48 protein-coding genes and 5 tRNA genes are annotated in these 54,496 nt (G+C 38.7%); 12 read left to right on the top strand and 41 right to left on the bottom strand.

Features of this window, described 5'->3' with window-relative positions; all coding sequences use genetic code 11:
- A partial coding sequence (locus tag ABFC98_06900; GenBank protein ID MEN6445757.1) for a transposase occupies nucleotides 1-669 on the top strand: 669 nt, incomplete at its 5' end.
- A 390-nt stretch (nucleotides 670-1,059) separates the two neighbouring features.
- Nucleotides 1,060-2,730 (top strand): C10 family peptidase, encoded by a 1,671-nt coding sequence (locus ABFC98_06895; protein ID MEN6445756.1) that lies wholly within the window; start codon nucleotides 1,060-1,062, stop codon nucleotides 2,728-2,730.
- A 114-nt stretch (nucleotides 2,731-2,844) separates the two neighbouring features.
- Here the strand turns inward: ABFC98_06895 and ABFC98_06890 are convergent, their stop codons facing one another.
- The 3 genes from ABFC98_06890 to ABFC98_06880 all read right to left on the bottom strand — a co-directional run bounded on the left by ABFC98_06890 (nucleotide 2,845) and on the right by ABFC98_06880 (nucleotide 5,236).
- The gene (locus ABFC98_06890; GenBank protein MEN6445755.1) at nucleotides 2,845-3,207 is read right to left on the bottom strand and encodes a hypothetical protein; all 363 of its coding nucleotides are present in this window, start codon (nucleotides 3,205-3,207) and stop codon (nucleotides 2,845-2,847) included.
- A 225-nt stretch (nucleotides 3,208-3,432) separates the two neighbouring features.
- Nucleotides 3,433-3,660, bottom strand: a complete 228-nt coding sequence (locus ABFC98_06885) for a hypothetical protein (protein ID MEN6445754.1) — start codon at nucleotides 3,658-3,660, stop codon at nucleotides 3,433-3,435.
- Between the two features lie 13 nt (nucleotides 3,661-3,673).
- Nucleotides 3,674-5,236: a T9SS type A sorting domain-containing protein gene (locus ABFC98_06880; GenBank protein MEN6445753.1), complete on the bottom strand. Its 1,563-nt coding sequence runs from the start codon at nucleotides 5,234-5,236 to the stop codon at nucleotides 3,674-3,676.
- Between the two features lie 889 nt (nucleotides 5,237-6,125).
- On the opposite strand from ABFC98_06880, the gene hrcA reads away from it, so the two are divergent.
- The 6 genes from hrcA (at nucleotide 6,126) to ABFC98_06850 (ending at nucleotide 12,200) form a co-directional block, all read left to right on the top strand.
- On the top strand, nucleotides 6,126-7,181 hold the full coding sequence (gene hrcA / locus ABFC98_06875) for a heat-inducible transcriptional repressor HrcA (GenBank protein MEN6445752.1): 1,056 nt from the start codon (nucleotides 6,126-6,128) through the stop codon (nucleotides 7,179-7,181).
- Complete coding sequence (grpE, locus tag ABFC98_06870) at nucleotides 7,174-7,725, top strand: nucleotide exchange factor GrpE (GenBank protein ID MEN6445751.1); 552 nt, start codon at nucleotides 7,174-7,176, stop codon at nucleotides 7,723-7,725. Before hrcA ends, grpE begins: the two co-directional genes overlap by 8 nt.
- Nucleotides 7,726-7,793: 68 nt before the next feature.
- Nucleotides 7,794-9,755, top strand: coding sequence for a molecular chaperone DnaK (dnaK, locus tag ABFC98_06865; protein MEN6445750.1), 1,962 nt, complete (start codon nucleotides 7,794-7,796; stop codon nucleotides 9,753-9,755).
- A 180-nt stretch (nucleotides 9,756-9,935) separates the two neighbouring features.
- Nucleotides 9,936-11,093, top strand: a complete 1,158-nt coding sequence (gene dnaJ / locus ABFC98_06860) for a molecular chaperone DnaJ (protein ID MEN6445749.1) — start codon at nucleotides 9,936-9,938, stop codon at nucleotides 11,091-11,093.
- Between the two features lie 4 nt (nucleotides 11,094-11,097).
- A complete protein-coding gene (locus ABFC98_06855; GenBank protein ID MEN6445748.1) occupies nucleotides 11,098-11,799 on the top strand; it encodes an RsmE family RNA methyltransferase in 702 nt (233 codons plus the stop codon).
- Nucleotides 11,800-11,963: 164 nt separating this feature from the next.
- Nucleotides 11,964-12,200 carry a DUF4405 domain-containing protein gene (locus ABFC98_06850; GenBank protein ID MEN6445747.1) on the top strand — a complete coding sequence of 79 codons (237 nt, stop codon included), beginning with the start codon at nucleotides 11,964-11,966 and terminating at the stop codon, nucleotides 12,198-12,200.
- Nucleotides 12,201-12,271: 71 nt separating this feature from the next.
- On the opposite strand, the gene lpxK is transcribed toward ABFC98_06850, so the two are convergent.
- The 32 genes from lpxK to ABFC98_06690 form a co-directional block, all read right to left on the bottom strand.
- Entirely contained in the window at nucleotides 12,272-13,324 is a 1,053-nt protein-coding gene (lpxK, locus tag ABFC98_06845) for a tetraacyldisaccharide 4'-kinase (protein MEN6445746.1), read from the bottom strand.
- A complete protein-coding gene (locus ABFC98_06840) occupies nucleotides 13,325-13,696 on the bottom strand; it encodes a response regulator (GenBank protein MEN6445745.1) in 372 nt (123 codons plus the stop codon).
- A 2-nt stretch (nucleotides 13,697-13,698) separates the two neighbouring features.
- Complete coding sequence (locus ABFC98_06835; GenBank protein MEN6445744.1) at nucleotides 13,699-14,580, bottom strand: phosphoribosylaminoimidazolesuccinocarboxamide synthase; 882 nt, start codon at nucleotides 14,578-14,580, stop codon at nucleotides 13,699-13,701.
- Nucleotides 14,581-15,528, bottom strand: coding sequence for a hypothetical protein (locus tag ABFC98_06830; protein MEN6445743.1), 948 nt, complete (start codon nucleotides 15,526-15,528; stop codon nucleotides 14,581-14,583).
- A 376-nt stretch (nucleotides 15,529-15,904) separates the two neighbouring features.
- Nucleotides 15,905-16,705 (bottom strand): ABC transporter permease, encoded by an 801-nt coding sequence (locus tag ABFC98_06825; GenBank protein MEN6445742.1) that lies wholly within the window; start codon nucleotides 16,703-16,705, stop codon nucleotides 15,905-15,907.
- Nucleotides 16,702-17,607 carry an ABC transporter permease gene (locus ABFC98_06820; GenBank protein ID MEN6445741.1) on the bottom strand — a complete coding sequence of 302 codons (906 nt, stop codon included), beginning with the start codon at nucleotides 17,605-17,607 and terminating at the stop codon, nucleotides 16,702-16,704. The genes ABFC98_06825 and ABFC98_06820 overlap by 4 nt, the downstream gene beginning before the upstream one ends.
- On the bottom strand, nucleotides 17,604-18,791 hold the full coding sequence (locus ABFC98_06815; protein ID MEN6445740.1) for an ABC transporter ATP-binding protein: 1,188 nt from the start codon (nucleotides 18,789-18,791) through the stop codon (nucleotides 17,604-17,606). Before ABFC98_06815 ends, ABFC98_06820 begins: the two co-directional genes overlap by 4 nt.
- A 237-nt stretch (nucleotides 18,792-19,028) precedes the next feature.
- The gene (locus ABFC98_06810) at nucleotides 19,029-21,044 is read right to left on the bottom strand and encodes an agmatine deiminase family protein (GenBank protein ID MEN6445739.1); all 2,016 of its coding nucleotides are present in this window, start codon (nucleotides 21,042-21,044) and stop codon (nucleotides 19,029-19,031) included.
- A 148-nt stretch (nucleotides 21,045-21,192) separates the two neighbouring features.
- Nucleotides 21,193-21,885, bottom strand: a complete 693-nt coding sequence (locus tag ABFC98_06805; protein ID MEN6445738.1) for a hypothetical protein — start codon at nucleotides 21,883-21,885, stop codon at nucleotides 21,193-21,195.
- Nucleotides 21,886-21,943: 58 nt separating this feature from the next.
- Nucleotides 21,944-22,612 (bottom strand): HAD family phosphatase, encoded by a 669-nt coding sequence (locus ABFC98_06800; protein MEN6445737.1) that lies wholly within the window; start codon nucleotides 22,610-22,612, stop codon nucleotides 21,944-21,946.
- Between the two features lie 40 nt (nucleotides 22,613-22,652).
- Nucleotides 22,653-22,728 (bottom strand) — tRNA-Gly (locus ABFC98_06795).
- Between the two features lie 3 nt (nucleotides 22,729-22,731).
- A tRNA-Leu gene (locus tag ABFC98_06790) sits at nucleotides 22,732-22,819 on the bottom strand.
- Nucleotides 22,820-22,831: 12 nt separating this feature from the next.
- Nucleotides 22,832-22,905 (bottom strand) — tRNA-Cys (locus ABFC98_06785).
- An 11-nt stretch (nucleotides 22,906-22,916) separates the two neighbouring features.
- Nucleotides 22,917-22,992 (bottom strand) — tRNA-Gly (locus ABFC98_06780).
- A 50-nt stretch (nucleotides 22,993-23,042) separates the two neighbouring features.
- Nucleotides 23,043-23,588 (bottom strand): AmmeMemoRadiSam system protein A, encoded by a 546-nt coding sequence (gene amrA, locus ABFC98_06775; protein ID MEN6445736.1) that lies wholly within the window; start codon nucleotides 23,586-23,588, stop codon nucleotides 23,043-23,045.
- Nucleotides 23,589-23,605: 17 nt separating this feature from the next.
- A complete protein-coding gene (gene amrB / locus ABFC98_06770; protein ID MEN6445735.1) occupies nucleotides 23,606-24,424 on the bottom strand; it encodes an AmmeMemoRadiSam system protein B in 819 nt (272 codons plus the stop codon).
- Nucleotides 24,421-25,293, bottom strand: coding sequence for a ChaN family lipoprotein (locus tag ABFC98_06765; GenBank protein MEN6445734.1), 873 nt, complete (start codon nucleotides 25,291-25,293; stop codon nucleotides 24,421-24,423). Before ABFC98_06765 ends, amrB begins: the two co-directional genes overlap by 4 nt.
- Nucleotides 25,294-25,315: 22 nt before the next feature.
- Entirely contained in the window at nucleotides 25,316-25,906 is a 591-nt protein-coding gene (locus ABFC98_06760) for a YigZ family protein (GenBank protein MEN6445733.1), read from the bottom strand.
- A gap of 53 nt (nucleotides 25,907-25,959) precedes the next feature.
- Nucleotides 25,960-27,249: a Y-family DNA polymerase gene (locus tag ABFC98_06755; GenBank protein MEN6445732.1), complete on the bottom strand. Its 1,290-nt coding sequence runs from the start codon at nucleotides 27,247-27,249 to the stop codon at nucleotides 25,960-25,962.
- Between the two features lie 533 nt (nucleotides 27,250-27,782).
- Nucleotides 27,783-28,967, bottom strand: coding sequence for a cell division protein FtsZ (gene ftsZ, locus ABFC98_06750; protein ID MEN6445731.1), 1,185 nt, complete (start codon nucleotides 28,965-28,967; stop codon nucleotides 27,783-27,785).
- Between the two features lie 11 nt (nucleotides 28,968-28,978).
- Nucleotides 28,979-30,250 (bottom strand): cell division protein FtsA, encoded by a 1,272-nt coding sequence (gene ftsA / locus ABFC98_06745; GenBank protein ID MEN6445730.1) that lies wholly within the window; start codon nucleotides 30,248-30,250, stop codon nucleotides 28,979-28,981.
- Entirely contained in the window at nucleotides 30,251-31,015 is a 765-nt protein-coding gene (locus tag ABFC98_06740) for an FtsQ-type POTRA domain-containing protein (protein ID MEN6445729.1), read from the bottom strand.
- 80 nt (nucleotides 31,016-31,095) lie between these two features.
- Nucleotides 31,096-32,490, bottom strand: coding sequence for a UDP-N-acetylmuramate--L-alanine ligase (gene murC / locus ABFC98_06735; GenBank protein MEN6445728.1), 1,395 nt, complete (start codon nucleotides 32,488-32,490; stop codon nucleotides 31,096-31,098).
- Nucleotides 32,490-33,572, bottom strand: a complete 1,083-nt coding sequence (gene murG / locus ABFC98_06730; GenBank protein ID MEN6445727.1) for an undecaprenyldiphospho-muramoylpentapeptide beta-N-acetylglucosaminyltransferase — start codon at nucleotides 33,570-33,572, stop codon at nucleotides 32,490-32,492. Before murG ends, murC begins: the two co-directional genes overlap by 1 nt.
- Nucleotides 33,569-34,708, bottom strand: a complete 1,140-nt coding sequence (locus ABFC98_06725) for an FtsW/RodA/SpoVE family cell cycle protein (protein MEN6445726.1) — start codon at nucleotides 34,706-34,708, stop codon at nucleotides 33,569-33,571. Before ABFC98_06725 ends, murG begins: the two co-directional genes overlap by 4 nt.
- The gene (gene murD, locus ABFC98_06720; GenBank protein MEN6445725.1) at nucleotides 34,695-36,047 is read right to left on the bottom strand and encodes a UDP-N-acetylmuramoyl-L-alanine--D-glutamate ligase; all 1,353 of its coding nucleotides are present in this window, start codon (nucleotides 36,045-36,047) and stop codon (nucleotides 34,695-34,697) included. Before murD ends, ABFC98_06725 begins: the two co-directional genes overlap by 14 nt.
- A gap of 12 nt (nucleotides 36,048-36,059) precedes the next feature.
- On the bottom strand, nucleotides 36,060-37,163 hold the full coding sequence (mraY, locus tag ABFC98_06715; protein MEN6445724.1) for a phospho-N-acetylmuramoyl-pentapeptide-transferase: 1,104 nt from the start codon (nucleotides 37,161-37,163) through the stop codon (nucleotides 36,060-36,062).
- A complete protein-coding gene (locus tag ABFC98_06710; GenBank protein MEN6445723.1) occupies nucleotides 37,163-39,922 on the bottom strand; it encodes a UDP-N-acetylmuramoyl-L-alanyl-D-glutamate--2,6-diaminopimelate ligase in 2,760 nt (919 codons plus the stop codon). The genes mraY and ABFC98_06710 overlap by 1 nt, the downstream gene beginning before the upstream one ends.
- A gap of 86 nt (nucleotides 39,923-40,008) precedes the next feature.
- The gene (locus ABFC98_06705) at nucleotides 40,009-42,183 is read right to left on the bottom strand and encodes a penicillin-binding transpeptidase domain-containing protein (GenBank protein MEN6445722.1); all 2,175 of its coding nucleotides are present in this window, start codon (nucleotides 42,181-42,183) and stop codon (nucleotides 40,009-40,011) included.
- A 2-nt stretch (nucleotides 42,184-42,185) separates the two neighbouring features.
- Entirely contained in the window at nucleotides 42,186-42,542 is a 357-nt protein-coding gene (locus tag ABFC98_06700; protein ID MEN6445721.1) for a hypothetical protein, read from the bottom strand.
- On the bottom strand, nucleotides 42,542-43,522 hold the full coding sequence (gene rsmH, locus ABFC98_06695; GenBank protein ID MEN6445720.1) for a 16S rRNA (cytosine(1402)-N(4))-methyltransferase RsmH: 981 nt from the start codon (nucleotides 43,520-43,522) through the stop codon (nucleotides 42,542-42,544). Before rsmH ends, ABFC98_06700 begins: the two co-directional genes overlap by 1 nt.
- Nucleotides 43,519-43,959, bottom strand: a complete 441-nt coding sequence (locus tag ABFC98_06690; GenBank protein MEN6445719.1) for a protein MraZ — start codon at nucleotides 43,957-43,959, stop codon at nucleotides 43,519-43,521. The genes rsmH and ABFC98_06690 overlap by 4 nt, the downstream gene beginning before the upstream one ends.
- A gap of 771 nt (nucleotides 43,960-44,730) precedes the next feature.
- Here ABFC98_06690 and ABFC98_06685 point away from each other — a divergent pair.
- Complete coding sequence (locus ABFC98_06685) at nucleotides 44,731-45,225, top strand: flavin reductase family protein (protein MEN6445718.1); 495 nt, start codon at nucleotides 44,731-44,733, stop codon at nucleotides 45,223-45,225.
- 98 nt (nucleotides 45,226-45,323) lie between these two features.
- Here ABFC98_06685 and ABFC98_06680 read toward each other — a convergent pair whose 3' ends face one another.
- The 6 genes from ABFC98_06680 to ABFC98_06655 form a co-directional block, all read right to left on the bottom strand.
- Nucleotides 45,324-45,971, bottom strand: coding sequence for a hypothetical protein (locus ABFC98_06680; protein MEN6445717.1), 648 nt, complete (start codon nucleotides 45,969-45,971; stop codon nucleotides 45,324-45,326).
- Between the two features lie 10 nt (nucleotides 45,972-45,981).
- Complete coding sequence (locus ABFC98_06675) at nucleotides 45,982-46,641, bottom strand: hypothetical protein (protein MEN6445716.1); 660 nt, start codon at nucleotides 46,639-46,641, stop codon at nucleotides 45,982-45,984.
- Nucleotides 46,629-47,597 carry a hypothetical protein gene (locus ABFC98_06670; protein MEN6445715.1) on the bottom strand — a complete coding sequence of 323 codons (969 nt, stop codon included), beginning with the start codon at nucleotides 47,595-47,597 and terminating at the stop codon, nucleotides 46,629-46,631. Before ABFC98_06670 ends, ABFC98_06675 begins: the two co-directional genes overlap by 13 nt.
- A gap of 18 nt (nucleotides 47,598-47,615) precedes the next feature.
- Complete coding sequence (locus ABFC98_06665) at nucleotides 47,616-50,684, bottom strand: T9SS type A sorting domain-containing protein (protein ID MEN6445714.1); 3,069 nt, start codon at nucleotides 50,682-50,684, stop codon at nucleotides 47,616-47,618.
- A 75-nt stretch (nucleotides 50,685-50,759) separates the two neighbouring features.
- Complete coding sequence (locus ABFC98_06660) at nucleotides 50,760-51,785, bottom strand: PorV/PorQ family protein (GenBank protein MEN6445713.1); 1,026 nt, start codon at nucleotides 51,783-51,785, stop codon at nucleotides 50,760-50,762.
- Nucleotides 51,786-51,974: 189 nt separating this feature from the next.
- Nucleotides 51,975-52,061 (bottom strand) — tRNA-Leu (locus tag ABFC98_06655).
- Between the two features lie 249 nt (nucleotides 52,062-52,310).
- On the opposite strand from ABFC98_06655, the gene ABFC98_06650 reads away from it, so the two are divergent.
- The 3 genes from ABFC98_06650 to ABFC98_06640 are packed head-to-tail and all read left to right on the top strand — an operon-like array spanning nucleotide 52,311 to nucleotide 54,322.
- Entirely contained in the window at nucleotides 52,311-53,420 is a 1,110-nt protein-coding gene (locus ABFC98_06650) for an AAA family ATPase (protein ID MEN6445712.1), read from the top strand.
- Nucleotides 53,413-53,970 carry a hypothetical protein gene (locus tag ABFC98_06645; protein MEN6445711.1) on the top strand — a complete coding sequence of 186 codons (558 nt, stop codon included), beginning with the start codon at nucleotides 53,413-53,415 and terminating at the stop codon, nucleotides 53,968-53,970. Before ABFC98_06650 ends, ABFC98_06645 begins: the two co-directional genes overlap by 8 nt.
- Before the next feature lies 1 nt (nucleotide 53,971).
- Entirely contained in the window at nucleotides 53,972-54,322 is a 351-nt protein-coding gene (locus tag ABFC98_06640; GenBank protein MEN6445710.1) for a replication/maintenance protein RepL, read from the top strand.
- Nucleotides 54,323-54,496: the final 174 nt, after the last annotated feature.

The raw sequence follows: 54,496 nt of genomic DNA, 5'->3' as shown, positions 1-54,496 counted from the left end.
TTTGTCATTCGTGGCAAGGGTGATCGAGCTGTTAAAGAAGGATTAGAAGAAATCAATTTCAATAAAATCGTAAACGAAATGGAGTTCAAGTATGAATTGCCTGGACTCAAAGCAAATGAAGTATTTCACTGCGCCACCAGAAGAATCAATGTCAGAACCGATGACCATCCCAGTAAAAAATCAAATACAGTAGAGATTAGTTTGGTTGTATCGCGTATCTTTAGAAAAGGTTTTAAAACGAGAAATGATTTTTATCTATTATGCGATTTTGCAAGCCAGGATATGCTTGATTTGGAGCTGGTTGCAAAAGCAATAGCTGTTTACAAAAAGCGTTGGGCAATTGAAGAAGTTCATCGTCAAATGAAGCAAAGTATGAAATGGGAAGCCATGAGATTGGGTAGCTATCAAGGTATGAAAAATCTTAATGCTCTTATGACATTAGCATTGTTTTTCATCTATATGTCTAAAAAGTATATTGCCCAATTCGCCGTTGGATTCCCTAAAATAATAAACTATAAAAAAGAAGATTTATCTAGGCCTAAAGAATTTATATACTACAGAATAGCTGAAGTACTTTCAGAATGCATTAAATTTATTGTCCAGTATAAACGGAAACTTAGCTTAGCAGAACGTATCGACCAACATCAAATGAAAATAAGGCTCCTGTAAAAAAAAATATGGGAATGCCAATAGCAGAGTTCTATTGACAAAAAATGCTTTTACTGGGATTTACGCTTAAAATGTGGGGCTATAGCTCAGTTGGTAGAGCGAATAGTTCGCAATCATTAGGCCAGGGGTTCGAATCCTCTTAGCTTAACCAAACTTTCATGATACTCGGTTTCATTCCGGGTTTTTTGTGCTCTACCAGATCGTAACCCGCGAATCTAAGCATCTGTGTATCAGGATCAAAGAAAGCTTACCTCAATATAGTGTGCAGTTTCTTCAACACAATAATATCCTTCACTATAGCAAAGCGCAGATCAATCCTTGACAATATCCCCTCTCCCACAGAATTGCGCAAAATCATTGAGCCAAACAAGATAATATAAAGAGGACCTTATGAAAAAGTTCTTATGTCTCCTAATTGCCCTTTCTGCCTTCCTGCTGAGTGCAAATACTATAAGCGAACCCAGAGCAAAGGCATTGGCAAATTCCATCTTGAGCCTGCAATCTGGATCACACTGTATTTCGGAACTTGAAGTCTTGCGTTTGGAACAGACTGATCTCGCCTATATATATGCTTTGAAACCTACTGGATACATGGTAATCTCCGCCCATGATACGCTTCCTCCTCTCGTTGCATACTCCGTGGATTCCGATTTCGGCTTTCGGAACACCGACAATCCTCTGCGCACAATCCTGAAAGCTGACCTTAGCCAACGCTTGCAATTGAATGATGTTTCTTGTACAGATGCATGGCAACGAGCTGAAAGTAGCCCTCGTTCCATAATGCTTGTAAACGACTATTTACTGAATACAAATTGGAATCAGACCGCTCCCTGGAACGCCATGTGCCCGCTTGATCCCATATCCAATTCCCGCAGCGTAGCGGGCTGTCCCGCTGTCGCAATGGCTCAGATAGTAAACCATCTCCAAAGCATGAATAACACCCGCTTTGACGATAGTGATGATTATTACCACGCTTTTTCCGGAAGGAACTATACCATCGATGATGACTTCGAAACAATGGATTTTCCCCCTTTCCCGGAATTGAACGCCTATCTGGATCAAGTACAGACCGCTTTCAATCACGATGAGCTTCCCTCTTCAGAGCTTCAGGCTGCCTTGGTCTTTGCTTGTGGAACCGCTTGTAAGCAGATTTATTCATCCCAGGTTTCCGGAACTCTTTCTGTGAATCAGGCTTATGCCGCTTTCCAGAGATTCGGTTTCCCCAATGTTGAGCTTTTGGGACCGGAACATCCCCAACTATACACCAGGATGATCCAGAACATTGAAGAAGGCATTCCTCTTCTGCTGGCAATGGTGACTCCTGCAGAAGATGCCGGACACAATGTAGTCGTAGATGGCTACAACGAGGGCATGTATCACCTCAATTTCGGTTGGGGCGGCCAATACAACGGATGGTATTCTCTCCCGGAAGGCGTTCCCTACAATCTTACCGTGGTTGAGGGAGCAGTGATTGATCTGCAACCTGCCATCACTATGATTGGTGTGCCCGATGCTCTGGAAATCGTCTCCGGAGGCAGTCAGCAACTTGAAGTAGTGAACCTCAGCGCCTTGACCATGCAATTGGTCGATCTGCAGGTAGGCACTGAATTGAATGCCGCTGAGTGGCAGATATCTCCCGCTCCTGGCATTGCTACCATCGAAGCCTATGGGTCAATAGTCTTTAGCATTACTAATCTGGTACCCACCCGCGACATCATTGAAAGCACTATCCGTCTGGTCTTCGATAATGCCTGGCTGGAAATCCCCATAGTCTTCCACAACAGTTCTGCTACGGATGACTCCGAATATACTCCGGTCTGCGTAAGTATTCTGACTAGCCCCAATCCCTTTTCCCAGAGCTGTGAATTCCACGTATCTGGTACCAAATCCCCCATCAACGAACTGCGTATATACAACTTGAAAGGACAATTGGTGCACCAATCCCACCACAATATATGGGATGGACGGGATTCAATGGGCCAATCCTGCCCTACTGGACTGTATTTTTATAGGATTAAAGGGGAAGACTACTCAAAGAGTGGTAAGTTGATCAAACAGTAGATCAAATCGGCATAGCCCCGATAATAATCTGCAGTTAGCAACACCATCAGCAATCACTATAAATCCTCACCCCAAACATCAAATCGACCTCGCTTGGTGGGATTGTATCCTTTTTTAGCCCCCTTCCTGCTTTCCATAACGGGTGATAACAGTGGAATCAAAACGCAATGTGTCCTTTTCAATCTTGGCATCTTCAAGCACAGGACGCAAGAAGTACTGGCTTATATTTTGCAAAAGAGTTTCAGTTAGAGACCTGCAATTGTACTTGTTCCAGTATCTGGCTATACCAGTGGATGACTTGACTAAACGATCTACCCTAAAACAGCACTCAATTATCTTGCTTCCATTCTTCATATAATAGATTTGAGAAAACTTGGTACCACCGTTTAGAACGGATATGAATAGTGATATGAGTTTGGAATACACGCCAGTTAAGTTATTGGAAGTTTCCTGAACCGGATATATCTTCTCAACCAATTCCCTGAATCCTATCTTATCGAAGAATCACGAGAATATCGTCGCAGTTCCACCCCATGAAGTTATCAATTTGGGGCTAAACTCAATTTTTACTTGATCCTTTTTGTGCTTCTTTTTCGATAGTTTGTGTTGCATATTTTTCTCCTTTTCTTGTTTGTTTTTTTTCGATTTCTAATCATTACTAAAGGCGAATATATGCAACACTTTTCTTTTAAAGTTGGGATACTACTGCATTATTTGGGATAAATCATAATACTTGTAATCAATTGCACCTAATACAGTGTTAAGGGAATCAACAGCTGCGTTTCCAGTAATAACGACACCATCTTGAATTTTGGGGTTAAGGCTATTAGGAAACTCAATTACTATTGAGCCAGAGCTGAATTTCTCAGAAACCCCGTTAAGTAAAACAACTGACTGCATGCACATGCTCAATATCATGATGTACTTCATGATAACCTCCTTCTTAGTGTATTGCTATGAATCTAACGGGTTTAATCCCTTTATGATTGCGAAATTTAGCAATATATACACCTGCACTTAGAGCTTCACCGTTATGATTATGTAAGTCCCACTGAGCGCAGCCGTCAGAGTCCAGTTTTACCGTACTCACTCTCTGGCCTCTAATGTTATAAATATCCAATTCCATAGGATGTTTTATCGAAGCTTTGAATTTAATAACATCCTTCACGTTTACAGGATTGGGATATACCGATAGAGTGAGTGCGGGGGGAGTTGCGGTTTCATCAACATTTGAAACTGACAACTCAACATTAAATGTAAATATTCTATTATTGTCTATGAAATACAGCTTGTCATCATAGGCGAAAGACATGCTCGTTGATGGGATATACACATGAGGAGCGGGAAAAGTAAATGTATGTGTGACAGGAAAATCTAGTGTGCATAAAGCACTGAGATAAATAGATTCCACCAACCTCACCGAGATTACTACGATGTTATCATTTATGCCATTGATCTTAGGCCTTAGATGGCCGAAGCAAGACCAATCGCTTGACACCGGATTAGATTCCAGCGGGCTGAAGTTCATATACAGATATGTCTGGTCTTCAAGATAATCATAATATGACCTAAGAATTCTATCATCGCCAAACCTAACAAATCTGGCATCGCTCTCGTTTAGTGACCCTGGGGCTGGAATAACGTAATAATGCAAAGAGTCGGGTGAAGGAAAATGACACTCTAAATATGCTTCATCATCTGTTATACCGGGATTAGGGATATAGAATCTCTCATTTACAAAGTTGAAATCATGATTAAATGACACTCCAATAGTACTTTCGCCAAACCATGGATCTGTTACTGTTTCAGTAAATTGATAAATCCCTTGAGAGTCATATATGATCCATGTTTCAGGGACAGTGTCATATCCCATCATAGAGTCCTTAACATACATAAAATGACCATCTGGCATGGCATATACTCTCTTATCCTGTTCTGGAGTGCATTGATATACATCTCCATCCAGAAGCGTTTGACTTGTATCGCTCGTAAAATCGTAATAAATAAGACTGTCCTCCAGGGCAAAAATGAAAGTATCTTCAGCTACAATCTCTGTTTGAAACAAAGCACTAAATCCAGCACCAAATCCCAGATCATCAATGATTCTGTACAACAAGTTATTGGCATCTAGTCTGAGCAATACTAATCCCTGAGGGTTGTAACTATCTGGATACTGATAAACACTATAGAATTTCCCAAATCTTTGAGTCATGAGTCCATACTGGCATTCCCCCTGGATTCCTGTAACATTGCCAATTTGCACTACATCTGTAATGGCATTAGTCTGCAAATGATATTGAAAACCAGTCACTTGGATAATACCGACATCAGTATTTATTTTATAAAATTGCAAATCACCATTCGGGAGTTTGATCACCTCATCATAAGGGTATGGGATTGGAAATGAGTTATCTAAAGTAATCACAACGTTAGGCTGTTGTGCAGATAACATAAACACAGTTATACATTGGAGCAATGCCAATGCCACCACCTTTATCACTTTCATCTGATCCTCCATTCTGTGATCTTACTGCCTCATTGTTATGTGATGCTACATCATTACTAACCAAAGAACAATTTGTAATAATTGAACTCCCTTACCATGACTACAATTTAATGCTATTCTATGCCCATATCTATGTCAAGAACTTTTTGTCTTTTTTTGTCTCATCCTTATGCATCTGTATTTGCGTTAATACAGGGGAGTGGCTTCCTTGCTCTGATATAGTATCCAATACTACACGCAAGGAGATACGATGGAAGCCAAGCTACTGGAAAGCATCAAAGAACAAATGGTTAGACAAGAAGCTCTGCAGCTGAAACCCCATCGTCATGCATCAGGATAAGTTGACTGCCTGATTGAACCATCTCCTCCAGCGTTGTCTGTCCTTTGCGATTTTTGTTTTGCCTGGTCATTTTGAACTCCTTCTCGGTTACCTGACTGTTGATTTGTGGGCGCTACTATGCACCCCTCGCAAAGGTAGTCAAGTCCTTTCCACTCAATACGATAAGGAAACTGCAAGTATCTTCATTAACAGAAATACAGCCCTTGCTCACAAGGAATACATCCTACAGGCACTACATATAATGCCCTCCGATATATGGGAACACCACTTAGTGTCTCCCACATTTTTTGGGAATTTCATTTGAAGTTTCTGTGATAAAAGTTTGAAGAAATGGTGATAAAAAATACCATCCTCGGATACTCCAGTTGTGACCTAATTTCCACGATTTGAAGTTTTGGTGATTAAATTTGAAGTTTTCAGTGAGGGTTTATAGCAAAAAATTTTTTTAGCACTCTCACTTTTCGATTGACAATTTTCCAAAGTTGATTAAATTGTCTTTAGATTAGCAGTTCATACTATGGACTGCTAAGAATATATATGGTGGAGACGATGAAAAAGAATCAACTACGCTTAAACGAGACCCTTAAAGCGCTGGTAGATGAATACATAATCAGTTGCGAACCAGTGTCTTCCAGGATACTGAACGAAAAGTATCTCGGTGATGTATCATCGGCTACTTTGCGTTTGGACTTGCTGAAACTGGAAGAAATGAATCTGATTTCCCAACCGCATACTTCTGCAGGCAGGATCCCTACTATAAAGGGCTACAGAGAATACCTGAAACTGATAGAACCGGAAATTGCCAAGACGAGATATGACGGAATGGATATATTGAGAGAGCTTTTGGTTCGGAACTATAAAGATACACCCAAGGCATTGCATTATATAATGCAAAATTTGGCAAAAGAAACAGATCAGCTGTCTTTTGTTGCCGAGCCGGAGGTCTCCAGTGGTTATTTGGCAAAATTGGATGTATTTTCTATAGGTGAGAATAAGTTGATTTTCGTGATGAGCTTGGATTCTGGGTTGGATAAAACCGTTATTTTAAAATGTCAGAATGAAATAACGGAAGCACAACTGAAGAAACTGGTGCGTTATTTGAATGATGAATTGGTTGGCTTGCAAATTTATGACATTGCCAATCGGGTATTGTTAGAGATGCAAGAAAATGCGGATAACGGATTGATTAGCTGGTTTTTAACAGAATTGCACAAAGCATTTATGGAAATAAGTGATTTCTTTATTCAATACGATGGAAGCATTAACTTTCTGGAGCAGAAAGAATTTGATTTAAAAGAGAATATTCTGAAGTTTATGGGGTTATTACAAAGCCAGGATTTTCTGCTGAATACGATGCGTAAATATCAAGGTGATAAAGAAACGAATGTAGTATTGGGTGAGGATTTTGCCATTAACAATTGGTTGGATTTTGCCCTAATATACTCTAAATATGAGGTTTTTGGCATACCCGGTTTTTTGGGAGTGCTGGCACCCATCAGAACAGAATATCGTAAACTGATCCCTCTTATCAGGGATGTAGCCAAAACGATAACAAATACAACAAGGCGCGGAATGATCGTGCCTCAGGAGAATAGGAATGAATAAAAAGACGCTACAAGAACAGGAAACGGACGCAGAAAAAATAGTAAAAGAAGAAACAGAGAAAACCGATAAAACTACTGAACTGGAAAAAGAAGTAGCAGAGTGGAAAGATAAATATCTGCGTTGTATGGCAGAATTTGAGAATTTCCGGAAACGGACAATTTCTGAAAAGGCGGATTGGATACGCTTAGCAACCCAGAAATTCGCTTCGGAGATCTGCGATGTCCTGGATAATTTTGAACGAGCTATTTTGCAAGGAACTAATGAAGAAAAATCCACTCCTTTCGGAAAAGGAGTGTTGATGATTGAACAGCAGCTTAGGAAAGCCCTGGAAAAAGAAGGCGTGAAGAAAATTGAAGCTTTGGGAGAACCTTTTAATCCGGAATTTCATGAGGCATTAGCCCATATTCCAAGTGAGCAGGAAGAAAATACCGTCGCCGCTATTATCCAGAATGGATATACAATGCACGATAAAGTGTTGCGTCCCGTTCGTGTGGCTGTTTCCAAAGGTTCAAAAATAAACAGTGAATCTCAAGATGAAGAATAAATTTTGTTGCTATTGCTTTTCAAAGCTTTGCAGCGAACAAAAATAAATAATGAATCCCAGGAGGAAAAATGGGAAAAATAATAGGAATTGATCTCGGAACAACTAATTCCTGTGTTGCCGTTGTCGAAGGCGGCAAACCGGTAGTTATAACTAATGCGGAAGGAAGCAGAACAACTCCTTCGGTAGTTGGTTTTACAAAGGATGGTCAACGCTTGGTAGGCCAATTGGCAAAACGCCAGGCAATAACCAATCCCCAAAATACTGTCTTCTCCATAAAACGATTTATGGGAAGAGGTTACGACGAAGTAACGGAAGAAATCAAGCAGGTGCCTTTTAAGGTTATCCGTGGCGTTAAAAATCAGGCAGCGGTTCATATTGATATGGAAAACAAAGATTTTACGCCGCAAGAAATCTCCGCTATGATTCTTACTAAAATGAAAGAAACTGCTGAAACATACCTTGGGCAGAAAGTTACAGAAGCGGTAATCACTGTTCCTGCCTATTTCAATGATGCTCAGCGTCAGGCAACTAAAGATGCCGGACGCATTGCTGGATTGGATGTAAAAAGAATAATCAATGAGCCAACTGCAGCTGCGCTTGCTTACGGTATGGAAAACAAGAAGGAACAAAAAGTAGCCGTTTATGACTTAGGTGGCGGAACTTTTGATATCAGCATTCTGGATATTTCGGATGGTGTCGTGGAAGTTATGTCCACCAATGGCGACACTCACTTAGGCGGTGATGATATTGATAAACGGATTATCGATTGGATTCTGGAACAATTTAAAAAGCAGGAAGGGATGGATTTGTCCAGAGACCCAATGGCAATGCAAAGATTGCGCGAAGCAGCTGAAAAAGCTAAAATCGAACTCTCCGGGACATTGACCACCAATATCAATCTGCCTTTTATTACGGCTGATGCAACAGGTCCTAAGCACATCAATCTTGATTTAAGTAGGGCAGAATTTAATCGTTTAACTGCTGATTTAATTGAGAGATCTTTAGGCCCCTGTAAAAGAGCGATAGAAGATGCCAAAATTTCGCTGAACGATATAAAAGAAGTTCTTTTGGTTGGTGGCAGTACTCGTATTCCTGCCGTTCAAGAAGCAGTGGAAAAGTTCTTTGGTAAAGTGCCCAATCGCAGTTTGAATCCAGATGAAGTAGTTGCCATTGGGGCTTCCATTCAAGGTGCAATCCTTTCTGGTGACAAAGATGTGAACGATGTTCTTCTTTTGGATGTTACTCCGCTTTCTTTGGGTATCGAAACTTTAGGGGGAGTGATGACCAAGTTGATTGAACGCAATACAACCATTCCAACTAAGAAGAGCCAAATATTTTCAACAGCGGCTGATAATCAAACGGCAGTCACCATCCATGTTTTACAGGGTGAAAGACCGATGGCTGCTGATAATAAATCCTTAGGGCGTTTTGACTTAGTTGGCATTCCATCTGCCCCCAGAGGAATTCCTCAAATTGAAGTAACCTTTGATATTGATGCCAATGGTATCTTACATGTATCCGCTCAAGACAAAGGAACCGGCAAAGAACAATCCATAAAGATTGACCGCGCGGGAAGCATTAGCAAGGAAGATATAGATAGAATGATCAGAGATGCGGAACTGCATTCGGATGAAGATAAAAAACGCCAAGAATTCGTAGCTGCCAAAAATGAACTGGATTCCTTGATCTTTAGCACAGAAAAGAGCTTAAGTGAATATGGCGATAAACTCTCTGGTAGTGAAAGAAGTGAACTGGAAGAAGAAATCAAAAATGCTAAGGATAGAATGGAAAAAGCCACTGACGCAACAGAATTGAACAGCATAAAAGAAAACCTTGCCAAAAAAGCACAACATTTGGGTGAAGTAATCTATGCCCATATGCAACAACAGCAAAGTGCTGGTGGCGAAGGAGCTAATTCTGATACAAGTGGTTTTGATCAGGAGAATTTTACTCAGCAAGGTCCTCAAGAAGATACCCCTAAGCAAGAAGGACCCATAGATGCGGATTTTGAGGTTGTTGACGATAAATAAATAGAACCAGGATTGGACGGATTTTGCGGATGGACACAGGTATAAGTCCGCTTAAATCCGTCTAATCCAGATAAATTTAAGTAGCGAGTTCAGCTCTGTTGAACAAGGGAAAAAGAAAAATATTGAACTAATAAAGTATCATTGAATTATATCTGTGAAATCGATGAGAGGAAAAAATAGATGGCAAAAAGAGATTATTACGAAATTCTGGGTGTGGAAAAGAATGCTGACGAAGCAACCATAAAAAAGGCATATCGTAAATTGGCAATGCAATATCATCCTGATAAAAATCCGGATAACAAAGAGGCAGAAGAGAAATTTAAAGAAGCAAGTGAAGCGTATGAAGTGCTGTCGGATAAGGATAAGAGGCAAATTTACGATCAATATGGTCATTCTGGATTGGAAAATCAATTTGGAGGAACCGGCTTCTCATGGGATGAATTTATGCATCGTAGTGACCTGAATGATATTTTCGGAGACGGATTTGGCAGCATTTTTGAAACACTCTTTGGAGGTGGTTTTGGAGGACGAACTCAGCGCAGTTCTGGCAGCCCTAATAGAGGAGAAGACCTGCAAATAGAATTATCTTTATCTTTGCAAGATATTGCAAAGGGAGCTGAGAAAACCATCAAAATCGGCATTAAAGAACCTTGTGAAAAATGCGGTGGAACTGGAAGTGCAGAGGGTCAAACTGAAGTTTGTCCCAATTGTAAAGGAACCGGGCAAGTTCGTCAAATTCGACAGTCACTTTTCGGACGGATGCAGACAATTTCCGAATGCCCATCCTGTCAGGGTGAAGGCAGAATCATAAAAAACAAATGCACCAAATGTTATGGGGAAGGACGCATTGGTAGCGTTAAAGAAATAAAGGTTAAAATACCTTCTGGGGTATCGGAAGGGCAATATATCCGTTTAAGAGGTCAGGGAAATGTTGGTCCCCGGGGTGGCAGTAGGGGAGATATCCTGGTTTTAATTCATGAAAAACAGGATGATCTTTTTGAAAGAGAAGGGAATAACATTATTTTAACTTATCCGATAACGATTTCCCAAGCAGTTTTGGGGGATGAAATCATTGTTCCTACTTTAAGCGGTTCTGTAAAAATGAAAATACCTGCTGGAACTCAAAGCGGAAGTTCTTTCCGTTTAAAAGGGCAGGGGATTCAAAGCCACAATAGTTATACTCGCGGCGATCAAATCGTAAGAATTATTGTTGTTACGCCTACCAAAATTTCCCGGGACGAAGCTGATGTCTATGCCAAGTTAAAAGAATTCGACAAAAAAAGAGACCTAAAACCGGGGAAAAGTTTTCTTTCCAAATTGAAGAGTTACTTTAGCTAAAATTATGCCATCCATCTATATTCCGAATTTAAGCGGAGAGCACAAGTTCATAACCATCGAAGGTGATGAATTTCATCACCTGATTAAGGTGCGAAGAACGACCTTGGGAGAAACAGTCAAACTGAATAGCGGTTCAGGATTAATTGCAGAAGGAAAACTAACAAAGATTCTTAAAAACTCCGCTGACATTGAAATACTCAAGATGGATAAATTCCCTTTCCCAGAAAGACCTTTTGCCATTGCCTTCGCCCCTCTGAAAAACAGGAATGATGCATTATTGATTGAAAAGTGTTCAGAATTGGGAGTTACTACCTTTTATCCTTTATTAACCGATTATAGCGTTAGAATGCCTTCGCAAAATTCTGTTAACCGTTTTAAGCAAATTGCCTTAGCGGCAATTAAACAGTGTGATAATCCTTGGCTACCTTCAATTAATAGTCCTCTTTCCTTGCAAGACGGTTTTTTTAGGATAATCGCAGAAACCTGGACACCTGTATTATGTTCGGAACAAAGACCTCTAAACAGAATATCCGATTTGACCAGGAATATTAAACCCTGTTTTATAATAGGTCCGGAAGGCGGATTTAGTGAGGCAGAATTTTCTTTTTTCAATCAGCAGCATATTATCTCAGTTTCTTTATCCAATCAGATACTTAGGGCGGAAACAGCAGCCATAGCAGCAGCAGCTCAATTTCAACTATTTTAAAATCCCAGTAAGGCAGTGGGGAAGACCCGATCAGCAGTTTCTTCTTTACACAAGAGACAAATGCTAATGTTGTTCCATTTTCTCGCTATGTTCCAAGCCGATCCTGTAAAGATAATTTGCCTAAAAGGGAATTTCGATTATTATATCAGAAAAAGGAGCGTGAAATGAATAATAAAAAGCTAAAAATATTGAATCCGATTATGTTTATCGTGATCTTTACTGCTTTTGCAGCAATGCTTACCTACAAAATTTCAGGTTTTTTTAATTATGATGCCTATGGCTTCAAAGAACTGCATGAAATATGCGGCTTTATCTTTGTTATTTTGGCTATTTTTCATATTACCTATAATTGGCAATGGATTAAAAGTCAGATCTTTGGCATAAAGCCCAAGAAAAAATAGGGTAGCTGAAAAGCCCCATTTCTTTACGAGAAAAAAAGCGGAGCTTCAGCGAGCTCCGATTACAATATCTACTATCTCACAAAATGTAGCACCTGGTTAAGAAATTCCTTTTCCTGTGCAAAGCTATATTCCAGTTTTAATGCAAGCAAGCGATTTTGCAAGGAGTCATATTTAGCCAGTTTCATAATATCTTTTTGGGTGCAGATAATATAATCCGGGTTCAGTTCCAGGATGTTTTTCGTTAGGGATGGCTGTTTAAAATCACAGTGATCATTAAAGGCATAGTGCTTTACATAAGATAGTCCCAAAGAATTGATGGATTCTGCAAAGGAAGCTGGATTGGCAATTCCGGAAACAAGCACAATGCGTTTCTCTTTAACATAATCGAGCGGATAAACATTTCCGGTAATATCCAAAAAACATTTTGGCGTATTAGAACTATGGTAAATTGGTATTCTCAACCGGTTAAGTTTTTGCAACCAAAGGGATTCTGTCTGTGCTTTATTTTTGCGGTTAATTACGATTAAACTATTTTGAGGGATATTGGAAAGGGGCTCTCTTAAATACCCCGCGGGAATCACAAAACCATTACCTATGCCCAAAGTATCGTCAAAACTGATAATATTCAGGTCTCTATAAATATAGTGATGTTGAAGAGCATCGTCCAAAATAATCACATCCAAATAAGGATATTGGTCTAAAAGCAATTTAACGGCAGATTCTCTTTTTTTGCCTACCACCACCGGAACATTTTGTAGGGAGGAAGCAATCAAATATGCTTCGTCACCTGTTTCCTGAACATCATATAGCAAGCTAAAATCAGGGTTAATGATATGGGGGTTATTTTCAAAAGCACTTTTATAACCGCGGTGTGAGATACCAACTTTTAATCCACTATTTATCAACAAGTTAGCCAGCGCAATCGTAAGGGGTGTTTTACCTGAACCACCACTAATGATATTACCAATGCTGATAATCTTGCATTGTGGATGATAACCTCTTTTCTGATAATAAGTTCGGCATATTTTCTGCCCAAAACCATAAAGAATGCCTGCCGGATAAAGTGCATAAGAGAGAAAAGAGCGTTTTAGGAGATGATTTTGGATTATTTTATTGGCATCCATTCATTTTAAGTGGGATTCAATTAGTTCCACCAGTTTTTCCGTTTCAAAGGGCTTATAGAGAACATCTTTCAAACCGTCAACTTTGGCGCGCACCAAAACATGATTGGGGTCGTATCCAAAGCCGGTCATCATAATCACTGGAATATTTGCATCGTAGTCCTTAATTCTCCAAAATAGTTCATAGCCATCCATATCGGGCATAGCAATATCTGTAACTACTATATCCACAGTCCCTTTCACGATTTCTTGAATTGCCTGCATTCCTTCGTTGAAAGTGATAATATTCCACTCGGGTTTTAAATGTTCCAGTTCAATTTTTAGGTTTTCTACCAGTTCTTCTTCGTCATCAACGATGCAGATTACTTTTTTCATTGTTACAATTCTTTACCTGTTATTATTTTTAAGATAGTTAAATATTTTTGTCGAGTTTTTTCTATCACTTCTTCCGGAAGGATAGGAGCGGGGGGTTGTTTATCCCAACCGCTGTTTTCCAGATAATCACGCACATATTGTTTATCGAAACTTTCGGGACTTTTGCCAATTTCGTAGGCATCAAAATCCCATAAACGGGATGAATCAGGGGTGAATATTTCGTCAATTAAAAGCACTTGAGAGCCGATTGTGCCATATTCAAATTTGGTATCTGCCAAAATAATTCCTTTTTGCATTAGTAAATCGTGTGCAAAAGAATATAATTCCAGCGATTTATCTTTAATATGAACGGCGAGCGTCTCATCCATCCGGCTCATAAATTCGCGGTAACTGATATTTTCATCGTGTCCGTCTTCCACTTTAGTACTTGGTGTAAAGAGAGGATGATTAAATTTTTGGCTTTCTTGCATTTCTTCGGCAATAAGCATTCCGCCGATGGTTCGGGTTTTTTTATATTCTTTCCAGGCGGACCCACTTATATAGCCACGCACGATACATTCAAAGGGAATGACGCGAGTTTTTTTCACTAGCATACTGCGACCCGCTAAGTATTCACTAAACTTTTGCAGCTCAATAGGATATTTAGAAACATCGTCAGTAATGAAATGGTTGGGGATAATGTCGGAAGTGGACTTAAAAAAATGCACTGATATGGCGTTTAGTATCTTTCCTTTATCCGGAATAGGATTCGGAAAAACAACATCAAAAGCGGAAAGACGGTCGGTACTAACGATTAACAGATTCTCTCCTAAGTCATATATATCGCGCACTTTGCCTTGGTTACTTCGTTTAACTATGGCTAATTTGCTAATCTCTTTGTGCATTTATGCTCCTTTGTCCTTTCTCAAGAAATCGTAGATAATTTTACTTTCATCCACGCTATCCAAATTTAAAGCCAGTGTCTCGTTAATTCTGAACTCTGTATTGTCAACAGGAAAATTATATGATTTTCCTTCCATACGACAAAATGTAATCTTACCTTGTTGTATTTTAAGCTCTTCACTATCGTATTCCAAATGTTTTGCCGCAATCAGAAATTGCAGCCATTTACGGTATTTATTGAGGAGATCAATTTCCTCATCAAGCAGGGACGCTTTTTCAAATTCCAGCTCATTAAAATAGTTATTTCGTTCTTGCTGAATCAGTTCCAATATTCCGTTCTCGGGAACCAGAAATATCTCTTTAAAAAGGGATTCCAATTTATCTAAGTTATATTCAGTATTTTTTTCGGTGTTACCTTCCAAAGCCATGCACCACCCTTGGCATAAATTTATTTCCTTTTTTTCGCAGGGAAATTCACCTGTTTCACACGCAGGCAATTTTAGCATACGAGCAAAAATATCCAGCACATCAATCAGGAAAAAACGGCTGCGAAAAGGACCTAAATATAACCAATCTTCATTCGTATTATCCTGAATCGTAATAAAAGGATAGCGATGTGAATCTAATGCCAAGTAAACATATTCAGCCCAAGGTCTAATCTGATATTGGTAGAGAGGAAGGTTTTTCGCTAAATGACATTTGTAGTGTATCAGGGCAGAAATCGCTTCCGGATAGGATATCCACTGCAATGTTTTTGCCGCATTCCACATCTCTTGATGAATTCCACCCTCTTTTGCCTTGTTGCTAAAGAAATCTATTTTTGCTTTCAAGTTGGCAGAATAACCGGCATAGAGTTCTTCTTTCTCACTACTTAGGAGGAAAAACACCCATCCTTTAGGCAGTGTATCAAACTGATTTTTGGCATTTTTATTAATAATAATCTCATTCATACTGCCAAAAATGTTTACCTTAGGTTTATGTCAAACGAAATCCCTCACCAACCTTCCGATGGAATGTTATGGTGTTCAAAACTCAATCCCTCCTTACTTGCTTCCCGTATCCAGGCCGAAACTATGCCGAAACCAACCCGTATCAAAACACGGGATGGTTATGGCAAAGTATTGAGCAGCATAAGATTAGCCAGTAAGAGCAAATAGCTTTTGTAATAGCGGGAAAGTAAGCATAAATGATAATGGTAATAAATGAGTTACCGAATTTAAGCTTGGGCAAAAGCCATAGCAAATTGGCTGGGCGAATTCTGTGCGTAAGCAATAATCTGCCTCAGCTTTTTCTTAAATTGCATTGATTAGCTGAGAGAGAGGTGTATCAGAGGGAGGAAATTACAATTTTGCGAATGCGTTTAGTTGCTACCACCAGCAGCAAAGTTAAGCCAATCATAATGGTGGACAAGGAATTGATGGTGGTGATGGTTCCTCTTCGGATGGCTCCTTCCACATAAATTGGCAAGGTGTCGAAGCCCCTTCCGGAAGTGAAAAAGGTGATAATGAAATCATCTATGGAAAGGGTAAAAGCCAAAAGTCCCGCAGCGATTATCCCGGGCATAATCAGCGGCATTTTTATTTTCCAAAAAATTGTGCCAGGTTTCGCTCCCAAATCCATCGCCGCCTCCACCAGTGAATAATCAAAACCGTCCAGTCGACTGCGGATAACGATTACCGTGTAAGAAATGCAAAAAGTGATGTGCGCTATTAAAACAGTGAACAATCCTGTGTTTACTTTGGTAAAATTAAACAGTAAAGCAAGCGAAACACCCATTAAAATATCCGGAATAACGAGAGGAATGTAGATTAAAGCTGAAACAAATTTACTTCCGCTGAATTTTTTATTTTCCATTCCCATAGCGGTCAGAACTCCAAAAATTGTGGAAATGAGAGTGGATAAACAGGCAATCAGCATCGTATTGCGAAATGCTTCCAAGATGGTTTTATTTTGGAACAAAAGGACATAATATTGCAATGTAAACCCTTTCCAACCGGTGATAATTTTGGCGTCATTGAAGCTGAAAATGATTAAAATTAAGATGGGAATATACAGAAATACCATCACCAGAGTGAAAACGGTTAAATTCATTCCCTTAAAGAACTGTCCGGCAGAAAAACGCTTCACTGATGCCTCCGAGCTTTGTTTCTATTGTAAAAGGCATAAATAACGATTAAAAACAGAGCGACGATAAAAAGTAAAGTAAGTGATAGTGCGGAAGCCATAGGCCAGTTACGGGGTATATTTTTCACTTTGTAAGTGATGACCTGTCCTAAATAGAGCGATTTTTGATTTCCCACCAATTGAGGTATCAAATATGAACCCAAGGCAGGAATAAAAACAAGCAATCCACCCGCAAAGATACCCTCTTTTACCAAAGGCAAAGTAATGTGGAAAAAGGATTTAACTTCATTTGCTCCTAAATCCATCGCGGCATTTAAAAGCGTCCAATCCATCTTTTCCAACACGCTATATAAAGGCAAAATCATATAAGGCAAATATACATATACCATCACTAAAATAACGGCAAGATCGGTTCTCATAATTTCCAGCGGGTTATTTATCAAACCCAAATCCAAAAGAAGATTGTTCAATACCCCATTATAGGCAAGAAAAATACGCCAGGAGAATATGCGAATGATCAAGTTTGTCCAGAATGGTATGATGATAAAAATCAGCAAAGTGTTTTTAACTTTATCTTTTGCTCTTGCAATATAATAGGCAACTGGAAAACCCAACAATAAACTTAAAAAAGTGGTTAACAAAGCCAGCCGAAAAGACAAATAAAAAGTATGTAGATAAGCAGGCGTCCAACTCTGCCGATATGCTTCCAAAGTAAATTCAAACTTCACATCATAAATATCGGCGGTTAGAAAACTATATATGATTACAATTAAGTAGGGAACCAGAAAAAAGAAAATCAGCCAGAGCAAAGCAGGAGCGGTCAATACCCAAGAAGTGAGATTTTTACGGCGTTCAGAAGCTACTTGGAGTGCATAATTTGGGTTGAGAGAAGGTTTATTTTTCATTCTATTGAAGGGCGTTTTATTGAACGCTGAAAATGATTGACCCCACCTTCCGAAAGTTCGTCGGGGGATAATACATTTTCAGGAATTTGGTTTATCAACCAAGTATCGGTATCATGCCAAAAAAGCCAGACCGGTTCTTCCCAATCCAGTGCCTTATCGTCAAAATAAACTCGTTTGTGTTGACTGAATACTCTTATTTTCAGATCTCCCACCCTTACGATATATTGTGTGTGGGAACCCAAATAAAGAATATCTTCAATCACTCCGCGCAGAATATTTATATCTTCCTGATAGCGTGGTTTATTACGGGAAATGGCTATTTTTTCGGGACGCAAAGACACGGTTAATTCTTGCCCAATGGTGGGCTGAAAATGAAAAGTGCTGTCTATTTCAAAACTATTGCCTGTGCCATCCGGACATCTGATTTGCACATAATCATCTTCAATGCCGATTACTTCTCCGGTGATCAAATTGGTGGCTCCGATGAAGTATGCAGAAAAAACGCTTTCAGGTCTCTCATAGATATCATCCGGAGGGCCTGCTTGAATGATGTTTCCATGATTCATAACCGCCACGCGGTCTGAAATGCTCATTGCTTCACTCTGATCATGCGTTACATAAATAAAAGTAATGCCCACGGCATCGTGAATGTTCATCAATTCAATGAGCATATGTTGACGCAGTTTCAGGTCTAAAGCAGCCAACGGTTCATCCAAAAGTAAAACTTTGGGTTGGTTAATTAATGCACGAGCTATGGCTATGCGTTGTTTTTGTCCACCTGATATCTGGTCGGGAAATTTATTTGCTTGATCCTCCATTTTTACCAGAGAAAGCATTTCTTTCACCCGACTGTTTATTTCATTTTTGGGATATTTTTTGATGCGCAAACCGAAAGCGACATTATCGAATACCGTCATATGCGGGAAAAGAGAATAATTCTGGAATATTGTATTTACCTGTCTTTTGTAAGGAGGCAGATTCGTAATGTCCATATTATCAATAATAACCCTGCCTGCACTGGGAATTTCAAAACCGGCAATCATCCTTAAGAGCGTAGTTTTTCCACAACCACTGGGACCTAAGAAAGAGAATAATTCTCCGCTCTGAATTGTTAATGATACATTTTCCACGGCAACAAAGCCGTCAAAATCCTTGCTCAAATTCTCCAGACGGATATCTTCCAATTTTGTTCATCTCTCCTTTTTAAGCAAAATACATAGTTGATAAAGGGAAAACAGAGCCCTCATTTATTGCTCTTGACAAAAAAATACAGTGGGGAATGCCGGGCGGCATCCCCACTGCTCGGAGGGCATTCTATGTAGGGTCTGTAGGCTAAGATCAATCAACATAAAACTCATAATTTTGTCAATAACTAAATCTACTTTTCTGAATTTTTTTTGTAGAATTGGATACACATAACACTATTTTACTACTATCAGCTTGCTTTTACGGCTGATTGAGTTCTGTAAAATTTCAATTAAATAAAGTCCATTGGCAGCCAAATTTCCTTGGCTGTCTTTTCCGTTCCAGCAAAATTCCTGAAGTCCATTTGCTTTGGTTGATCCATTTTGGGCGAAAATTATTTCGCCTTTCAGATTATAAATTTTAACGGAATAGGGAGCGGACTTTTCTGTATAATACTGCATTTTGAGCATATCTTTACCTGCCCGAAACGGATTGGGATACACACATAACAAAGCCGCTGAGGGAGATGGTGTTTGCACTTCGTCCGTAATGGAAACTGGACGGATAGGGATTTCATACCATAAATCCTGTGCCGGAAGATAACCTATATTAGAAGGATTTGCCTCATCGGATACGGCAAAATTGTAATAGAAATAACTGTCTCCCGCTACAAATTCAGGATAATACTGGAAGATATAGGTGCTATCGGATAAAGGGTTCATTGGGAAAGTGGAAACAACGGAATTATCTATTTTATAGCTGAAAAGCACCTGATTGATGCCACTTTCGTCATTTGCAGATAACACGAAACTAATGGGTTCGTTCTGATTTCCAATCGTAGTAATGGGTGTATGTGCTAATGTAGGAGGATTATTATCTGGTTCAATAACAAAAAGATGAGGGTCTAAAGCCGCAAAAACTGGATGGTCTGAATTTCTTCCCGATTGATCTGCGGCGTGAATGAAGTAGCGAATCGTATCCCCCAAAGCATATCCATTTAAAGAAGTTGAATAATTATTGCGCGTAAGAGGTTGCAAATAACTTCTTTGCCAGCTGCCTGAATTTACTTTGTAACAAACAAAAAGTGAATCAGTATATAATGGCTGACCGCTATGAGCCGTTATTTCTACATTAAAAACAATTTCTGTTCCCGCAGAAATTATATTGTGCCAAGGTGTATGAACAATCTGCAGCATATTTTTATCGGGAACTTCATGCGTTCTACAATGTAAAGCATCTGTAGATTCCCAAGGAGCTGAACTTGTTTGAGATATACCAATAACTTCATATCCTGGCATTGCTGTTCGATATGCCTGTAAGGCAGAATTATCGTTGCTGTTACCCACAATTGGGACAAAGACCTTTTTATTTAAAATTAAGGAATTAGTGTAGGGCTCATCGTTGGGAGTATAAACCCGGTAAACTCGATAGGGATAGCCCCAAGCACAATTATGAGTGGCAAAATAGTTGGCTGCCGTTTCTATGGCATTATATTGAGAATGACTAACTGGCACGCTTCGAATCAATATTTTATCTGGAGCCAGAAACTTTGCCCAGCAGTCAATGTGCTCGATATAAGTATTATTTGGGTCGGCTACAACTAAGTAGTTAGTAATGCCTAAATATTGATTCATTTTAGTGTTTACATTGGTTTGATTGTTACTGTTTTCGGAATAGACCAAATTGGTTTGGGCGGCAGTATTAATTCCGTCACACATATAATTGCCACCTGTTTGTTGTAAATTCATTCCGTAGTAGGTAAAATTTAGCTGAGTGGCAAATACTTGCGGAATTAAATTATCATTGGGACGCGGACGATTATAAGCAAAATCCACTACTCCATATTGGCCATTTCCGTCAAAAATGAACCAGGGACCGTAATCCCTTGTCCAGTAAGAATCGGTATTTGCATTTAAAAAACTAACATTATCCATATTTACGCCGGCATTGGTAAAAGCGCTGATGGCGGAATTTTGTTGCGAACTACTTACGATGCAAATTACATCTGCCGTATTTGCCAGTTGAGCTACCAGCGAAACAGGTATGCCTAAAGGATAACGAATTAAAACATTGGAAGCAGGTTCAAATTCAGCCACGGGACGAACTGGTGCGACCGGTGGATTTGTTTCCGTAAAACGCGTTCCCTCAAACAAACTGTTTTCCTGAGCGGAATTGGTAGCAAAGGCATAAGTTCCGGTAAGGGAAAGCGCTATGCCTAATAATATGATACCCAATATGCTTTGTTTTTGCATAGAGTTAAGCTCCTGTTTATCTTAAATATGCAGTTTATAATATACAATTTTCGTGCCGGAATTCGCTTTATTTTTACCCTATCAGGGAATTGCTTATATCTAATTTCCTGATCGCTCTTTTATATATATTCTAAGCGAAATATCCTCTTTAGCAAATTCCTTTTGCTATTAGCAATTCCCATGGCTTGCTAAGATTGTAAGCCATTATTTCTCTCTTTTTGCCACATAAATTATCAGGCACGATAGATTCGTATTTATTTAAGACCAAATAAGTGTTAAAAGGCAGCCGTAGAATCTCTGATGCCCGGTTAATTATTTTTATGCCGTTTTCCACAAGCTCGGCAGTGGTTTCTTCCATCAAATTCGTGTTGCAGATAATTTCCGTTATTTTAAGACGAGAGCTGGCTTCCAGACCTTCTTTCATCGTAACTATTTCTTCGGGAGTGGCAGTAAAAGGTCTCATTGTATTCACGATATAAAGCATTTTATAGCCCCGGTTTTTGATGAGTTCTTCAAAACGACCCAATGTTCTACAGCCAGCTGGGTCTCCGCCAACATCCAAAATAACCGTTTTTGCTTTATTTTGGATTGCCCCTTTTACGCGGGGAGAAATCATTGGCAGATCACTGTGCTTAAATTCTCCTTCCGGAGCGATTACATCAATTCCTTCCACATCAAAATCGTCTTTTATTTCCCTTGATCTAAAATAGGGATTTACTACATCCAAATCGGCTAAAACTACATCCAATCCTTGTGCCTTAAAACTGCGTGCCAAATGAATGGAATATTCACTTTTCCCGCTTCCATAAGCACCTATTATTATATATAACTCAGGCATCATACATAAGCTCCCTGAAAGATAATTATTACTTGCATTTGTATTTGTGCAGACAGTTGATTTATTCCAAGATGCGAAAAAACTCTTCTGAAAGTATTTTCAAATCAGGGAAAAAACCATCTGCGACCATTTTCATAGAGGAATGTTGATCGCGACTATCTTCATCATAAACGGCAAAAACAGTCATTCCTGCTGCTTTTCCTGCCTGCACACCCGTTAAAGTGTCTTCAATTACTAAACAGTGTTGTGGCTCTTCACATAAGTGTTTTGCCGCCTTCAAATAAATATCGGGGTAGGGCTTGCCCATTAGATCAATATCTCCGGTTATGGCACATTGAAAATAATGCCATACGGCATTGCGCATTAGCACTTTTTTTGCCAATTCCAAAGAGTTACTGGTTCCCAATCCGATTTTTATTCCTTTTTCTTTTAAAGCGATAAGCAATTCCGTGGCTCCGGGTTTAAGCTTTATATTGTTTTCATAATGATTACAAACCATCTTAGTCCATTCTTGCATAATACTTTCGGGACTATCGGGCAGACCGAATCTGGTCTTAAAATATTGGGCTGTTTGAATAAAGCTGTTCCCGGAAGGGAGGTTTTCAAACAGGTCAGTTGGAACTTCCAGACCCCGGCAATGCAAAAATTCCTTATCCACATTACGCCAGATTTGCATAGAATCAATTAAAGTTCCATCCATATCAAAGATTACAGCTGTAAAATTGTTCATCTACGGAAACATCCTTATTTTAGCAGGTGGAATATATATCTGGAGCGGGAAACGGGGTTCGAACCCGCGACCTCAACCTTGGCAAGGTTGCGCTCTACCAACTGAGCTATTCCCGCTTTTGGTACCAGAGGCCGGACTTGAACCGGCACGAGCTTAGGGCTCGAGGGATTTTAAGTCCCTTGTGTCTACCAATTCCACCACTCCGGCACACAAAAAAGCTGGAGGCGACACCCGGATTTGAACCGGGGATAAAGGTTTTGCAGACCTCTGCCTTACCACTTGGCTATGTCGCCAAAAATATATCTGGAGCGGGAAACGGGATTCGAACCCGCGACATCAACCTTGGCAAGGTTGCGCTCTACCATCTGAGCTATTCCCGCAAAAGAAACAAACTTGCACACCAAAAAATTAGCCGTGGCTTATCTGTCAATCAAAATGTATCCATTTCACTAAAGACATCCGCAGTAAAACGAAAGACAGTAGTGTATGGTTCCAAATAGGCATTGGGATGTAAACCAGCTTTTCTACAGACCTCTCTTAAAAAGGTCTCCGGTTTCCAGTTATATTCGACCGCCACTTGAGGCAGTAATATTCCGCTGCCAAAAGGGTTTTGGATATAAAGTCCATCGCGACCTATTTCTGGTTGCTCATTTTTCAGTAAGGGGATTAGCTCGCCCAAAACAGAAATCTCAATAGTTACTTTTTCCAGTTCCCTTTCCGTTAAGGGAGGAAAACGCGGATCTTGAAAAGCGGCTGCCACTGCCATTTCACTGATACTTTCCGCAATGGATTTATACCCTTTTATATAACCAATGCAGCCGCGCAGTTCATTATTTATATGCAAACTGACAAAAACACCGCGTTTAGGTTGGAAAGCGGGATCATCAGGTAAAGTAACTTTCTGTCCTGTAAAATGAGCTTTTATAGTGTTTCTTGCCAGGGATAGCAGTTCTTTTTTTTGTTCAGGGGTAAACATCTTTCCCTCCTGTTTCGTTAAATATACATTTTGGCGGAGAGATAACCAACAACTTGCGTGTCGTTTCCGGAAATTATTCCCGAATGAGTATATTGAATTACTCTCATTTTAGCATTTGAGCATAGTTTTCCATAATATAACATAGTGAGTATTCCGCCAATTCCACATGCCTCACTATTGCCATTTATAGTATCTTGCCATAACTGCTCAGGTTCAAGAGAGGTAACATCATTCACCAAAATACCGTCCATTTGTTCGGCTGTTTTGGCACGATGATAATGTGATAAATCAGAAGAGCAGAGAACCACAATTCTTTTCGTAGAGCTATAAATTGTTTCATATAGCAATTCCGCAAGGCGATTAGAGACGGCAGGAATCTGGTTACCGAACATAATAGGCAATATTTTTGCCTGGGGGAAAAAGTAGTTTACCAGAGGCAGCTGAATTTCCATAGAATGCTCTTCTTGGTGTAAAATCAGCGGAATATTTTGATCTGCACTGGGAGCAATTTTATTATATAGCTCAGTGTCTAAAGCCATCATTCCCAGAGGAGTCAAATATTCTTGATAAGGAGAAACGCTAAAATCAAAATAGTTGGATTGATGGCTGGGATGCAGAATTATGAAAGAATCAATATTTTCGTGGGAAATACTGAACATTCCCAGCGTAGCACATTCACCTGAATACATATAACCGGCATGCGGAAGAATCAATCCCAAACTGCGTTCAGAGGCAATAGGGGGGGTAGCATTACCAATCCAGTTCTCAATTTGGCGTCTTAGTTGTTTTTCAAAACGCGGATAAAAAGTTCCGGCATGCATAGGATTGCGGATCACTGTTCACCTCCTTGTTGGGGAATTAGAATGATAAAAGTTCCAGCTTTCTTTTCTGCATCGGTTAAAGTTCCATTTTTCCAGTCCTCACGGCTGGAAGGACTTATAACCGCTATTTGTTTTTTAGGGAGCATTGTTTGCACTCGGCTGACGGTTCCTAAAAAGTTTCTACTGTGAAAATCGCCGTTAAAGTGAATTATACGAGCTTTGGGCTTCATTTCCAAAGCATTGACAATACTTTCTGCCATTGTGTCATCTTTCAGACATTGCGATTTATATTGCCATTCCGGATCGCCCTTCATCATTGGGGATTGCATATCTTCCATAGTAGCCAGAAATGCTTTTTTATAATCATCATCGGGGTTGGTTATTTTAGCGGGTAACCATTTTTTATCTTCCTCAGAGAGAGCGTCCATAAAATCATCACCCATTCTTGCCATTTTTCCGGCAATAGGGCGCGGAATATTTGCTGCGATAACGCTTAATTTCTTCGCTTTGGCATATTCAATTATCGGACGATAATCGGTTAAATAGTTATTCCAAGGGCGACTTTTCTGCAAGAATTCTTCTTCACTAAGCCAACCTTCCACATAAGCATCCAAATCACTTTGAACATCGCGTTCAAACATTTCCATAGATATTATCAGTTCTTTTTTGGTTTCCAATAAAGGCAAAAGTTCTTTTTCGAGGTAATGGAGAGTTTCGTTATCGTGATATTCCCCAAAAAAGATGATATCATATTTTTGCAATTTTTTTGCCAGTTCCGGTAGGTTAAGCATTTCACCGGTTTTCACTTCCACAATGCAGTAGTCATTTGCATAGAGCATCATTACACTCATCAGAATCACTATAATTAATATCAGGTATTTCATTATCCCCTCTCTAAAGTTTATATTAATAATTTAAGCGATATTTGCCCGAAAGGCAATTTATATTTTCCATAAAGGTCTGTTCTTGTTCTGCGGGCATTGATGCAACAAAGCTAACTTCTTCTGTCCAGATAACTTGACTGATTTCACCCGCCAGAGTTTCCACAATATGTTTCAGGGTCTCAAAAGTAGGATAATCACAGGTGAGGGATAAATATACTAACTGTTTTGCCTCAATCAATTTGCTTTGCATGATGGTTTGTTCCACGGATTCACCATAGGCATCAATCAGACCTTTCACTCCCAATTTTATGCCTCCAAAATAACGGGTTACGATCGCCAAAATATTTGTTAAATTATTACGCAAAAGTGCATTCAGAATAGGTTTTCCGGCTGTTCCGGAGGGCTCTCCCGCATCGGAATAATAAGTTATATCTTTGTTCAAACCATAAATGTAAGCATAGCAGTGATGATTGGCAGTGGCATAAAGTCGGCAATGTTCATTTAATAGGTCTTTTACATTTTCCGCATGGGGAAGAGGATACAATGTACAAACGAAACGAGACCGCTTTATTTTTATTTCGCTTTGCGTTTTATTTTCTATCGTCCAAAGCATCAAATAATCCTTTTCCTTTACTTCCGCATTTTGAGCTAATGCACTTCCACACTTTATTTCACTTTTGGAAGGTCATTCCAATTTGTAGTATAGTGTGGAGAAAGTTTTGCGCGGCGCATCTTCCAGTCCTTTTTAATACCGTTGCTGGCATAAAAAAGGGTGTCCTGACCATAAGTTTGGTTCAATTTATCAACTGTTTCCATCAGTTTTTTGCGTTTATCATCCAGATAATTCACTTCCATAAAGCTTAAGGGGACATCTTCTTCCGAAACGATATCCGCCAGCATCACGCCGGCTTTTTTAAATTCAAAACCGGGCAAGAAAAGTTCTTCCAGTATGACTAACTCTTTTTCTATCAGGTCTGGAGTGTAAGCAGTAGGGGGGAAGAGGGTTGTGGACAATGAATTATTGTATTGCGGACCTTCTTTAAAGCGGTTTGTGGAAAGAAAAACCATCAGCAGACCTGCCACACAATTTTGTTTACGCAATTTTTCCGCAGCCCTGGTAACATATTCAGAAACAGCTTCTTGTAATTCTGAAAGTTCTGACACCTGTTTACCAAAAGAACGAGAAGTAACGATACTTTTTTTGGAAATGGGCGCATCATCCAGATCAATACAAGCATAGCCACGCAATTCCAAAACCGTTTTTAAGCCCGTAGAGGTTAAATAATGGTCGATAAATTTATCATCTGCATCACGCAATTGCAGAGCTGTCTCAATTTTATTCTGGCGTAAAAATTTGTCATATTGGCGTCCAATTCCCCAGACCTCTGAAACGGGTGTCTTTGCCAATGCCTTGCCAATGCGTTCATCAATTAGTAAACAGAGCGAACCTTTATAAGCAGAATAGTGTTTAACAAAATGATTTGCCACTTTTGCCAAGGTTTTGGTTTTGGAAATTCCCACCGAGACAGGTATGCCCGTCCATTGAAAGACCGTTTTTTTTATCTTTTTGCCAAAGTTCTCCAGGTCTCTATTGTTAAATCCATTAAGCCCCAAAAATGCTTCATCAATACTGTAAATTTCTATGTCTGGAGAGAACATAGCCAGCACTTCCATCACGCGTGAACTCATATCAGCATAAAGAGCATAATTGGAAGAAAGCAATGTCCCCCCGTTTTTATTGATGAGCGCCTCATATTTAAAACCGGGTGCTCCCATAGGAATTTTTAGGTCTTTGATTTCTTGCGAGCGAGAAACGATGCAACCATCATTATTTGATAAAATAGCTACTGGTTTGTTATTTAGTTTAGGATTGAACACCCGTTCACAGGATACATAAAAATTGTTGCAATCCACCAGAGCAACTATGTTATCATCTTTTAAGCCAGTAGTATTCATCGCTCATCTATCTCTTTATTCATAATTTTCCTTATTGTCACTTTATTTCCGATTGCCTTTAATTGTCAAGAATTGTTGTTCTAAGCCAAATGGGAGAGAGCCGAATAAAGAAAGGGGGAGAACATTTTTAGCATTTAGAACAAGGGCAGCGCCATCCTCACCAAATACACGCATAACTCTTTTGCTTTTGTGTAGATAGGGTGTATTTAAGCTTTCGAATACTTGCAATATGGTAACTGCTTGGAACATAGTCCATTATCTAACGACTAAGTAACACATCTCTTACACTGCTCTTATTCCGTTAGAGAAGTGTTAGAGAATTGTTACTTTATCATAAGTGACTAAAGTGAGTGCCTTACTGAGTATATTGTTGCTGGTTGTTATGCGGATAATTAAATGCTATTGTCCTGTTCTTTTCTCTATTTTCGTTACACAAAAAAAACCGTCAGCGGGGGTTGCTGACGGTTTGTGAGCTTTTGGACTTTGTTTCACATAAACAAGGAGGAGTTTATGATGAATAAGATAGGAAAAAACTAATCAAGCGCTCGCAGAAAAGAAGGGACATCTGTTTTGAAAGGAGGCATTTTTGTCGGTTCATTCACGGAGGGTTTTGTCTCTTCCGTAGCAGCGGGTTTATTAATATTTAGACGGTTAAAAATATCTATAATATCAGCATCTGGCTCATTTGGCTTATTGAATTTATCTTTAATCGTTTCTTCCGTAGCCGGTAAACCGGGGAAGTCAATGAGATGTTCTCTGCCTTCTTTATCCAAACCAGTGGCGATGATGGTGACTCTAATTTTTCCAGCCATACTATCGTCCAGAATGATTCCCATTATAATATTAGCCGCTTTGCCAGTTTCACTGACGATAACATTGGAGACCTCATCAAATTCGCTCATCAAGATATCATAACCTGCAGTGATATTAAGTAGCAGAGATTGACATCCCTGTAAACTGATGTGGGAAAGAAGAGGATTATCAATGGCTGCTCGCGCGGAATTGATGGCTCGATTTTCACCTTCGGCAATACCACTTCCGATAAGGGCATAGCCCATATTTTGCATAATTGATTTTACATCGGCAAAATCCACATTGATTAAACCCGTAACATTAATGATGTCACTTACGGCTTTGGCTGCCTCAAATAAAACCTCATCAGCTTTGTGAAATGCGTCCACTAAAGTAAATCCTGAATATATTTCACAAAGTTTGGAATTGGGAATTACCAGCAAAGTATCTACAAATTCGCGTAAATGTTTAATTCCCGATACGGCATTTTCGGCTCTTCTTGTGCCTTCAAAAGGGAATGGAGAAGTAACTATCCCAAAGGTTAATATTCCCATTTCACGGGCAATTTTGGCAATAATCGGGGCAGCTCCAGTTCCTGTTCCGCCACCCATACCGGCAGTTATAAAAACCATATCGGCTCCGTCCAAATGACTTTTGATATCGTCTTTGGATTCTTCTGCACTTCTTGCCCCAGTTTCAGGAGTAGCTCCTGTTCCTAATCCCCGGGTTAATTTTTTCCCCAGTTGAAGTTTCATATTAGCTTTACTTTTGGCAAGATCGCGGCTATCTGTATTGGCGGCAATAAATTCCACTCCGAAAAGATTGTTGTCAATCATTGTATTCAGGGCATTGCCACCTGCTCCTCCCACACCGATGATTTTGATGTTGGTTCCTATTTGGCTTGGCTTTTCGTCAAATTCTATCATTTTTCCCCCTTTTAGGTGAAGTCCTTGAGTATTTTCTTTATTTTATCCATAAATTTAGTATTTTTGAGGTTTGGCAAAGTAAAACTCTTATTCACGGGTTCATTGTTTTTGCCTAAGGCATAGTATAAAATTCCGGTGGCGGTTGCAAAAGCTGGATCTTCCAAACGACTGATCATTCCATTCAATCTGGAAAGATCTGGAGTAGCTATTTTAACATTCAGGTTAAAAGATTCGGAAAGAACAACATCCAGATTTTTCATTTTAGCTGTTCCGCCACAAAGAATAATGCCAGCCGTAACCAGCTCGGGAGTATAAAATTCTTTTGCTTTGGTATAACAGAGAGAGAGTATTTCTTCTACCCTATGTTGAATAACATTGCTAACCAAGAATCTGGTTTTGCGGCTGGGAGATCTTCCGCTAATACCTTCCACTTCAATATCTTCAGCTTGATCAACACTGCTTGCCAAAGCATTTCCATATTCCACTTTAATATATTCTGCGTTTCCTAAAGTAGTTTTAAGCCCGATGGCAAGGTCTTCTGTTATATTTTTTCCTGCCATGGGAATCACCAATATTTTTTCCAAAGAGCCACGATTGTATATTGCTAAATCACAAGTTCCGCCTCCGATATCAAGCACTAATGAACCCAGCCGTCGTTCATCTTCAGATAGGACGGCTTCAGAAATGGCGATATGATTCAAAACGAAATTCTCTGGATTGATGGTATAGCCAGCAAGTTCAATACATTTGCTTAAATTTCGCATAGGGGTAAGTTCGGCAAGAATGGTATAGACCCTGGCAATTAAATGAAAACCGTTCATATTAACTGGATTATGTATATCATCTTGATTATCTATCACAAAGTTATGTGGAATGCCATGTAAGATTCTAAAACGCTCCAGTCCTTTTTGAATTTTAACGCTATTTTTAGCATCATTGATTACCTGTTCTATATGCTCTTCAGTAATTTCTCCTGGTTCATTGGGAATTTCAGAGGGGATGGAAATGCGTCCGTCTCCAATTTGCGTTCTAATATGTTCACCTGTTATATTGCAATAAATATTAGCAGCAGATGTGTTTGCCGCATTTTCCGCAGTGGAAATTGCTTTTGCCACACAGCCGGAAAGAGCCTGAATATCTTTAACGATACCACATTCTATGCCTTCGGAAGGATATTCTCCAATGCCTAAAATTTCCAATCTTTTTTCTGCAGCTTCTTTGGCAATGATACAACGAACATTGGAAGAGCCAATATCCAAAGCGGTGATTATAGATTGTTTCATTTACTTACCTGCCTTAACTACAACCTGGTTTTTATAGCGTAGATCAACTACGCTGTGTTTGTTTATATTTCCGTTATCTTGAACAAACTTGTAACGGGCTAATTGCTTTGCCATATCTTCCTGAGAAGGTATGATACGAGTGCCTGTCTTGGCGTCAATAATGTTAATGGTATTATCTATCAAATAATATTCCGAAATTTGCGGTAAAAAATCAGGAGCTTCTTTGGTTATGCGTTTGTGTAATTGTAACACTCTTTGAAGCCCAGCATTTTTTAACCTCATACCCGGTCGGACTTGATTATTGCTTATGTAAGTGCTGTAAATGGGCAAATCTTCTCTATTGATAGGTGAATATTCTATTAAAATTTTACCTTCTGTATCCACCGGATGAAGTTCTCCCTCGATGGTTTTTAAATAGATGGCAGCTTTACATTCAGTAACTTCCAGCTTGATTGTATCGGGTAAATGTTTATGAACTTTAACATTTTTAATGCGAGAGAGCGTTTTAACTTTGGATTTTAGCTCGGAAGAAGGAACAGCTAACAGATTCATACCCAGAAAAGGTTGAGCTATTGTATAAAATAATGTATCTGGGATAACTTCATTGCCTGTTACGCGAACTTTCTGGAAAGTAAAAAGCTCTATGTGAGTAAGCCCAAACCACAGACCTGTACCCAAAATAGCCACACCCGCTAAGGCAAAGAAAAAGAACAGGTAATAACGGCTATTACCGCGTCGTTTACGAGTCCCTTTGTTTAGTTCCATAAGCTTATGTATCCAAAACCTTTAGCTAAACAGCGTTAAAATTTAAAAAAATGCTATCAGCGTTACAAGTTACTACTATTTTAGTTGTTATGGTTTGTGTCAACATAATTCTTTAATTCCTTTAAAATTTCTTCTCCATATTGCCAAATATTCCCTGCTCCCATAGTTATTAGTATGTCTCCTTCTTTAAGCAGAGAAAGGGTTTGGCTGACAATTTCAGCATTTGATTCAATTAAATGAACTTGATGATGTCCACTTTGAATAGCCGCATCGGCAATCAGTTTAGAAGTTATGCCCGGAATGGGTTGTTCGCGGGCAGGATAGATGGGAGCTAAGATTAAACAGTCGCAAGAAAAAAAGGATTTGCCAAATTTCTCATAAAAATCTCTGGTGCGAGAATACAGATGGGGTTGAAATAAGGTAACAATCCGCCTTTTGGCACTATCTTTGAAACCTTCCAAAGTCGCTTTGATTTCGGTAGGATGATGTGCATAATCATCATAAATGGTTATTCCAGCCGCTTCCCCTTTCAAATCAAATCTTCTATAAACTCCACTGAATTTATTCAGCCCTTCCAGAATTGCCGAAAAAGGAATATCCAATTCCAAACCTATGGACGCAGCCAGCAAGGAATTCTGAATATTGTGTCTGCCATTTACTTTCAGAGTTATGCGTCCCAATTTGTAATCTTTAAAAAGCAGATCATAAGAAGAGCCAAAACCTTGCATCTCTATATCTCTTGCCTGAACATCTGCTTGACGAGAAAAACCGTAAGTGACAATTCTCTTATTTATGGAGGGCAATATTGATTGAACTCCTGGATCATCTAAGCAGGCAATAACGCTGCCGAAGAAAGGAACCTTATTAGCATATTCTATAAACGATTTTTTGATATCATCCAAATTGCTGTAACAATCAAGATGGTCTTCATCAACATTGGTTATACCTGCAATGCAAGGAGTTAGCGACAAAAAAGAATGGTCATATTCATCCGCTTCCACAACGATATATTTTCCACTACCCATAACATTGTTACTGCCAAAGTTTTTCACTTTCCCGCCCACAATGATGGTTGGTTCCAAACCGGCACTTTCTAAAACAGAACCTGCCATAGAAGTGGCAGTCGTCTTGCCGTGGGTTCCTGAAATTCCAATGGAAAAACTCATTCTGGTTATTTCAGCCAACATCTCAGCTCTGCGAATAACAGGTATTTTCTTTTCTCTGGCAGCGATAATTTCTGCATTATCATCTCTTACGGCGCTGGATTTAACTACTACATCCGCGTCTCCAACATTTTCTTGGCGATGACCTTCCTCAATTTTTATCCCCAACGATTCTAAATGTGCCGTTAGGTCTGATTTTTTCAGATCAGAACCAGTTATTTCGAGTCCTTGATTGTGTAGAAATTCTGCTATACCACTCATTCCGATGCCACCGATGCCGACAAAATGTATCTTTTTTGTTCTTCCGAGCATTATTCCTCCTCGTTTTGCAGATAACTGAGAATATGTTTTACAATTTTTTCTGCTGCCTGATTGGGTGGAAGGGCAGCAAATCTTTTTAAGTAATTATCCAAATCTGCGCTTACTTTTTGAATATTTTCAACCAGTGTGGATGGTGTTAATTCACTTTGTTTTAAAAGCACAGCTACACCCTTATCTTGTTGAGCCAAAGCATTATAATATTGATGGTTTTCTGCAGCGGTGGGAAGAGGTATCAAAATTGCAGGTAGCCGATTTTCTTCCAATTCCGCTATCGTCATAGCCCCGGCACGAGTTACAGCCAATTGACATCTGGAAAGCATTCTTGGTAAGTCAGGAGAAAAATCAAAGAGAAACAGACCTTGCGTTCCCTTGTGTTTGGCAGTAAATTGCTCATAACTTATTTTACCCGTTTGCCAGATTACTTGATATCCCAGAGATAATATACTTGGTAAAGCCAAACTGACAACTTTATTTATAGCCACGGAACCTTGGCTACCTCCGCTGACGATAATAGTTGGTATATCGTCATTTAAACCTAAAGTGTTTAGATCAAAAGGTCGCAAATTGTTATCCAGATTGGTCTTTCTTAAAGGAATGCCATAATTAACAAGCTTAGCTTGGATTAAGTATTTATGCGTGTTTTCAAAGGAGATGAAGATTATGTCTGCCTTTTTAGCCATTTTTCGGGTGACCAAACCGGGGAAACTATTGCTTTCGTGAAAGAAAAGGGGAATTTTCAAATATGCAGCCGCGATGGCTGCAGGTCCTGAAACAAAGCCACCTGTGCAAATAACTGCCTGTGGCTTTTCTTTTTTTAGGATATGGATTGATTTTATTATGCTGCTAATTAAGTAAAAAGGAAACAGTAAATTTTCCTGCTTGAAAGAGCGATACAATTTCTGCACTTTAATTTGCCGGAAAGGATAACCTGCTGAAACACAAAGTGTTTCTTCTATGCTGTTTCGGTTTCCGATGAAGACAGAGTGGTGGTTATGTTTTTGTAATTCATCTGCCAAAGCTAAAGCTGGTGTTATATGTCCACCTGTTCCACCTGCACCGAAAACAAACTTCATACATATCTCCTTTGGGCGCTAATATTTAATAGCATACCCAAAGCAATGGAATCCATTAGTAAAGCGGAACCTCCATAACTGATAAAAGGTAAAGTATTTCCCGTTGGAGGTAAAATGGACATAGCTACCCCCGTATTAACCAGAACATTACAAAAAATATTCATTGCCAAACCGACTCCCAGAAATTTTAAGAATCGGTTCTCCTGTGAATTTGCCATCCACATACATCGGAAGAAGAGAAAACAATGTAAACCAAAAACAATTAGAGCACCGATAAAACCCCATTCTTCACCGATTACAGTGTAAATATAATCTGTGCGTGCTTCCGGAAGATAATAATGTTTGGCTCTGCCTCTTGCCATTCCTGTCCCAATAAGGCCACCACTGGAAAGAGCCGTTAAACTCTCTTTTACTTGGTAATCGCTATCTTCTATTTTAACTTCACCTTTGGGTCTTAAAAACAAGCTGAACTTTTTATAAGTGGTGAGGCGTCCTTTTCTATAGTCAGCACCTTTTACTAAAACTAAGCCGGCAGCAAGGATTCCAACTAATGCCAAAGTTAAAAGAACGCGTTTTTTTGCCCCTGCATAGATTAGCATCCCATACAGTGTTACTCCCCCAATTATTAAAGTACTTAAGTGCTTCTCTTTAATAATTAGGATGAAAGTGATAGCCGTAATTAACAATAAAGCGAATAAATTACTGAAGAATTGACCCGTATTGGAGCTGACCAGCTCATCGTTCTTTTTGTCCAAAATATGAGCGAAATAAAAAACCAATGCTAAACGCGCTAAAACACTTGGCTGGAAATTGATAAATCCCAAATCGATTTGACGAGTAGCTCCTTTTATTGTGCTTCCTTTTATCAGAACAATAATCAGTAGGATTATCGTAAGATAAACAAGGTAAGGAGAAAGCACCCTAAGTTTTTCCAGATTGAATACATAAAGAATAACAACTGCCAGAATGGTAGATATGAACAGAAAGAGAATCTGTTTGTAAAAATAGTGCATAGAACTCTGGACGGAAGAAATATCAAGCATAACTACCAGTCCTATTAAACATAATAAAAGGTAGGCAATCAAAATCATCTTGTCAAAACTAACAATATAGCGTTGTGTTTTACTTCTTTTCATTTTCTTTGCTTATCTCCATTACAACTTTCTTAAAGAAATCACCTCGTTCTTCATAATTTTTAAATCTATCAAAACTGGCACACGCAGGAGATAGAACTATTATATCTCCGGGTTCGGAATCGCTGAATGCTTTACGCATGCATTGCTCAAAATCTGAAATACATTCGAGAGGAATTTTGTCCTTCCAAGTTTGGGACATTTTTTCTATAGTTGCACCGGTCAGATATGCTTTTTTCACTGTTCGTTGCAAATCTGAAGTAAGCACGCTATAATCCTCCCCTTTATCTGAGCCACCTAAAATAACTCTGATCGGTTTAGCAAAACTATATAAAGCGCTACGCACTGAATCGGTATTCGTAGCTTTGGAATCATTGTAAAAAGAGACATCTTTTATGCTGGTTACAAACTCTAAGCGATGTGGCAACGGTTTATAACCATTTGCTGCTTCGACAATTTTTTCCGAATTCGGGATAAGAGCATAAACTGCCAACATTGCAGCCATGGCATTAGCGTAATTATGAGGTCCTTTAATCTCAAAAGAGGACAGAGGAACTTGCGTTTCAGAGCCGAATTGAATATAATTATCAGCTAAATAAGCCATGGCATTGGCATTTTTCTTTAAGGAAAAATATAACTTATTGGCTTGAATGTTATTGGTATATTGCTTAATTTCGGGAGAATCCCAAAATAGAACTGCTGTTTCTGTAGCTTTTTGATTCTTGAAGATTCTAACCTTGCTTAACGCATAGTCCTCAAAGGAATTGTAGCGATTGATATGATCAGGGGTAATATTTAGCAAAACGGCTACATCGGGTTTGAAACTGTCAATTAAGTCCAATTGAAAACTGCTGATTTCCAGCACGATGTATTCGATGCCTTTTTTTTCTATTGGATAACTACAAAAAGCATCGCCAATATTGCCTGCTAAAATGGAATTTTTCTTCATACTCTTTAGAATATGTTGAATTAAACTTACAGTAGTGCTTTTACCATTGGATCCTGTTACGGCAATAATTTTGGAATCATCTGCCTTGATTCTGTAACCAAGCTCAATTTCACTGATCAATTCAATATTTTTTGCTTTCGCTTTTTGCAAGATAGGCACATTTAGTGGTATGCCGGGGCTAATAATTAAACAATCACACTGCAATAGTTTATCTGTATGTCCACCGAATTCGCAAGGGAAGTCCTTTTTTAATGTCTCCGCTTCGGGGAGGTCAGTTTCAGGACGCAGTTCACTTAAAAAAGGAAGTGCGCCTAAGTCCTTTAATTTATAGGCAGCCGCAATTCCACTGCGAGCTAAACCCATAATTCCGTAATTTTTGTTCAGCTTAATCATAACAACATCTCTTTAGCGAAGTTTGATTGTAGATAATGCCACAGCTACAAGCAAGGCAGCTATGATGTAAAAACGCATCACTATTTTAGATTCGTGAATGCCTTTAAGTTCAAAGTGATGATGAACAGGGGCACATAAAAAAACTCTGCGACCTTGTCCAAATTTATGTTTGGTATATTTGAACCAAGAACGCTGAATAATAACGCTAAATGCTTCAAACACAAAGATAAAACCAAGGATAATGAAGAAGATTTCTTCCTTTAATAAAAGAGAAATGACCGCTGCAATTCCTCCTAAGGTTAAGGAACCGGTATCTCCCATAAAAACCTGTGCTGGATAACTATTAAACCATAAAAAACCCATCAAAGTTCCCATCACGGCACTGATGAAAACAGTCAATTCTCCTGCGCTGGGTATAAATTCCAGATTTAAATAATTCGCCGCTACAAAGTTTCCTTTCAAATAACTCATCACTCCCAAGCCCAGAAAAGTAAAAGTTAAAGTTCCGGCAGCAAGTCCGTCTAAACCATCCGTTAAATTTACGGCATTAGAAATGCCAGTGATGAATAATATGGCAAAAGGGATAAAAACCCAACCCAAAGGAATAATCAGATCTTTGAAAAAGGGAATTTGCAGAGTAGTGATATTATTGGAAAAGGAGCTACTGTAATAAATGGCAAAAGTAATAATCAGACCTACGGAAATTTGTCCTAAAAGCTTATAACGAGGCAGTAGCCCTTTTTTAGCTTTCACGAAATTCTTTAAATAATCATCCAAAAAGCCCAAAATTCCTAACCAGACGGTAGCTAAATACATCATTAAGATAGAAGGATTGGTTAAAATATTCCATAAAAGCGAAGAAATCAGCAGCGAAACCAGAATAATGATTCCTCCCATTGTAGGAGTTCCTTGTTTCAAACGATGTCTTTCCGGTAAATCTTCATCTATGGTTTCCACGGCTGACTTTTTTTTCAGTAATTTTATAAAAACAGGTCCCACTAAAAGCGAAATAATCAGCGATGTAATAAAAGCGCCAATAGAACGGAAAGTTACATATCTAAATACATTGAACACAATGCTGTATTTAGCCAGGGGGTAAAGCAGATGATAAAACATCAGTTCTCTCCTTTTAGTTTGGGGATTAAAAGTTCCAGTTGCCAATAATGAGAGCCCTTCAAAAGAATTACCGCGTCTTGGGGTATTGGCCAACGATATAAGGAACTTAGCATTCTTTTTACAGAATAAAAGTGAGTAATTTTACCTTCTTTGGCAGAATGATAAAAGACGGAGTGAGAACCCACCGTATATAACTTTTCAAAACGCATTTTGGCAAGTATGGAACCAATCAAATCGTGGTAATATGAAGTGCTGGAACCAAGTTCCAGCATATCTGCCAAAATAGCGTAATGCGGTTTCTCAGGATATAGAGATTGCCAATATTTTAGGGCATTTATCATAGAAACGGGATTTGCATTATAGCAGTCAATGATTAGCAGTCCTGTTCCTCTTTTAATGATCTGCGTTCTCAAATCCAATTGGATAGGTTTTTTTAGGGCAGATTGTATCTTTTTCTTATCTATCCCAAGTTTTAAACCCAAAACAATCGCAAAAGCTGCATTGATCGCATAATAAGGGGCTGAATAAGGTAAAATCCACAAGTCCTCATTCAAATAAAATGTTTGCCTGTTTTCTGTTACCTGCTGTTGAGTTATCCTGTAATTGCAAGTTTCTTTATAGCCAACGCCTATTCCTTTCCTGGCAAAGGGTTTGAAGCGCGGATTATCACCCGGAAACAAACGCAAAGCCAAAGGTCGTTTAAACAGGTTTATTTTTTCTTGAAATACGCCTTCTTCATTATAAAAACTTTCTAAATGTGCGGGTCCGATATTGATAATAATACCAATTTCAGGATTGACAACCTCAGCCAAAGCGGATATTTCTCCAAAGTGGTTTGTTCCCAATTCAAAGACGGCATATTGATGTTCTGGTAAAATTCTTAAGATGGTTTTACATAAGCCGATCATATTGTTTTCATTGGCACGAGTTTTTAATACGGAAGCGGAACTTTCCAAAACTTGAGCAATGAATTCTTTGGTAGTGGTTTTACCTGTGCTTCCAGTTAAGGCAATTCTTTTAGCGGGGAAGAGTTGTAAATATTTGCGGCATATATTACCCATTGCTTGCATACTACTTTGAACTTGGAAATACTGAAATTCCTCAGCCGAAATATCTGTTGGTAAGGGTTTTTCACCGATGGCGCAATTTTCTTTATGGGCAAGCACTTCTGGCAAGTAATTATGGCCATCGTATTTTTCACCTTTGATAGCTATGAATATACTTCCTGGCTTAATATTCCGCGAATCGGTAGAAATATATTTATAGCTAACTGGTTTTCTATAACCCTTCGGCTCAGGATTGTTTTCTGGTAAAAATAACAGTTTTAGTAATGTTTGATCAACAGGCAAAATAAATTCATCTTCAGCTTTGGAATAGGATGATTTTGAGGCAAGAGCCGCCAAAATGGTTTCTCGATCATTAAAATGATGTTTGGTGCCTTCAATTTCTTGGTAATCTTCACTTCCTTTGCCGCAAAATAATACTATATCATCTTTACCTGCAATGCAGATAAGGGATTCAATCGCTTGTTTTCTCTCTCTAATAACCCACCAAGGAGCATAGAGATCGCTGTCTGCAACAATATCTTTAATAATCGTATCCGGATTTTCGCTGCGAGGGTTGTCATCACTTATAATTACGGCATTACAATATTGTAACGCAGCTTTCAACATTAAGGGTCTTTTGCCTTTATCTCTGTCTCCACCGGCACCCAATAAGCAAAGGATTCTTTTATGAGGTAAGTCCTTCACTGCTTTCAGCACATTTTCAATTGCCTCAGGAGTATGAGCATAATCTATAAATATACCTATTCCAAAGTCATTTTCCACTTTCTCAATTCTACCTGAGACGGGTGGAATATTTTTTATGGATTGATGAATTTGTTCAGGACTAAAGCCCATAGCATATAAAGTAAGGGCAGATAAGCCAAGATTCTGAATATTGAAACTCCCAATCAGGCGGCTTGAAATAAAAATTTCCGCATCTGCCGAAATCAATTTAAAGCTGCTATTATGAATGTCGGTTTTTATATCTGCAAAAGAGAATTCAGCATCATTGCCTCCGATAGAATGCACTTTTGCCTGTTTGGCAATCAGCATTTTTTCTATCTTATCTCCAAAAGGATCGGCAGTATTGATTATAGAAATGCTTCCATCTTTTACGCCTTGTTTAAAAAAGCTCATTTTTGCCTTTCCGTAATTTGCCAGGGTCTGATGAAAATCAAGATGGTCACGCCCTAAATTGCTGAACAGACAATAATCAAATTTAACGCCATAAACTCTGTTAAGCGCCAAGGAATGAGAAGAGACCTCCATAACTACATATTTGATTTCTGCCTTTACTATTTCAGCAAATATTTCATTCAGTTCTATTATATCGGGAGTTGTGCGCTCGGAAGGAAATTTATTATCATTTATATAATAACCCAATGTTCCTATCCATCCGCAACGAAAACCCAGATTTTTTAGCGCTTCGTAAATCATTAAAGAAGTAGTGGTTTTACCGTTGGTTCCGGTTATCCCGATTAAAGTAAAAGGTATTTTTTCCGGCAGAAAGATAAGGCGAGCAATCAGAGCAGCTGCTTTTCGACTATCTTTAACTTTTAGGAAAGGGAAATCAGGATTATTAAATTCCTCTCCCACAATTAAAGCGGCTCCTTTTTCGAGAGCGGATTTTATATATGAATGTCCGTCAAAAAATTCACCTTTAATGCAGACAAAAATATCACCAGCGCTAATTTTTCTGTTATCTGTCCGCATTTTTCCCTGCCAATTCGGCAAATGTTCCAGGCCTCCCATTTCTATTAGCAACGAGTGTTTTTTCAAAGTTTTCACAATCTTATCGATCACAGAGTTGCCTCCAGATAGCATTTGCTTCCTTTTAGGATTCTACTACCGGGTAAAATGGATTGGGAACGCACAATTCCAGAGCCCAGAATATTTACTGCCAGTCCTTGTGCGGAAGCTTGTTTTAATGCTTCGCGTAAACTTAAGCCGATTAAATTGGGCATTGTTCCAGCTTCATAAACGGGTGCTTTTTTATCATTATTGCGTCCCAGCTTCAAAGTTATCGGATAGTGAGGATCTACAGTTACTCCATCTTTAGGATATTGATCAATGACAATCGAAGCAGAATCGGGTCCCTCCACCGTATATTTAAATCCGTAATAATTCAAAGTTTTTTCTGCTTGGAAAAGATGCATTCCGACCAATTTGGGCATTGTGAGCGAGGTCTGCATCAATCTATCATTATAAGGCAGAATCTGGCATTCGGGCATAAAGAGAATGTTTTCCACTATTTTTTTAAAAGTGGGAGCGCTGCTTGTGCTGCCAAAATGATATCCCGGAGCCGGTTCATCATAAAAAACCACGATTACCATCTGGGGCTTTTCTATGGGAAACATACCAACGAAAACAGAACTGAATTTCCCTTCGCTGTAGCCATGAGTTCCTTCCACATTTTTTTGAGCCGTTCCAGTTTTTCCGCCTACTTGAATATAGTCCATTTGAATATGTTTGGCTGTGCCATTATCAACCACACCTTGAAGATATGATTTAATAGTGTCCGTGGCGGCATGGGTAGAAACATTTCGTAAAACTGAGGGCTCAAATTGTTCAATGATTTTTCCCTCATCGTCTCTGATGGAATCAATGATTAATGGTTTCATCAGTTTTCCACCATTGGCAATGGCACAATATGCATTGGCAAGCTGTAAAGCAGTTGTTGAAATTCCTTGTCCGAAAGATACGGAATGTAAAGTATATCCATCCCAGTTTTGCAGTTTGGCAAACATACCGCTGGATTCACCCGTCATATTAAGAGCCGTCTTTTGGCCAAAACCCAGGGAGATGAATTTTTCGTATAATCGTGCAGGACCAATTCTCTCCGCTATTTTAGCTATTCCTACATTGCTGGATTTGGTAATAATGTCGCGAGGAGTTAATTCACCATATTGATGTGTGTCCGAGATCACTCTTTTGCCAATTTGATATCTACCGCATTGAAAGGTCTCCGTGGGCTTCACCAATTTGTATTCAATGGCGGGAAGCATAGTTAATGGCTTCATCGTAGAGCCCGGCTCAAACATAAAACTTACGGGTATATTGGATTTCACTCTTACCAAATTCGGATCTTCCATTCTATCATCTCTGGAGACACCCGCCATTGCCAAAATTTTGCCTGTATTAGGTTCCATAACTATAGCACCGGCATTTTTGGCTCCGTAAAGTTCCATTCCTTCGAAAAGAGCATTTTCCGTTATTTCTTGAATTTTGGCATCTATGGTAAGCCAAATATTATAGCCATCTTGCGGATTTTTAGAATGCAATTTGGGGTAGGGAACCGGATGATGATTTGCGTCCCAAACAACTTCCTTCCATCCATAATTTCCTGCCAGATATTTATCGTAGGTTGATTCTATACCGCAGACACCGGCAAGTTTATATAATGATTTATTGTTAGTGGCGGAATCATAACCATTGGATATTTCGCGCACCGATCCCAAAACCCTGGCAGCTAAAATATCTTTAGAATAAATCCTTTTCATTGAAGCAAAGCTGTATATTAGTCCAGTCATATCTTTTGCCCGGAAATCTTTAATCAATTTATCCAGCTCCACTTCGCTTATTTTATTGGAAATTTGAACGGAACTGGTTTTATTGCCCATATTTAAGCGTTTTAAGATATCTTCTTTAGGGAGGGATGTTTCCTTGGCGATGATTTCGGCACAAATTTCAAATGCTTTGTCCTGCGGAACTTTTTTATCTTTTGCCCAAGAAATAATGGAAGCCCTGTCTATGTCTATCTGATAAAAACTGACGGAACTAACCAGCAGATTACCTTTTGTATCCAAAATGGAACCTCTGCGAGGAATTAAAATTTCTTTTTGAGGTGTATATCTAAGTTTTCTTGCTTGTGCCAGATGAAAAGGATCTAAAATCTGAATACAAAATAGATAAGCAGTCCAGACCACTGCGGCAAGAGCAAAGATAACCACCAGAAAATAAAAACGAGTTTTCATTTTTAGTCCAGCAGAATCTGGATATTTTTAGCTTCCGCTTTTTGGGTAAGTAGGTCTATTATGCAATAGGTCTTCTTTTCTTGTTTGGGAGATGGCTCGTGCACATAAATAATTTTTCCCGCTTGCTGGTCTGGAATAAAATTGCTCAATTCCACACTCACTAAAGAAGCAATATGTTTTCCGCTGCGTAAATCATCCAGCTCCACCAGCAATTCAGTGTTGATATTTTTTTCAGCATAATAGGTCTTTTCCAGTTCCGCCACTTTTCTGGTATATTGCACGATTCTGTTTTTGTTATAAAAACTGAGAAAAAACACCAGTCCTAAAAGGATTATAAGTATCAAAAGTTTGCCTCGCATCATTCCTCCCGCGTTTTCCGTCGGTTTTGTTTCCGACCGTTTAATGAATTCTTATCTTCCTCTTTAACTTTCTCAGCAGCGCGTAATTTGGCACTGCGGGAACGGGGATTTGCCAATATTTCTTCTTCCGTAGCCGTTAAGGGCTTTTTGGTTAAAATATTTAACTGTTTATGATGGTTACAATTACAGCTTATGGAAGCAGGAGGACAAATACAATCCTGTTCCGCCAATTTAAAAATGCGTTTCACTATTCTATCTTCTAAAGAATGGTAACTGATAACCACTATTCTACCTGCGGGATTTAATAAATATATTGCATCCTGCAAAGCTGAAGAAAGTGCTTCCAGTTCCTTGTTCACATATATTCGCAATGCCTGAAAAATACGCACTTTTGTCTTTAGTGATTCCTTTGTACCTTTTCCGGCAACGCTTTCTATAATTTTGGCAAGTTCGCCTGTGGTCTGAATTGGCTTCGAACTTTTTTCCACTGCTTTGGCAATACGATAGGCATTTTGTTCTTCACCCAAATCTCTGAAAATTTGGGTTAATGTCTTTGTGTCCAATTCGTTAACCGCATTATACGCACTATATTGTAAGTCCCTGTCCATTCTCATATCCAGAAGCGCATCTTTATCAAAACTGAATCCGCGTTTGTCAGTATCTATTTGATGCGATGAAACTCCCAAATCAAAGAGAATTCCATCAATGCCTTTTACTTTCAAATAGGCGAGCTCGGTGCGCAGTTGTTTGAAATTGGCTTTTATTAAAATTGCATTATTATATTCTGTAAGTGTTTTTCCTGCTTCTGCGATTGCTTCACTATCTTGATCAAAACAATATAGTTTCAGGGAGGGCTCCTGTTTTAGCATCGCTAAACTATGGCCTCCACCTCCGGTTGTGGCATCTACATAAAGTTTGCCTGCTTGCAAATTTAGCAAGGATAAACATTGATTCACCATTACCGGAGTGTGAAAACTCATTTTTGATAGTCCTCAGAAGTAAACTCTTGGCGATGTTTGTTTAGCTTACCTGCCCGTACTTCATTATAGACCTTAGGATTCCACAACGAAATATAGTGCCCTTCACCTTTGATGATAACGCTATCCGTAATGTTCGTTTCGTTTAATAAGCGTTCCAGAATTCTTACTCTTCCGGGACCTTCCAGCTCTTGCTCCGTCATAGCAAAATCAATTAATTGGGTGCGAAGTTTGGCACAACGCTCGTCACCGTTTTTCAGCCGTTCCAAAGTATCTTTCCAGTTATCAAGAGGATAAATGGCAACTGTTTCATTGGGACCAAGAGTAACTATCACTTTTTTGCCCGCTTCTTCCGAAAATTTCTTCTTGAAAGCGGCAGGAATTATTACCCGTTGCTTATGAACAGAGTTTTCAAAGATACCTAAAAATTCACCGGACATAGCTGAAGCCCTTATTTTCAAGTTTCGGAACAAAACCTTCTTTTCTTCTACTGTCCGTGCTTTTTCGTGTCATTTCTATGAACCGCCTTGAGTTTTTTTGAGATATTGTGAGTTTCTATGGTTCTTTTATGAGATATGGTTTTTCTTGTCAAGTGCAAAATGCAATTTTTTTTAAGTTATTAAACTATTTTTTCCAGCACATCACTTTAAGGTTTAAGGTTTATCTTTTTATCCGATATAAGATTAGATTAGTAGTTTCGTAAACCAGAATATCATAGTGAGAGGCGTAGTTGATTGTGCTGCAATATATTGCGATTTATATAAAAATAATTTTTGCATTTTTACTACTAAAATTGGCAAAGACCTTTATCCCTTGTGCGTTTGAGGAGGTGTCCTCTTCCTGAAAATTTTTTGGTGTTGCCTATTATTTTCTCTTTCACTCCTTTCTTGCATCCCGAATGCTTTAAGTTTGCTTCCCGAATGCATCCCGTATGGCGATTCGGGAAGCATTCGGGATGGTTTTCAGAAGTATAGGGCAGACGAGTAGGAGCGTTGTTATCATTAGGAAGGATTATTTAGTCGGTAAATGAGGGCGGTAAATTGCCAAGAGAACGGGTATTTTTGTGCAGCATTATTCATTTTTACTTCAGAGAAAGGGAAAAAACAGAGGCAGATAGCTATCATCCAATCCGTTGTTAAGTAAAAGAACACTCTTGTTTTTTTACGATTTTGCCTTATAATATAAAGAGAATATTAATAACAGGAGATGAAATGATTCAGCTTTCTCAGCTACCTTTAAGCTATGGGAAAATTCATTTACCGGCGAAAGTTGCTCTGGTAGTAACCCAAAAGCCAGAGGGAGGTTTTAACTTAATTACAATTGAATGGTTTATGAGAACCTCCATCCAGCCCCCAATGTTTGCTATATCCATTGGGGAAAGCCGCTATTCACACGAATGTTTGGAAGCAAATCGTTTTTTCAATTTAGTGTTTCCCACGGCAGAAATGAAACCGTTATTAACTCTTTGCGGTTCCAATTCAGGCAGAGATATGGATAAATTTACCGTTGGTAAAGTGGATTTTATAGCGGGGAAATTACATAAGCTACCGGTTTTGAAAGATGCCGTTACCTGTTTTGAATGCGAAGTTGTTTCGGAAGTTCGAAGCGGAGATCATACTATTTACATAGGTCAAGTGCATTACAGTTGGTTAAATGACGAAGTAGAGCTTTTCTACTTATCAGGAACATTTATAAGGTCTGACTAAAAAGTAATTTTGGCTTTGTTACCTATAAAAGCAAGATACCCTATCTTGAGGACTGATAGTATTATTCTAAACGGAACGAAGACAGCAAATTATCTTTTTTACCAATGGTAGTTTACTTGCACGATAGGGGTTTTATTTAAGACCGAAAAAGAAAGATCCGTTTTGGGAACTGGGGCCGTCCACCGCATAGCATCAATGGCACTGATCAAATGATTGAGGATTAAAACGCCTCCGGTAACCATTGCATAATCTCTAAAATCGTTGCTGCGATTGCGGATTTTATTATATTCTCGGCGATTATCCATACTGTCCCAAGTCCAATAATGGTCCTCTTGATAACAATTCTCATCGATGAATTGTTGCTGTAAAACAGGATCATTAGGATATAATTCCCTTGCGGTTTGACGCACCCAATTATTATATCCGCCGGCATCAAAACCATTGCTATCATACATTCCCACTTGTTTAAAAAATAGGTCAGGATAACTGCCCGGAGCTAAATGGGCATATTTAACTGCATATTCATAATAATTCTGTTTCAAGAGATCGCTTTCGCTATTGAAATAATAAAGAGAGCCAATAATTACTGCCTCAGCCGTTAGCATAAGATAGCCCCGATCCCTGCCTGAACTTGCTTGTGACCAACCGGGGACTGCCAGTGATTTAAGTACCGTAAGTCCTCTATTCTGAGCAACTAAAAGAGTGGAAAACAGTAGGATAAACATCAGGATAAGAATGCGTTTCAAGCTGATTCTCCTAAAATTCAATTTGATAATGCAACATAGCTCCTTCCGATGAGGAGGGCGCTAAATATAAATTACCCACATCCTTACTGGAAAGTATGGAGGTCTCAATGACACTGAAGCAACGATTAAACAGTAAAAAACCCAAACAGAGCTGATTATTCATTTTAGCTTTTTGGTGCCGTCTCCGGATGGATTTGTATTCATTCCACTTTTCTGTGCTTTGCCAGTTCCATTCTTCATTACCCTGAAAAGTATTGGCAGAAATGTAATCAGTATATGACTGAGGATCATAATCGTAAATCAAATAATAGTTGCGCGCCATCATTTCTTGGATGTCATTATAATAAGAACTACTGGGATAATTTTGAACTGCCTGATAATGATTGGAGGGCATCCCGTAAGGTACTCCGGCATAAAGTTCCGCAAACTTCATAAAGTTCTTTTTTTGCAGGTCTATTTCGCGATTAGTGGCGTAAAAAGCATAAAGATTTACTACATCTATACCCACTAAAGCCGTTCCTCGTATATTATTGCCTAAAAGCAATTCTCCGCTTCCCGGTAAAAGGAAAGAAGAAAGGGGATAAACTATTTTAGGCAATGCCATAAGCGGTAAAAAACAACTTACCAGTAACGCTAATATTAGCCAATATTTATATTTTAAAATGTCCACTTCAAACCCAGCATAGGTGTTACATTTCCGGTAGGCATTGCTGCATAAAAATAGGGAACAGGTGTTGCCTGAGAAATGTAGTAACGGTTAAATTTGGTAGTTACGCGAATGGCATCTAAGCCAGCAGCTAAGTGATTAAAAGCTAATCCCATAGTAAAAAGATTGGCATAGCCATAATCATCTTTAGCGTCATTGCGCATTTTTATATAGGTCTGACGCATTCTGCTCATATCATGTGAATTGATTGAGACAGAGTTTTCCGTATCCGGACCCCAAATTGGATAATTTCCGATCCAATGTGTTTGTTGGCTGTCGTCAGGACCATCAAATTGCCAACGCGGCGAAGAAAAATTGCCGGATTCATCGGCTGCAAAACGATAATACCAATCCATCCAGCCAAAAACATAGTGGTTATATTTACCGATATCTTCGTAAAAATGCTGTGAGTTATTATTATCCAATCGGAAATAACTTTCATCATAAATATCCACGGTATTGATTTCTTTCAATATGTCTTGAATTTGATTTTGCCTGCCGCGCTCATAACGATAACCTTGGATCTCAGTTCCATCCGGTGTTGTATAAGTATAAAGTTCACCAGTGGCATAATACTCATATTTGTCGGTTTTATCGTTGCCTTGGTTGTTATAATAAATAATTCCACCTATAAGCGCAAGCTCAATGACCGGAAAAATATATGTGGTTATAGCTGTTTTATTGGCATAAAATTGGCCTGCGCCCGGAACCAGTAAAGACATTGCCATAGCAAGATGGGCGTCCTTTTTATTATAATTAACTTTAATCAAATCGTTAGTAATAACTGTATCGCGTGTTGCATCCTGATTCTCTTCTGGGGCTTGATATAACCACTGGTCAATATCTGTTTCTGCTTTTGCTTGCCCGAAAAGACAATAACTAAGCGTAAGGATGATTAGGCATAAGACAATTCTTTTCATTGCTAACTCCTTAATGAATCATTTTTCCACTGCGAATTTTAGGCGTGTAATTTTACCGTTATTATCCAGCACAATAATATAAACGCCGGAACTTAATCCTTTAATGCTTATTTCATAATCGCGAGGATTGTTTTGGGATGCAGGAATAAGCAACTTGCGAATTAAGGTTCCGCTAATGTCGTATATGCGAAGTTTTGTCTCACCGGAATAATTCTGTAGGTTTACTTTAACAAATTGTTCTTTAACGGGATTGGGATAGAGGTAAGCATTTTTTTCGGTTGAACTAACTGTCTCATCCTTAAAATTTAAAGTTACATATCCGCTAATTCCGTTTCTAAAACCGGCGAAAAGGATGGGATCGGTTTCGATGTTATTTTTTCCGTGGATGTATAATTTACCGTTTTCATCAGTATAATACCAATATAATGTTTGCCGTTGTTGATCGTAAAAAAGGTAGTCGGATTTATTTCCCTTGTTACTGGCTAAACACATTTCCGGCAGAATGTTGCCATTCTGCTCTACAGCTAAATAGCTACTACCCTGAAGTGGGTAAAAAAGTATGGGATGCGCATTTAAGGTTAATGACATTGGACTCTCCCAAGCAGAAATTGCTTCCGGAGAAGTGATGGGGAATTGGCTAAGCTTTGTACCATCTGCTTTTAAGGCATAGAGTTGTGTGCCGATTCCGAAAAATAGAACTGGAGAAATATTCTCTAAAGAAGTGAGCGCTAATTGCCCCGGTGTCTCACTACTATGATTGTTAAAGATTTTTTCCACATTGTTTTGGTAGATGCGATATAAATTACCACTATCAGCCATAATAAAAATCATTTCCACCGTCTTATCAGGATTAGCATAGATTATCGGCTCAATTTTCTTGCAAGGTTCTGGCAGGGAAAATTCCTTAATTGTGGTTAAGTTATCTGCCGCTAAAATCTTTACAAAGCTTTCTCCCAAGGCAATTATTTGATCGTCATACCCAGCCAGATGCTTAATCCCTTCCAGAGATACAAAATCTGTGTCTAAGTAATTCTTAAACAAATTGATCCCTGTTTGGGTGGCGATAAATAAACTATTGTTCAGAGAGAGAGGTGTTGTAACGATGGAATCGGGATAATTAATACCTTGCAGAGAAATTTCATCGTTTGCCCAGTCCGCTAAGTAAACTGTTTTATCCTTAGCATAAACTAATTCCTGAAAACCATCCTGATTGGAGTCCGTTGTTTGTAATGGAAAATCAGGATGGGAGAATGGAGCATTAAATGCTCCCAAAAGGTCTTGCCAGACACCATCTGCATTATTGAGCAAATTTATCTTCCCGATACTAAGAACGGGTAAGTTAGTATCGCTAAAACTGGAATTGATGATGGGACCGGTGACAACAACGGGAGATTGATAATCCAAAATTTGGGTGCTATCGAAAAAACCGCTTTCTAATTGGAAACTCATTTGGCTGGAAGGATTGCTAATCTGTTTTAGATGATACAAGCCAGGCAGATTGTTGCTATCCACTAAAGGGGGATTTGTAGTGGCACTAAGTTCTGGTTTCCAATATTCAGGGCTCCAGTTGACAAATAAGCCATTTGCATCCAGAATCGGTTTATAGGCGTGAAAATATTCGTAAGGAGTCCCTGTCCAATACATAGAATAATCACTTCCCAGGTCTGTAAGTCCGTCCGCTTCAATAATGGAAACGGCTTTTCGGTTAAAACTGGTGTTTACGGTATTGTTATCAAAATTATTTACCCAGTTACCAGAGCTATCATTTTGCCCTTCATCGTATAAAATATCTTCATTTATGTGCCAGACAAGTATTCCTCCCCCTATTGACGAACCATCCGCTTTCATAAAAGAAGGTAAAAGATAGTCGTATTCATAAGAAGGGGGTGGTGGAGAAATATCTGCCAAAGGTGTAGGATAAAGAATTACTCTTCCGTTCAAAGCTCCAAAAACAGCTGTGCCACCATCGCCATCAGGATCCACATTGCGGTTCTCAACCAAAATATATTCCTGAGCATTTAGCGGAATTTTATAGGTCTGAGGAATAGGGTTTTTTCCTTTCTGTGAAGCGCTTATGGCACTTACAGGTAATTGAGTTAGAACAGGAAAATCGGGAAATTCCTTTAATAAACCCTGATTTAGGTAAATATCCCTAAACATCAAATTGCGGGAAAAAGCACCCGGAAATGTTGGTAATGCACCTTCCACATATACATAATCACCGTTTTCCAATTCACCTACTAAAATCCCGGAACCACCGCTGTCCATAATGTCAAAAACTCCAACCATTGGAGAGGAATTGTAAACATTATATAAGTCCACCATTCCTAAGGAGTGGCCAAATTCATGTGCCAAAACGGAATTTAAAGCGCCATAACCATTGTGAATTGTTCTTCCATCCTGTTCGCTGGTATAAAAATCCTGAGAGATGGTTTCGGGGACATTACAAGAATGGGAAATGAGAACAGTTCCATTATCAACAACTGCTTCTTTGCCATCACCGACTTTTATGAAAAAAGAAGGTATGTCGGAAGGTGTGTCACCCAAAACATTATGTTGCCAGTCCGAGCCAGCGTGAATAATCATATAATGGCTGTAACTGGCAAAATCAATCTCTTGATCTATACTATCTGCCAGTTCAAAAGCGGTTTTGAAATATTCTTCCATACGACTGACAAAGAGCTCTGAATTTGCCCCCGGAGGATTGTAATAGCCCATTGTTTTGGGCAAAGTATAAGCAGGAATATCTTTAGGATAGACATCGTAATTTAGATTATACGCACCGGAAGATACGGCTAAATAGTAATATTTCATTGCCTCCAGATTTGCCTCAAAATACGGTCGATTATGTGGAGGAGCACCTATTGAATAGATATAGGTTGAATCCAGTGCCAATTGGAATTTGCCGTTACCAGTAGTATTACTATCATCAATGTCTTCCAAAGCAAAATCTACCAGGATAACTAACAGTTTGTTATAGTTGGCTTTATCCTTTTTAAGATTATCCTCTCGGGAATTTGGCTCAATTAAATTACTTAGATATGGATGCTTAGGTAATTTACGAAATTCCGTTGCTTTCGGCAACATCGTTTTTTGAGCAGGCAAGAAAGCTATCGTTAGGAAGAACAATAGCACAAAGGAGATTTTTTTCATCGATTTGGTTTAGAACTCAAACCCCAGCGAGAATATCTTATTATAATCGGTTAAACCGCCCGCAGGAACCATAGCAAAGTCAAAACCAAGTTTGTAGCGTTTACTGAATGTATAATGGACACCCACTCCAAAACTGGCTCCTTCTACTTCACCTGCATGATCAGAATAATAACCGCCGCGTAAAGCAATCAGATTAAGATAGGTATATTCTGCACCAACTCCGTAAATGGTTTCATCAAAATATTCCCAACCAGAAATTAATCTTTGATACAGAGGATCGTCATTTGCCAAAATTTTACTCATTTCTGCAGTTGCCATCAAACGCCCCATAGGATTGTCTATAATAGTATAACCCAAACCAGCTCGAAAAGTCATCGGAGCCGGGTCTGCCTGTTCTTCGTCACTATAAGTAATGTCGGGACCAACATTTTGCAGCACGATGGATGCGTTTAAATTATCCACTATTACATCTTTGAATAAGGCACCGGCATCAAAAGCAAAACTAAAAGCGGAACCTTCGGATTCGGTTAAACCTGTTCCAGGACCCAAATATGAGTATAACAGCTTAAAATTGCCACCTACTCCAACTTTTTCAGGAACAACTTCATAACTGTATCCTAAGGCGCCGGCGACTTCATAAGTATGAAAATCACCCAATTCAACATTATTTTCATTGGTTTGAGTTTGAGTTCCTGCATCCAGCCAGATAATATGCGCATTGATATTACCAATGCCATAAAAGTAATTGTTAAAACCTAAATACTCGTAGAAAATATCTTCAATTCCGGAACCTTGTAACCAAGGAATATGCGTAGCAGCAATTTGAGTATTTTTATTAAAAGCTGTAGCCCCCGGATTCCACCACATAGCATAAGCATCATCTGCAATTGCAGAATAGGCACGTCCCATTGCATTGGCACGAGCTCCAGGTTCAAAAGTTAAGAATAACATACTTGCCTGAGATATTCCAGACAATGCAAAGGGCAGAACAAGCATCAGCATTAAGCTGAACACCAATAAATGGCGTTTAAACATTATACCTCCACAGGTTTTATGAAGCTTGTTTCAGGTTAAAAGAAATATCACCTGAAGAATATTGTTTATATTGATATAATCTAATCCGCAAACTTAAATATCAGCTTAGATTATGCCTGAAATCAATGTTCTACATAATAGGGCTTACCCTAATATCAATTAAAAGGTACATAACTCCTTAAAAAAAATTGGTGCCGAAGGCCGGAATCGAACCGGCATGAGCTAATGCCCGGTGGATTTTGAGTCCACTGCGTCTACCAGTTTCACCACTTCGGCATCTTAACTTACCACAAAAACAAGGTCTGCTTTACTGTCAAGTAAAAAGGCATTTTGCTCTCTTCGGAAACTTATTTAGATAATGACAATATAATCTTGCAACCATAAAAAGCAAAGTTATTCTATTGGCAAGTTATCCTGAGAGCAGAGAATTGCTTTGACATAAATTCCTAACTTTATTAGTTTGTATTAGACGAAGATTTTATATCAGGTCTCGGATTTATTAATTGTTTTATAAGGGAGTATAAAATGCTAACTAAACTCTGGGTAAATAATTATCGCTGTTTGGTAAATTTTGAGGTTGAATTTGATAGTTTTACTTTATTGATTGGTCCCAATGGCGGGGGTAAAACAAGTATATTCGATATCCTTTATAACTTAAGAAAGTTAATAATAAATAATGCAAAGGTTTATGAGGTCTTTACTCCTTATGATTTAACTGCCTGGCTTGATTCCAATGAACAAACATTTGAGCTCCAGGTTGATGGTAATGGAGGAATTTATACCTATCGTTTAGTCATTTCTCATCAAAGGGAATTAGGGAAATTACGAATTGAACGGGAAACGCTTCATTATGATAATAGAGTAATTTTCTCTTTTGAAAAGGGTGATATTCATTTATATAATGATTATTATAAGGAAGGAGCGGTTATTTCTTTTGATTGGATGTTATCAGGACTTTCTATGGTTGTCCCCAGACAGGATAATACAAAATTGACTTGGTTCAAGGATTGGATAAACAAATTATTTATTTTAAATCTGGAACCCAAAGCCATACATTCTGTTTCTGAAGATGAATCCTCACAGTTGTTTAGGGATGGGAAAAATTTTGTTTCCTGGTATCGTTATTTTTCTCAAGAGCATCAGGATAAAATGTATGATCTGATAACCTATCTTCGGAATTCCATATATGGATTTGATTCCTTAAAATTGGAGTTAGCAGGTAAACATCGTATTTTGCAAGTTGGTTTTCGGAGTGAAAATAAAAAAGATAAGACCCTATTTTTTGATTTTGATCGGCTTTCCGATGGACAAAAAGTTTTACTTATCTTACATACTTTGTTAGTATGTTTACAAGAGATGGGTAATACATTGATGATGGATGAACCGGAAAATTATGTAGCACTTGCGGAAATTCAACCTTGGCTTATGGAACTTAGTGATGTTTGTGGAGTTACAATTCCTCAAATTATAATTATCAGTCATCACCCTGAACTAATTGATTATTTTGGAGTGGAAAAAAGCCGTCTGATAGTTAGAGAGCCACTTGGTCCTGCAAGAGTAAAACAAATAATCAATAAGTTTGAAGATGGCTTAAATTTATCAGAATTAATTGCCCGGGGTTGGGAAAATGAATAAAAGAGAAGTAAGCTTTGTTATATGTTGTGAAGATAAACAACAGGAATGTTTTGCCAGAAGATTTCTTAAAGGTTTGGGTTTTGAACCAAGACAGTTATTTTTTAAAATAAACCCTGCCGGAAAAGGTTCAGGTGAACAATGGGTTAGAGAAAAGTTCATTGAAGAGCTAAAAATCTATTATACGAAACAACGGATTTATGCTTTAATAGCTATTATAGATGGAGACACAAAAGGTGTAGAAGAAAGAATTACTCAATTTAATAATATATGCAAAGAATATAGAGTTCAAGTTCGGAGTAATAATGATGCTATAGCTATAATAGTTCCGACCAGAAATATAGAGACCTGGATTCATTATCTAAATGGTGAAATAGTTGATGAAGAAACAGTATATCCTAAGTTGAAATGTGAAAGTGATTGCCAAATTGCAGTAAAAAATCTTGTTACTATGTGTAAAAGTAACGGACTTAGTCAGGATGCTCCACCTTCACTACATTCAGCTTGTGAAGAATATAGAAGTAGAATATATAATTTCAGGTTCTCACATTAGTATGTTTAAAACTGATTATTATGGATATTATGACCCTAAAAGAAGGTATATTGACCCTAATAAACCTAAATTTGATCCTAATAAACTTGAAATTGACCTTAATAAAGTCCAAAATGACCCCAATAAACTTAAATTTGACCCTAATAGGAGTATTTCAGATTGGATTTTATATTTAATAAAGAATAGTCCTAAGATTAGTTATAAAGAAATGGCAGAAATTACAGGTAAAAGTATTCCTACCATCAAAAGGTCAATTACTAAACTTAAAGAGGAAGGATTAATCAAAAGAAGCGGATCTCCCAGAGGGGGAAAATGGGTTTTAGTGAAGAGTGAAAACAGCTGGAAAAAATAAATGGGGAAGGAAATCTTTTGATTCCAAATCGCAAGATGAAGGATTAATACTTCTAAAATAAACACCTAACAACTACCCATAAGAGCAAGAATCACTTATAACAATTTATTGTCCATTCTTGTGCACAACTATCATAAATTTCTATATTTCTGTTCACTGGGTGCTGAGGTACAG

Source organism: Candidatus Cloacimonas sp., assembly GCA_039680785.1.
In the GTDB taxonomy this organism is placed as follows: Bacteria; Cloacimonadota; Cloacimonadia; order Cloacimonadales; family Cloacimonadaceae; genus Cloacimonas.
Note: the sequence above shows the minus strand (reverse complement) of the source record. Positions and strands in the feature narration are given on the sequence as shown.

Coding starts and splice junctions, on each gene's coding strand:
- ABFC98_06895 (MEN6445756.1), top strand. CDS start 1,060: ATGAAAAAGTTCTTATGTCTCCTAATTGCCCTTTCTGCCTTCCTGCTG.
- ABFC98_06885 (MEN6445754.1), bottom strand. CDS start 3,660: ATGAAGTACATCATGATATTGAGCATGTGCATGCAGTCAGTTGTTTTA.
- ABFC98_06880 (MEN6445753.1), bottom strand. CDS start 5,236: ATGAAAGTGATAAAGGTGGTGGCATTGGCATTGCTCCAATGTATAACT.
- hrcA (MEN6445752.1), top strand. CDS start 6,126: ATGAAAAAGAATCAACTACGCTTAAACGAGACCCTTAAAGCGCTGGTA.
- grpE (MEN6445751.1), top strand. CDS start 7,174: ATGAATAAAAAGACGCTACAAGAACAGGAAACGGACGCAGAAAAAATA.
- dnaK (MEN6445750.1), top strand. CDS start 7,794: ATGGGAAAAATAATAGGAATTGATCTCGGAACAACTAATTCCTGTGTT.
- dnaJ (MEN6445749.1), top strand. CDS start 9,936: ATGGCAAAAAGAGATTATTACGAAATTCTGGGTGTGGAAAAGAATGCT.
- ABFC98_06855 (MEN6445748.1), top strand. CDS start 11,098: ATGCCATCCATCTATATTCCGAATTTAAGCGGAGAGCACAAGTTCATA.
- ABFC98_06850 (MEN6445747.1), top strand. CDS start 11,964: ATGAATAATAAAAAGCTAAAAATATTGAATCCGATTATGTTTATCGTG.
- lpxK (MEN6445746.1), bottom strand. CDS start 13,324: ATGGATGCCAATAAAATAATCCAAAATCATCTCCTAAAACGCTCTTTT.
- ABFC98_06840 (MEN6445745.1), bottom strand. CDS start 13,696: ATGAAAAAAGTAATCTGCATCGTTGATGACGAAGAAGAACTGGTAGAA.
- ABFC98_06835 (MEN6445744.1), bottom strand. CDS start 14,580: ATGCACAAAGAGATTAGCAAATTAGCCATAGTTAAACGAAGTAACCAA.
- ABFC98_06830 (MEN6445743.1), bottom strand. CDS start 15,528: ATGAATGAGATTATTATTAATAAAAATGCCAAAAATCAGTTTGATACA.
- ABFC98_06820 (MEN6445741.1), bottom strand. CDS start 17,607: ATGAAAAATAAACCTTCTCTCAACCCAAATTATGCACTCCAAGTAGCT.
- ABFC98_06810 (MEN6445739.1), bottom strand. CDS start 21,044: ATGCAAAAACAAAGCATATTGGGTATCATATTATTAGGCATAGCGCTT.
- ABFC98_06805 (MEN6445738.1), bottom strand. CDS start 21,885: ATGATGCCTGAGTTATATATAATAATAGGTGCTTATGGAAGCGGGAAA.
- ABFC98_06800 (MEN6445737.1), bottom strand. CDS start 22,612: ATGAACAATTTTACAGCTGTAATCTTTGATATGGATGGAACTTTAATT.
- amrA (MEN6445736.1), bottom strand. CDS start 23,588: ATGTTTACCCCTGAACAAAAAAAAGAACTGCTATCCCTGGCAAGAAAC.
- ABFC98_06765 (MEN6445734.1), bottom strand. CDS start 25,293: ATGAAATACCTGATATTAATTATAGTGATTCTGATGAGTGTAATGATG.
- ABFC98_06760 (MEN6445733.1), bottom strand. CDS start 25,906: ATGCTTTGGACGATAGAAAATAAAACGCAAAGCGAAATAAAAATAAAG.
- ABFC98_06755 (MEN6445732.1), bottom strand. CDS start 27,249: ATGAATACTACTGGCTTAAAAGATGATAACATAGTTGCTCTGGTGGAT.
- ftsZ (MEN6445731.1), bottom strand. CDS start 28,967: ATGATAGAATTTGACGAAAAGCCAAGCCAAATAGGAACCAACATCAAA.
- ftsA (MEN6445730.1), bottom strand. CDS start 30,250: ATGAAACAATCTATAATCACCGCTTTGGATATTGGCTCTTCCAATGTT.
- ABFC98_06740 (MEN6445729.1), bottom strand. CDS start 31,015: ATGGAACTAAACAAAGGGACTCGTAAACGACGCGGTAATAGCCGTTAT.
- murC (MEN6445728.1), bottom strand. CDS start 32,490: ATGCTCGGAAGAACAAAAAAGATACATTTTGTCGGCATCGGTGGCATC.
- murG (MEN6445727.1), bottom strand. CDS start 33,572: ATGAAGTTTGTTTTCGGTGCAGGTGGAACAGGTGGACATATAACACCA.
- ABFC98_06725 (MEN6445726.1), bottom strand. CDS start 34,708: ATGAAAAGAAGTAAAACACAACGCTATATTGTTAGTTTTGACAAGATG.
- murD (MEN6445725.1), bottom strand. CDS start 36,047: ATGATTAAGCTGAACAAAAATTACGGAATTATGGGTTTAGCTCGCAGT.
- mraY (MEN6445724.1), bottom strand. CDS start 37,163: ATGTTTTATCATCTGCTTTACCCCCTGGCTAAATACAGCATTGTGTTC.
- ABFC98_06710 (MEN6445723.1), bottom strand. CDS start 39,922: ATGCGGACAGATAACAGAAAAATTAGCGCTGGTGATATTTTTGTCTGC.
- ABFC98_06705 (MEN6445722.1), bottom strand. CDS start 42,183: ATGAAAACTCGTTTTTATTTTCTGGTGGTTATCTTTGCTCTTGCCGCA.
- ABFC98_06700 (MEN6445721.1), bottom strand. CDS start 42,542: ATGCGAGGCAAACTTTTGATACTTATAATCCTTTTAGGACTGGTGTTT.
- rsmH (MEN6445720.1), bottom strand. CDS start 43,522: ATGAGTTTTCACACTCCGGTAATGGTGAATCAATGTTTATCCTTGCTA.
- ABFC98_06690 (MEN6445719.1), bottom strand. CDS start 43,959: ATGTCCGGTGAATTTTTAGGTATCTTTGAAAACTCTGTTCATAAGCAA.
- ABFC98_06685 (MEN6445718.1), top strand. CDS start 44,731: ATGATTCAGCTTTCTCAGCTACCTTTAAGCTATGGGAAAATTCATTTA.
- ABFC98_06670 (MEN6445715.1), bottom strand. CDS start 47,597: ATGAAAAGAATTGTCTTATGCCTAATCATCCTTACGCTTAGTTATTGT.
- ABFC98_06665 (MEN6445714.1), bottom strand. CDS start 50,684: ATGTTGCCGAAAGCAACGGAATTTCGTAAATTACCTAAGCATCCATAT.
- ABFC98_06660 (MEN6445713.1), bottom strand. CDS start 51,785: ATGTTTAAACGCCATTTATTGGTGTTCAGCTTAATGCTGATGCTTGTT.
- ABFC98_06650 (MEN6445712.1), top strand. CDS start 52,311: ATGCTAACTAAACTCTGGGTAAATAATTATCGCTGTTTGGTAAATTTT.
- ABFC98_06645 (MEN6445711.1), top strand. CDS start 53,413: ATGAATAAAAGAGAAGTAAGCTTTGTTATATGTTGTGAAGATAAACAA.
- ABFC98_06640 (MEN6445710.1), top strand. CDS start 53,972: ATGTTTAAAACTGATTATTATGGATATTATGACCCTAAAAGAAGGTAT.